Origin of the sequence: Actinomadura scrupuli, from assembly GCF_050971785.1 — a bacterium.
Lineage (GTDB): Bacteria > Actinomycetota > Actinomycetes > Streptosporangiales > Streptosporangiaceae > Actinomadura_E > Actinomadura_E scrupuli.
Genome location: NZ_JBPCCU010000014.1, coordinates 112,948 through 167,433, shown reverse-complemented (window position 1 = coordinate 167,433; position 54,486 = coordinate 112,948). Strand labels below are relative to the sequence as shown.

The following is a 54,486-nucleotide window of genomic DNA, read 5'->3' as shown; positions in this document are numbered from 1 at the left end:
ACCGATGCGACCGCGCCGATCGTGGTGCCGCTGCAGGAGCTGCTCGCCGGAGGCAACCACGTGGTCTCCGTCATGCCGGTCGGCGTGGTCCAGCGGACCGGGAGGACGCCCGCCGAGCCCCGCGCGCTGGCGGACAGGCTGTACCGCGCCGGCGGGGTCGCGCTGAAGGTGGCGGCCGTGCGGCCCGTCCCGCCACCCTGGCGTGACCGGCTGCACCAACTGGTCGCCGCGCAGATCCCCACCACGGCGAGCTGGTCGAGCCGGCAACCGCCCCGGCAGGAGCTGTCCGCCCAGCAGATCGAGCGGGTGACCGCGCTCACCGACGAGCTCGCCGATGTGATCGAGGCGCGTCTCGGCCCGATCTCGAGCGCCTTCGAGATGTCGTCCCACAGCGGCGACTACCGTGCCGCCGCTCGTGACATCGCCTACTCCTACGACCTGAGCTGGGACGACCTCCTGCTGGTCAGCGACGGCTGGGGCGCACTGCTGCACATCGGGCTCACCGACTGACGACCGCCCGGGCGGGTCGGTGGCCGCCAGGGCGGCGGGCTCGCAGGAAGGCCCCGTCTCACCGGCGCTGTTCCGGGCGCGCGGGCGCGATGATCGTGGCTGCCGGGCGGTCGCCGCCGGTGGGCGCTGGACCGAGTACCTGGCACCGCGCGGATCCGTGCCGGGCCCAGAGGGCCGCCGTCCATGCGCACATGAGGGCGTCGATGAGGTCTTCGCGATGCTTGTAGGCACGGTCGTCCTGCGGGGACGGCTCCTCGGTCAGCCGTCGAGTGATGGGGTGCGAGTCGAGCCGGAGGGGCGGATCGGCGGCCGCCAGCCCGTCGAGCCGTCGGATCAGCTCGTCGCAGGCCACGGCGCGTCGTGGTCTCCAGGCGGAGACGGGCATGCCCTTGGGTTTGCGCTTGTAGCGCGGGCGCTCGCGGTCGTAGCCGAGCTCCGAGGCGCCGACCAGGGTGGTGTACGGATAGCACTCCGACACGACGCGGCCTGCCGCCGGTGGACCGTCGTGGCCGTCGGCGTAGGTCCACCCGCAGGCCTCGAGCCGTCCGCGCAGGGTGACCCCGGCGAGCCGCGGCGAGTTGAGGTTGGTGGTGTTGGCGCTGACCTTCCACCGGCCGTACCGCTGTCCGACCTGTGTCTCGCAGAGGCGTTGACCGGCGGGGTTCGTCACCACCAGCGGCGCGTCGACGAACAGCAGGGCCGGATCGTCGTCGGTGGCCTCCCTGATCCAGTTGAGGGTGCCCGCCGACCCGCGGGTCCACCCGGCGTCGAGGACCCGGCCGCCGTCGTCGAGAACGGCGACCCCGCTCTCGTTCGCCGCCTGCCGGTCATCGTCTTCTCGCCACGCGAGGTCCACGCCCAGGTACCTGCCGATCGCCATACCGGGTTTGTACACGGGGCCCTCCGGGCGGCTGCGTTCATTCGGCAGGTCGTTCACCGGATCTCCTGGTGCCGGGGCTCCGGCGTGGTCGCCGGGCCCGGGGTGGCGATCTTCTGGAAGACGGGTGCAGGAGCGGGGAGCCGCCCGTCCAGGGGTTCGCACTGCCGGGTGATGCGGGCCGCGGCGTCGGGCAGGAAGGGTGCCAGGTGCTCGGCGATCGTCCGGCATGCCCGGATGAGCTCGGCCAGGACCGCGTCCAGTCGGTGCCCGGCGTGCTCGTCGCCGTCGCGTTCCCTCCCGGCCAGTTCCCAGGGGCGGACGTGCTCGACGTACCGGTTGGCCTCGTCGACGATGGCCCAGACCGCGGACGTGGCCCTGCGGAAGTCGAACTCGGCCAGTGCCGTGCCGACGAGGCGGGGTGCTCGCCGGCATGCCTCTCGGAGGCCCTCCCCGCCGGGAGCCGGCGCTGCACCGACGGGGACCTGCCCCTCGCGGTAGCGGTGGGTCATGGCGACGACCCGGTTGACGAGGTTGCCGAGTCCGTTGGCGAGTTCGTCATTCGCGCGGGCGACGAGCCGGTCGAGGGTGAAGTCGGCGTCCCCGACCCGGGGTACTTCGCGCAGCAGCCACCAGCGGACGGCGTCCGTGCCGTACTCTCCGGCGAGCGCGGCCGGGTCGACGGTGACGCCGCCGGACTTGCTGATCTTACGGCCGTCGACGGTGAGGTAGTCGTGCACCAGGATGTCGGTCGGTAGCGGCTGGCCGGCGGACAGCAGCATGGCCGGCCAGTAGACGGCGTGGAAGCGGAGCACGCCCTTGCCGACCAGGTGGACGCGGTGCTGGGCTCCGGTCCACCAGTGCCGGTGGTCGTCGCCCCCGGTGCCGTACCCGAGGGCGGTGAGGTAGTTGCCCAGGGCGTCCCACCACACGTAGATGACCTGGCTCGGATCGCCGGGGACCGGGATGCCCCAGCCCCGGGCGCGGGCGGTCGACCGGGAGACGGAGAAGTCCTGCAGGCCACCGGCGAGGAAGGCGAGGACCTCGTTGCGGCGTCCGGCGGGCTCGATGCGCAGAGCACCGGTGGCGATGAGGTCGTGCAGCCGGTCGGTGTAGCGGGAGAGGCGGAAGAACCAGTTCTCCTCGGCGACCCGCTGCGGCCTGGTGCCATGCTCGGGGCAGTGACCGTCGTTCAGCTCGGCCGGTGTGTAGAACTGCTCGCAGCCGACGCAGTACAGGCCCTCGTAGTGCTTCCGGTAGAGGTCACCCGCGTCCGCGCAGGCCCGCCAGAACCGCTCGACCCCGGGCCGGTGCCGGGGGTCGCGGCTGGTGCGGATGACATCGTCGGCCGACAGCGACAGCGGTCCGGCCAGCGCGACGAACGCGGCGGCGTTGCCGTCGACGAACTCCTGGACACCGATGCCCGCGGCCTCGGCGGCCAGCACGTTCTTCAGCGAGTTGTCGTCCGTGCCGGTCTGGAACCTGACGTGATGGCCTTGCCCGCGACGATGGCGGGCGAGCACGTCGGCCTGCACGAGCTCCAACGCGAATCCCAGGTGGGGACGGGCGTTGACGTACGGGATCGTGGTGGTGAGATAGGTGTGCGGTGCGGTCATCGGAACCTCCGGGATCCGGGGCACCGACCGCGGACATCGATCGAGGCCCCGTGAGCAGGGCCTCGGAACGATCGTCCGTGCAGCGTCAGCGGCCCCGTGAGCGGGGCATCATCACCTGACCTGCGGACGTGTTCATGACGTCATGGTAGCAACGCAGGCGTGGCCGCTGCTCGCCCCGAGGTGCGCCACGGACCGGCCGCCCCGGCTTCCACGATGACCCTGTCCTGGAGGTTCGGTTGCACTCACCTTCACGGTGCATTCCGTCGATAGCTGCTTACGATGTGTGGCTTTCTTGCACAATGTGGCGGTGAGCGGGGAAAGAGCCTACGTGCGGGTGGAAGGCGACGTACGAGGTCAGCTCGTGGTCGGTGACCACAACGTGGTCGTGACCGCCGAGCATTCGGTGGTCACCGTGCTCCAGCCGGGCGAGCGGCCGCGGCCCGTACGACGGGAACGGGTCGCGCTGCTGCCGCGGCGGACCGTGATGCTGCGGGGGCGGGATCGCGAACTGGCCGACATCGACCAGGCCGTCGCCGCGGCCGAGCCCCTTCAGGTGCACGGCGTGGAGGGTATGGGCAAGAGCACGCTGATCAGGCATGCTGCCCGCCAGATGGACGGCGCGGACGCCGGAGTCGTCTTCCTGAACACCGCCGGCCGGGACGTGGGCGACATCGCCCAGGATGTGTTCGAGGCCTGCTACGACAGCGAGGGCTATCGGCCCTCCGCCGTCGAGCTGCGGCGGCTGATGACGGGTGTCGACGTACGGGTCGTGCTCGACGACGTGGAGTGTCCCGGCCCGGAACTGACCCTGCTGCTCGACCTGCTCCCGGACGCGGCCATGGTGATCGCCTCCTCCACACGGTCGTTGTGGGGACGGGGGCGGATGCTGCCGCTCGGGGGGTTGGACCGGCAGGACGGCCAGGCACTGCTGGCGGACCTGCTCGAGCGCCCGCTGATGCCCGCCGAGGCCACGGCTGCCGACGCGTTGTGGGAGGTGACCAGGGGAAACCCGCTCCAGCTCGTACGTGCCGCGGCGGCCGCTCGCCCAGGTCCGGACGGCCAGGTGGTGCTGCCACGTCCCGGCGAGGTCGCCTCCCTGGTGCCGGTGCTGCTGAGCCGGTTGTCGCCGGTGGAGCGGGAGACGGTCTCCCTGCTGTCGGCCGCCGGTACACCGGTGTCGGTGGAGTTGCTGGCCTTCCTGCTGGGGGCCGAGGACTTCGCCGGTACGCCCGGGCATCTCGGTGCGCTCGGCCTGACCAGCCTCTCCGAACACGGTTGCCGGCTCACCGACGGCGTGACCGCCGCGCTGCCCGCGGAGCTGACGCCGGGCCCGGAGAGGCTGGCGGGACTGGCCGGCCGGCTCCGCGAATGGGTGGCCGCCGCGGGACGTTCACCGATGGACGTGGCCGACCACGGCAGGCTCGTGACGGCCGTCATCGAGGCGGCGACCCTGGCCGGGCAGAGCGACGCCGCCGCACGGCTGGCCGCCGCCGCGTCCCCGGGCGTGGCCCGCTCGCTACGGTGGGCCTCCTGGGAGAACATCCTCGCCCGTGGGAAGGCCGCCGCCGAGGCTGCCGGCGACCGGCGCCTGGTGGCCTACTTCACCCATGAGGACGGCATCCGTTCGCTGCTCACCGGCAAGCGGGTGGCGGCAGCGGCGGCGCTGGGCGCGGCGGCGGCGATCTGGGCCGACCTCGGCGCGAAGGGGCCCGCGACCGTCGCCCAGCAGGCTCAGGGGCTCTGCGCGCCGGGTGCGGCACCACCACCCGTCGTGCCGGACCCGGGCTCCGCGGCGACGGCGGCGAGCACCCCGGCGACATCGGGTGCGGCCAGTGCCGTCACGGCCAAGGTCGTCGCTGCCGCCGGGCTCGCCGTCACGGCCGCGGCGGCCGCCGGAGGCGTCACCGCGTACAACCACTACGTCAGGACACCGCACCGCGCGTCGGCCCCGGCGGTGCAGCTCTCCCACCTGAACTCGCTGGGCTGCGCCCGCGCCGGATCGACCAAGGCGACCTGGTCACAGAGCACTCCGAGAGCGGAGTTCCAGGTCGTCAACAACGGCTCCCGGCCGGTAACGGTCTATTGGCTGAACTACACGGGCGGCCGCGAACGCTGGGCCGATGTCGCGCCTGGATCTCGCCGGAGCTTCCCCACGTTCCTGACCCATCCATGGCTGATGACCAGCAGCTCAGGCCGGTGCCTCGCGGTCTTCCTGCCCACCAGCACCCTGGGACGGGTGACCGTCAGTGGATGAGGCCGGTCAGGGCACCCAGATGCTGAACAGGCCCGAGGTCAGCGCACCGGCCGCCGCCCCCTCCACGATCACGCGGAGGCTCTGACCGAGGGTGCGCAGACGGCGGTGGTCGGCTGCCGGCTCGCCGGCACCCGCCACGATCTCCCGGACGAGCTCCTCGGCGGCGCGCCGCTGCTCCTCGCTGACGCCGAGCACGGGGAGGGCCTGTCCGACCGCCCGGGCGAACTCCGTCAGCCGGGAAAGGTCTACGGCATTTTCAGCCGGTCCCATTGTGGCGGCATTGCCTGTCCCGACAAGGATCTGCCCCGACACGTCGCCGCCCACGTGGAGGTAGTGACCGTCCCGGTCATTTTCGGCCATTGGTGCCCCCTTTTGCCCCCCGTGAGTTTAACATTTCCTCGGTTTCGCGCAGATGATCGGCAGCAGGTCATCGGCCGTCCGCGGGACACAGCGCGGGCGTCCTCGGTGGGCCGCCGGTGCGCGGGGCGCCGGCCTGACTACCCTCGGAACGAGCGTTCGTCCGCCAGGGCAGGAGCCACCGCCACATGAGCCGCAGCGAGCCGACACCGGTACGACTCACCACCGGCCCCCGGACCGCGGCAGCCATTCGCGAGGCCGCCGCCGACCTGTTCTACCAGCACAGCTACGAGGCCACCACTCTCCGCCAGGTCGCGGCCCGGGTGGGCATCACGGTGGGCAGTCTCTACAACCACATCAGCGGCAAGCAGGCCTTGCTGGCCTCGCTCATGCTGAGCATCATGGAGGACCTGCTCGCCGCGCAGGAACACGCGATCACGGGACGGTCCACCAGCCTGGACCGGCTGGGCGCGGGGCTCGACTGCCACATCCGCTTCCACGCCGAGCGCGCTCGCGACGTCTTCATCGGCAACAGCGAGCTACGGGCGCTCGAACCCGAGGACCGGGACAAGATCGTTAGTAGCCGGGACGTTTACGAGCAGACGCTCCGACGCCTCATCGCCGAGGCCTGCCAGGACGCCGGCGTCAAGGTACTGGACCTGCGGCTGCAGACCTACGCGGTGCTGGCCGCCGGCATCCACGTCTCGAGCTGGTACCGGGCGGAGGGTCCCCTGGAGTTGGACGAGATCGTGCAGATCTACACCGTCATCCTGCTCCGTCAGCTCGGCATCACGCCGCCGGCCGGCACGGACGCGGCGAGGTAGTCAGGTCCTTCGCGCCGATATTTATGATCTTGGGTGATTTCAGCCGGGATCATTGATCTCACATCGGCTGGTAGCGGTGTCTACTCCCCGTCGGAGCCGGAGCGGTATTGGAACCGCGTCACCCAATGCGGGAGATCGCGCTCGACGTCGCTCCGCTGCTGTAGTCCGGCCTCGAACAGATGCCTTGCGACGTGCTGCTGAGCCGGGCGATTCACGGCGGCCCAGAAGGCGTCCATCTGGTCTTTGTACTCGGCCTCCGGCCGCTGTGTGGCGCGGTTGACGAAGTGCTTGACGTCCCTGATCGTCTGCAGGTCGAAGGAGGCGACGCGGGACGCGAACTCGTCGACGAAGCCGTCGAGCTCCGCGTCGGGCAAGGCGCGATTCACGTATCCGTACTGTTCGGCGAGTGCTCCGTCATAGTCGAGGCCACCGTAGAGGATCTCGAAGGTCCGGCCCCGTCCGACCAGGGCGGGCAGACGTGAAGCGGGTCCTCCACCCGGGAGGGCGCTCATGCCGATCTCGAACTGACCGACGATGGCCTTCTCCCGGCTGGCGAAGCGCATGTCGGTAGCGAGGAGGAATTCGCTGCCCGCACCGCGCGCCCTGCCCCTGATGGAGGAGATGGTGGCCAGAGGGAGAGAGCTGAGACGGGCGAGCAGCGCCGTCCACGGGTGGACCTCCTCCGGGTTGGCCAGGACATGCCGCAGCTCGGTTTCGTCGGAGAGGTCGTAGTGGGCCAGGTAGAAGTCGGGGTCGGCGCTGTCGAAGACGATGACCGCGAGGCTGTCGCTCGCCTCGGCGCGCGTGAACAGGGAATTCAGCTCTCTCGTCATCGTCGCGTCGACGAGATTGACGGGAGGGTTGTCGAACGTCACTCGCCACAGGGCGGCCGAGTGCTCGGTCAGGATGAACCGTGTCGGTGAGTCCATGCGTCTGACGCTAAGGCGTGCAGGCCAGGTGGCGATTCAGCCTCGCCGCCGACACCCATGACCGCCGGCGTGCGGGTCAGCCGGCGTTGAGCCAGGCGAGGACGGCGAGGACGCGGCGGTTGTCGTCGGGGGCGGGTGGGAGGTCGAGTTTGGTGAAGATCTTGTTGGTGTGCTTGCCGACGGCCTTCTCGGTGACCACGAGGCGGTCGGCGATCGCGGCGTTGGAGCGGCCCTCGGCCATCAGGGTGAGCACGTCGCGCTCGCGCTGCGTGAGCCGGTCGAGCGGGCGGACGCGGCGGCTGACGAGCCCGGCGACGACTTCGGGATCGAGGACGGTGCCGCCGCCGGCGACCTGGCGGACGGCTGCGACGAATGCGTCGATGTCGGCGACGCGGTCCTTGAGCAGGTAGCCGACGGCGCCCTCCCCTGAGGCGAGCAGGTCGCGGGCGTAGAGCGGTTCGACCCATTGGCTGAGCACGAGGACGGGGAGGCCGGGGCGGGCCGCGCGGGCCGCGATCGCCGCCTCGAGGCCTTCGGCGGCGTGCGTGGGAGGGAGGCGTACGTCGACGATCGCCACGTCGACGTCGTCACGGGTGAGCGCGGTCGCCAGGGCGGCCGCATCCTGGACGGCTTCGACGACGACGATGCCGCCGGCCTCGAGGATGCGGGTCAGGCCGACCCGCAGGAGTGCCTGGTCCTCCGCCACGATCGCCCGGAGCGTGATCCCGGACTCGGTTATGTCGGGCATGGGATCTCTAGAGTCACGACGGTGGGGCCGCCGGGTGGGCTGTCGACGGTGAGCGTGCCGTCGAAGGCGGCCAGTCGCCGGGCGATGCCGGTCAGTCCGGAGCCGGCCGGGTCGGCGCCGCCGCGGCCGTCGTCGCCGACGGCGAGCCGCAGGCGGGTGCCGTCGTAGCAGCCGCGCACGTAGGCGCGGGTGGCTCCGGAGTGCTTGACGGTGTTGGCGAGGCATTCGGCGACGGTGAAGTAGGCGGCCGACTCGACGGGGTCGGGGAGCCGCTCGGTGACGGTCACCGACACGGTGACCGGGAGCGGGATCGGCAGGGCGAGCGCCTCGATCGCGCCGGCGAGGCCGCGGTCGGCGAGCACCGGTGGGTGGATGCCGCGCACGACCGAGCGCAGGTCGTCGAGCGCGTCGAGCGTGGTCTGGCGGGCTTCGTCGAGCAGGGCCTCGGCGGCGTCGGGGTCGCTCCTGACGAGCTTGCCGGCGAGGCCGACGGTCATCCCGACCGCCGCCATGCGCATTTGCGCGCCGTCGTGGAGGTCGCGTTCGACGCGGCGGATCTCGGCGGCCGACAGGTCGAGCGTCTCGCTGCGCGACTCGGTCACCTGCTCGACCCGGCGCTCGAGCTCGGCCAGGCGCGACCCGCCGAGGATCGCCCGCTCGGTGATCGCTCGGGCGCGCACCAGCGGCGGGGTGACGATCCACCACACGAGTAGCCCGAGCCCGCTGGCGCCGAGCAGCAGCACCAACAGCCGGCCGGGGGCGACGATCAACCCGACGGCATACGTGACCGGGGCGGCCAGCAGCACCGGCGGCATGAGCGACATGGCGAACCCGCCGGTACTGGAGAACCACACGAAGGCGACGTCGCGCCAGCGGGCGCCGTCGCGCAGCCAGCGCAGGGGCCGGCCGAGCAGGCCGCGGCCGGACGTGTCGGCGTAGGAGGCCGGGATCTCGGTGCCGAGCAGGGCACCGCTGACCCGCCGGTGCACACCGGCGAGTGCGGCGGCTGCCGGCACGGCGGCCAGGGCGAGGGGGAAGCCGACGCTGATCAGCCCGAGCGGCACGGACAGGACGAGCACGATCGCCAGGGCCAGTGCCGGGGCGGCGGCCAGCGCGTACCCGGCCGACACGAGCGTCAGCCGGAGCCGGTCGACCACCGCGTGCGTGTCGACCGGCCCTGCCCGGACGCCGTCGATCGGCGCGAGCAGGCGCACCGGGCGGCCGGTCGCCGGCGTCACGCGGACCGCGCCGGCTCGGTCCGGGCGACCCGGTGCACCGCGCCGCGGGCCGCTCCGAGCGTCAGGCCGACGACGCCGGCCACCAGCAGAGGCGGCAGCCAGAGCTGACCTTCGGGCACGACCCCTTCGCCGCGGGCGATCCCGAACGGGACGATCGTGGCGAGCGAGGCGATCAGCCCGAGCGCCGCACCGACCGCGGCGACGACGGCCGCCTCCGCCACGATGGCTCGTTCGACCTGGGTGGGCGTGGCCCCGAGCAGCCACAGGCGGCGCAGCTCGGCCCGCCGGTGGGCGATCGCCGCGGCGAAGGCGTTGATCACCATGATCGCGGCGAACAGGCTGAGCATGCCGACGACGACGTTGTTGAGCAGCGTGATCGTGTCACCGTCGTCCGACGCGCCGGCGGGCAGCGTGCGCCCGTCCGTGCCGACCGCCATCAGGGTGCCGACCGCCGACGACGTGAGCACGATCACCGGGCCGAGCACGCCGGCCAGCAGGTGCGCCCGGCGGAACGTGTTGTAGCGCGCGAGGTGCGCCTCGGCGCTGCGCCGCCCGAGCACCGGCCGGAGGGCGAACGATCCCCAGCGCAGCAGCACCGGCGCCAGCAGGGCGAGGCCGACGCCGACCAGGATCGAGTTGGAACCCGACGTCGCCATCGCCTCGTACGGGTCGTCGGAGTTCTTCGTCACGGTGACGGTGACGATCGCCATCGACACGCCGTAGGCGATCAAGGCGACCGCGCCGGCCACCCGCCACCAGCGCATCCGGCCGGCGTCGGCGCGGTCCTCGCCGGGCGTGACCGAGGCCGGGCCGCGGGTGGCGCGCCGGCCGGCGATCCCGGCTGCGGCGAGGCACACGAGCAGCACGCCGCCCACGGTGATCCCCAGCGACACCACGCCGCCACCGTAGTCGGCGTGGTCGATCAGACCGCTCGACTCGACCGCCGCGAGCAGGGCGCGTCCGGTGACGGAGGCGACCAGCGCGCCGGCGACCGAGGCGGCCAGGCACACCGCGAGCGTCTCGGCGCGCACGAGCCGGCGGGCCTGCCGGGCGGTGGCGCCGATCGTGCGCAGCAGCCCGATCTCGGCGTCACGCTGGGTCACGGTGATGCCGACGGTCGACGCCACCGAGAACAGCACGATCAGGGCACCCCATCCGCCGACCACAGCACCCATGATCGTCAGCGTCTCGGCGTCGGCGGACGAGACCGGGCCGGTGGCCGTCTCGACCAGCGTGGCGAACGAGCCGATCACCGCGGTGCCGAGGAGCACGGCCACGAAGGTGGCCGTGAACGCGGTCAGGCGGTGCCGCAGCGAGCGCAGCGCCAGCTTCGTCGTGTAGCCGCCCATCAGACCGTCACCGCCTCATGCGGCACCAGCTCGTCGAGGCGTGCCATCTGGCCGGCCACGGCCTTGGCGGTGGGGCGGTTCATCCGGCCGGCCAGGCGCCCGTCGACCAGGAACACCACGGTGTCGGCGAACGCCGCCGCGACCGGGTCGTGGGTGACCATCACGATCGTCTGGCCGAGCGCGTCCACACACGCCCGCAGTAGAGCGAGCACCGAACCGGCCGTGCGTGAGTCGAGCGCCCCGGTCGGCTCGTCGGCCAGGATCACGGCCGGATCGGTGACCAGCGCCCGGACGATCGCCACCCGCTGCTGCTGGCCGCCCGACAGCGCGGCCGGCAAGTTGCCGGCCCGATCGGCGAGGCCGACATGCTCCAGCAGGTCTGCGACCCGGGCCCGGTTGGGACGCCGCCCGGCGAGCCGCACCGGCAACTCGACGTTCTCGGCCGCCGTCAGATACGGCATCAGGTGGAACGCCTGGAAGACGAACCCGACCCGCTCCCGGCGCAGCCGGGTGCGGGCCTCCTCGTCCCAATCGGTGACGTCCTCACCCTCGATCAGCACCCGGCCCGACGTGGGTGTCTCCAGCCCGGCGGCGAGTGTCAGGAACGTCGACTTGCCCGACCCCGACGGGCCCATCACGGCGGTGAACGTGCCGCGCGGGAAGGCCAAGTCGACGCCCGCCAGCGCGGCCACCGCGCCGGCGCCCTCGCCGTAGGTACGGGTCAGCGCGCGCACCTCGAGCGCGTTAGTGGTCGGCGCCGCCGGCGGCGACAGTGGTGGTAGACGCGTCATCAGGTGCCTCCTGAACTGGGACGACAACGTTCACCACCGACGGTATGGAACCCTCCTCACGCGGTCGATGGGTCCAGGCTGCGTCTGCGAGGTAGGCCTAACCCCACCATGTTCGGGCCGGACCGGGCGTCGATGAGCGGATGATCTGGTTCGAGCTGCCGAATCTCTCGCTGTTACTGATCGACCGGCAGGAGTACGCCGCCTACGCCCGCCAGGGCGGCGTCAACGACTCGGGCGAGCCCGTTCCGGGCGAGAACGAGCACAGGCGGCGGTACAAGCAGGGCACGATGACCGCCTACAACATCGAAGCCCTCGACAAGTAACGTCAGGGGAAGCCGATCGACGAGCTCGCCACCGCCAAAAACGAGATCGAACGCCTCCGCGCCACAGTCGCCCACCTCGCCACCAGCATCCACCTGGGCGAAGACCCGACCCTCTCCAATTGACCCCGACACTCGCTCATGCCGATGAGCAAGCGGTGATGGGAGCGTTCTGACGTCATCTCTGGCAGACTGCGCCGTGTGGCGATAACACAGCAGATCGCCCGAGTTTCAGAGAAACAATTTGCCGCATGTCGGCAGTCGGCGGATGAGCTGAACAGGCTTTGTTCCTTCGAGCTGAGACCGCAGTCGGACTACGCCGATCTGGACTGGGCGGGTTCAGCCATGATCCGCGTCTGTGAACTGGCGGACCTCGACGCCCGGATCGTTGCCGCGTTGCGGCGGGCATTGGACGGAGACGCAGAGCTCAATGCGGCCTATCGCGATCATCCCGACACCGTCTGGGAACACCCGGTGACCGCTCTTGACCCGACAGCCGTCGCGCAGGTCTCAGGAGTCCTAGGAAAACTCGAACCACAGGCCGTTCTGGCGGCCCTCCCATCGGATCCCCACGAGGCAACGGCCGCCATTGGGGAAAACTGGGAGAACTTCGAAGGTGATCTACGAGGTTACCTGGCACGGCACTTCACAGCCCTGCTGAGCTTTTACGAGGAGACAGCGCAGCGAAATTTGGCTGTCGTGCTGTGGTGGGACTGACGCGCCGTCATGGCTTGGTCCGATTTCCTATCGAGCATCCGCTCCCACCGCGACTAGTACCAGGGCGAGGGCGTTGCGACACCTGGCGTTGAGCAGCGACGCTGGCCGAGCGCAGGAAAACGTGTCAGCAACCCGGGCGAAGCTTGACCCGGGCGGGTCGTGATCGGTCGATCACCAAAACTTCCGCCTTTTCAAGAAGCACGGCGACCCAGCCAGCGGTTGCCCGGTAGAGGAACCGTTTGAGGTGCTCGTCCAGGCTGCCCGACGTGCTGTCCGCCGAATAAACGCCGCCTATCTGGACCCAGTTCCTCTCCCGCAGGAAATCCGGCACCTCCTCCAGCGCACGCCAGGGCAGGGGTGTCCATGCTTCTTTCTCGCCGAGAAGCAGGACCAGCCCGTCAGAGGTGTACTGCGCCACAGTGAAGCGACCCCGTCTGGACGGGGTCGCCAGGACATCACCTGGAGAGACGACTGTACGACCGCATCCTCAACTCGTCCCCTCATACCCCGGATCATGGCTCGATTCCAACGGGATGTCGATGCATCCACTTATGCCGCCGATCAGGTGGGTTCAGAGTGTCAGGTGCGTTGATGGGAGTTGAATCTCGCGCTGATGATCGTGGCAGTCCTGATGCACTCGGTCGTCCGATGGCAGGCGACGTCAGACGTAGTCGACCGTGGCGACCTGCGGCAGCGAACGCAGCACGGGCGGGCAACGGGCGCTTTTCGATTAGCCCGGGATGCGGGGGGCGGGGTTCGGTGGACTTCCGTACGGGATCGTCGCGATGGGGTGCCAGTCCCAGAGCCGTTCTGGGCCATCCTGCACGACGAGGCTGACCGAGCCGATGGTGGTCTCGCAGCACGGTAGCTCGCGTCCGAGGGCAGCGATGATCGGGGCTGCCTGCTGGACCTGGGTGCTGTATGCCAAGGTCGCGTGCGGTGTCCAAGGCTGATGGTCTACGACGCCGTCTGAACTCGTCGCGTGCCGGGTCGCGGCCCGTACGGCGCGGAAGACCGGGTCGAGGGCATCGCCGGGCTCTACACCGAGCATGATCGCTTCCGGGTGGTAGAGGATCCGCCCGAAGCGGACGTCGATCGGTGGTATCCCGGCCAGCAGGCGGCCCGCCACCGCGACCATGGTGTCGGCCTGCTCCGCAGTGATCGCATCGGTCGGACCGACGACGAGCGTCGTGATGTGCAGCCACTTGCTCGGTACCAGGTGCAGGCCGGGGAAGGTGGCGAGCCGGTCCTGGGCTCGTCTGGCCAGCGCCTGCACCTGCGGGTGATCGTGGAGCAGCATGTGCCAGTACAAGAGGCCTTCGCCGGGCGCGGGCTCGCGCCGGTCGGCCCAGCGGTCGGCCATGTCGACCGGCATCGGGCTCATACGTTCTCCTCAGCAGGCTGGGCAGGTAGTGCGGCGGCGTTGAACTCCTGGATCTGTTCGCGAAGCCGCCAGGCCAGCGTGCTGTTGCGGAATCGGCGCTGGCGCAACCGTACGTCCATGGTCTCCAGGTATCCGGTGACGGTGGCCATGCGCAACTCCGGTGCCAAGGTCAGCATGGGAGCGATCTGCTCTGCGGCTCCGTCGAGGGAACCCTTCATGATGTACGCGATCCCGGCCCCGACGCGTACCTGCGCCCACGTACCGGCGACCCACGGATCGCCGGCGGCCCATCCCGCGTCCGCCAACTCGGCAGCCTCCAGCGCAGCGTCCGGATCGCCGGCCTGGGTAGCGACCGATAGCGCGTAGAGCGCCCGGCGCGGTGTGGGGCACGACCACGCCGATGATCCGGAGTCCGGGGCAAGTGGACTGGTCGCGACCTCCTCGGCGCGGTGCAGTGCTCGACGTGCTCTGCTGATATCACCCATGAGCCCGGCGGCGTTGGCCTCCTGACAAGCGAGAACGGATGCGGATCGGTGTCGCCGGGCTGCACCCGTATCCGCGTGCCGCCAGCTCTGCTGATTCCGCGTACCGGCGCCGCCACCGCGCGGTCTTGGCCTGCGCGCTCAAGGCGACGGCCTGGCTGGTGCCGATCTCCTGGGCGCACAGGGCTGCTGTCGCGCCGAAAGCCTCGGCCGCCCGGTCGTGACGAAGGTCGCCCGTACGTCTCGCACCTGATCCACGGTTCGATCGGCGAGGATCTCCCCCTGAACGAGGAAGCGCCGGGCCGTGTCCGGTTGAGCCTGCGAGCACATGTAACTACCACCGTGTTCCTCGGCCAGGCCGGAGACGACCCGTTCCTCGGCAGCCATCCACCAGTACTCGTCGTCGCTCGGATAGGGGCCTTGATCGAGGCCGACGACCCTCCACCAGGATCCACCCAAGCGATCGAACGACCCGCTTCCCGGCGATCGAGGAGCCGTATGGACCACAGCGTGACCACGCTCGACCAAGACCCGGGCGACCTCGCGAGCAGCCTCCTCGTCTGGCACGTCAATGGTGTACACGGTGGCATGTCGCGGTTGGTGGCTCATCAGGTCCTCCATGATCAAGAAGACTGGTTCCGCCGCACCATCTGGGACCCCGCTCGCACAGCGGCCAGCCTCGGTTTCATGCCCCGCATCCACGACCTCCACCACCTCCACCACGCCCACGCCTCCTGGCTCCTCGCCGGCGGCGCGGATCTGCAGGTCGTCAGGAACGTCTCGGCCACAGCACCATCGCCACCACTGAGAAGTACCTCCACACCCTCGCCGACGCCGACAAAACAGCCCTCGAAGCCCTCTCCAAGATCCGCCGAGGACGACACTGCAGCCGGTGGCCTGACCGAGGTCAACACATCCGCTCATGCCGACGAGCGGATGTTTCCCGAGGACCCCTCTGCAAGGCTCGCCAAAGCGCGGATCGCCGGGCTTGCTGAGCACTGGTGGTCTGGGTTTCAGTCGTCCGTCGCCTGCCAGATGTTGGTGGATCGCAGGAGTCGAGGTTCGTCGATTCAATAGGTTCGCGCATGTCTCCTCCTTCGTCGGGAAGAGGGACCCGCCTCGCCAGCGGAACTCATCGGAGCCCGACGACCACGTTGCCGATCTTCTGGCCCGTCTCGACGTACCGGTGGGCGTCGACGATCTCGTCGAACGGGTACCGCCGGTCGATTACGGGCCTGTACCTCCCGGAGGCGATCAGCTCCCGGATCTCCCGCATCACCTCCGCGCCCTCGCGTGGAAAGGGGAATTTCACTCGTCGGCTGAGCAATGCCAGCAGCAGGTTCTGGCCGCCGCGCCCGAGCTCGGATGACAGATAGACCCCGCCTGGTTTGAGCAGTCCCTTGCAGTGGCCGAATGTGCTCTTGCCCACCGCATCGAAGACCGCGTCGTGGATCGGCCCCTCGGAGGTGAAGTCGTCCTTCAGATAGTCGATGACCCGATCGGCTCCCAGCCCCCGCACGAGCTCCACGTGCTCCGTCCCGCACACCGCCGTCACCCGCACATCTCTCGCTTTGAGCAGCTGCACGGCCGCCGAACCGATGCTCCCTGTGGCCCCGTAGACGAGGACGTGTTGCCCACCGGCCGCCTTGGCCGCGTGCAGGAACGCCAGCGCGTAGTGCGAACCCTCGGTCCCCGCAGCGACCTCCTCGAACGAGAGCCCCTCCGGCACGGTCGCGATCATCCCCTTCTCCGCCACCGCCACGTACTCAGCGTGCGTCCCGAAGGGCCCCTCGTTGTAACCGAAGACCCGATCCCCCACCTCGAACAGCTCGACACGCTCTCCGACCGCCTCCACGATCCCCGCGAACTCGGTCCCCAGCACCGCCCGGCGCGGCCGCCGAAGCCCCGTCGCCACCCTGATGAAGAACGGCCGGGCGGCCCTATAAGCACAATCCGTACGGTTGACCGTAGTCGCATACACCCTGACCAGGACATCACCGTCTCCTACCACTGGTTCGTCGACCTCAGCGATCCGAACCACATCCGGCGCTCCATACCTGGCATACACCGCGGCCTTCATGCCCCGACCCTATGCTCGCCGGTGCACGTTCCTCGCCCCCCTTCCGTGGCTGAGGCGCCCCGAAGATTCCGGACAGAAAACAGCGAGACGTCCGCTCATGCCGCCGATCGAGTGACTGGTTGGACGTTACCGTCGCGAACGACCAGCTCCGCAAGCAACTGACCTGACGCCGATCCTCCAATGTCACCTCGCTGCCGTCCCGGCGGTGACCAGCAGGTCCAGCGGGATGCGAAAGCCCATACGATCGCTGGACCAATGATCACCTGGGAGGTGCGATGTCAGGGGCCGGCCCAGGGCAAGACGGCACGATCGTCATCTCCAGCCCTACCGACAGGGCGGTTGGACCATCGCTGCTGACGCTGTCGCCGCAGGGCGAGATGCTGCTGGCGGCGAGGCTGGGTGATGGCACGATCGGCTGCTGGGACGCAGGCTCTGGCGAGCAGAGGTGGCGTGTTCCCGACGACTCTGGGGCCTTCAGCCTTACCGTGATCCGCCCTCCGGGTGGGCGGATGCTGCTGGCCTCTGGTGGGGAGGAGGGAGTCTACCGCTGGGATCTGCTCACCGGCGAACCGCTACCGGGCAACCTCTCCGACGGTGACACGATCTGGTCGGTGGCCGCTGCAGCACTGCCCGATGGCCGGTCGATCCTCGCGGGCGCTGGGAACGACCATCTGGTCTACAGGTGGGACGCCGTCACCGGGCAGCCCATCGGGGAACCGCTGGCAGGCCACCGCATCTGCGTCAAGTCCATCGACGTCCTCACCCTTCCCGGCGGGGTGATACTGATCGCCTCTGGTGGTGAGGACGAGGCGATCCGCTTCTGGGACGCCGTCAGCGGAGAACCGATCGGCACAGCACTGAAAGGTCACAGTTTCCAGGTCTCCAGCCTTACCTCGACGACCTTGCCCAGCGGGCAGATCCTGCTCGCCAGCTCCGACCACGAAGGCGACATCAGACGCTGGGACGCGGTGACCAGAGAACCGATCGGCCGACCCATCCACACCGCCCGCTGGGGCGGACCGGTGATTGCGGGCCCCGCACCCGGAGGCGCCCGCCTGTTCGCCCTCTGCGAAGACAAGATCATACGGCAGTTCAACCCGCTGACCGGAGCACTGATCGACGACTCGCTCCACGGCAACGACATCGCAGTCGGCCAATACCCCGACGGCACCACGATCATCGCGACCAGCGCCTACCAAGAAGACATCACCCTGCAGCCGCTCCTCTGAACAGCTACCGATCCAGCAGCCCCCACCGCTCACCCCTGGCACAGACCAACACGTGGCTGTCACCCATGGCCATCAGCGGCGGTGTGTGCGGGCGACCCGGACGAGCGCTACGACGCGACGTGCTCCTGAAGTGAACCAACAGTAAGGAGCGACGCTGACCTGTATGAGTTCTTCGCCTCCAGGTGATGGAGGGGAAGAACTCAGACGGGGCTCAGCCTGCCACCCCATCGTGAAGGTAGCGGGGAGAGCCGGCTCGGGCTGCGGCGAGCGCCTGCACAAGCCTTCGATGGGCTCGCGGGCGGAGACGCTGCTCGATCTCCTGCTCCGCACAGAACTCGAATGAGTCCAGCTCACCGTCGAGGGGCCGGAGCCCACCTATCTGCCCGGCCGTCAGGACACCTCCGTCGAAGATGAACATCAACGAGTCGTCCCACGGGCCGTGCGGTGGAACCCAGTCGACGCACAGCAACGCGCCGACCGGCGTGTCCAAGCCCAGTTCCTCCTTGAGTTCGCGGCGCGCGGTTTCGACCGGAGCCTCGTTCGCTTCGGACATGCCGCCCGGCAGGTCCCAACCCGGCTTGTACGACGGGTTGACCAGCAGCACCCGTCCCTGAGCGTCACGCAACAGAAGGTCGGCGCCTACCCGTTTGCGTGGCTGGGTCGCGTTCCCCTCGGCGAGGTGTGCCCTCCAGGCATCGGGATCGCGCTCGTACAGCGGTGCTTCTGCATCAGCCATGACTCGACCTCCTCCCCTACACAGCCAACCGCGAGTAGCGGCTCAACCGTTCGCCGACCGCCTCGCTCAGGCACTCCAGAAACCGTGCGACCGCACCGACCGTGCGGTAGGGCATCAGCTGCTCTCGCAGTTGCTGCAACTGCTGTACGACCTGGAAGGAAGCGAGCGACTCGGTCGCGTTGAGAGCTTCCTGGATCACGATGCAAGCCTCGTCGGGGCGGCCTTGGGCGATCATTACCGACGCGAGCAGCAGGTGGCCGAAGGGCCGGCTTCGCGCCTGTTCACGTGACCGCAGAGCGATGATCTGTTCGGCTTGGCGGCGAGCGGCGTCCAGCTCTCCCAAGGCGCGCAGGCACCGGGCCGACTCGTTCGCAAGCGAACCCGTATCGAACTGACTGACCCAGGGCGAGACCTCCTCCACCGGATGACCGCCGAGCGCGCATTCAGCTTGGAGTAATGCTTTTCGCATAGGCCGGGTTCTCCGGTTGCCGCCAGGCCACGTGCCTGCATGGCCATCAAGCGGGCCGTAACCCCGTGACTAGGCGAAGCGTCGTTGAGAGCCGACTGACCCCGCTCCGCCAGTTCGATCGCTTCTGCTGGTCGGCCCAGATGCAGCGCCAGATGGCTCATGCTCGCAAGGATGTGCGCGCAGAGCTGGCGGTCGCCGCCCATCATAGCGAGATCGTACGAACGCCTGAAGTGTTGCCATCTGATCATGGCCTGCGTCATGGGCCATCCAGCCGGCCATCTCACTCAGCGCCCCGGCAGCGGTGAACACGGCCGCACCGTCGCCACCGCGTGTCCCGAAGATCTGCGGCGCGATCGACACCTGCAGATAGGTCGTCACGGTCGTGTACATGTGACCACCGCCGAGCCGCCGATCGGCCGCCCGGAAGGCATGCATCGCCGCCAGATCCGACGTGGGCCAAGGAGCAGCAGAGGCCCCGAACTCGTCGGACGGCCCCACGACCACCGGCGGCGGAGCGGCCGTCAGCCCATCCACCAGCAGGTCGTCGAGTTCGAGGAGCGTCACGCGTAGCTCGCGGGCGAGCCGAGGCCGTACGTATGCCGAAGGGTCTGTCTCGCCGCGCTCCCAACGACCGACCGTGGAACGCTCGACGCCCAGCCGTTCCGCCAGCTGCTCTTGGGTCTGTCCGACCGCGCGCCGTCGTTGCGCGAGGCGGTACCGCTTGAGCGCCATGATCCGGCCTCCTCCGTCGTGGCCGTTCCAGTGATAACGGTCTCCCGCCCATCCCCGCTGGTCAAGCCATCTCATGCGCCATCTCTGCCGCATGGTTGCCGCTTGCGTGCTCTGGTCCATGGCTGGGCAGCCCAGTTGTCTGGTTACCAGAACAACCACCTACGGACACGGACCGTGAGCATCATCGGCTTATCAGGTCCGGTCGCAGTAAGGGCGGAGATGGAGGCGATCGGTATGCCGGGCGAACAGCCCCCGCAGTGGCCGCTGGAGAACTGGATAGAGCTCGCGTGCCTGCCCAGCACCGCGTACTGGGCGCGCAAGCACACCGCCGACTTACTCACGCGATGGGGCCTGAGGGCCTGCACCGACGTCGCCGAACTGCTCGTCTCCGAGCTGGTGACGAACGGGCTGAAGGCATCGGTGGATCTCGACCAACCTGCAAGATCGAGTGCGCTGCCCTGCATCCGGTTGCGGCTGCAGTCCGATCGACAGCGCCTTGTCGTCGCGGTCTGGGACTCCAACCCCGAGGCTCCCGTGATGAAGGACGCCGGGCCCGACGACGAGAGCGGCCGCGGGCTGTTCCTCGTCGGGTGCCTGGCTAAGCAATGGAGCTACTACTTCCCTCCTGGCGGCGGAAAGGTCGTCTGGTGCGAACTCCCAGTTGAGGGAGGTGGCTGATGGGATGAGGCGGGTTCACAGAAGCCATAGGGAGAGCGGGAGACATGGCGCGACCGACCTTCACCATGACCGAACAGGCCGCCTGGCACACCGCGCCGGACGGAATCGTACGGGCCTTCGAGATGCCCAACGGCGGCCAACGGCTGGTAACCGTCCGCCAGCACGGGCCCGAGTTGCAGCCGCTCAGCCCGGCCGAGGACGGACTGAAGCTCGACGTCGTCCTGCCGTTCGATGTCCCCGCCCTCGGCGGCGCCCTGGCCGGGCTCGGCCCGGTCGCCCGCTTCCGCAACCCGAATCTCTGGGACGCGATCGGCACCGCGATCATCCGCCAGGTGATCCGGGCCGCGCAGGCCACGAAGCTGTACCGCGCGTTCTGCGCCGCGTACGGTCGGCTTCCCGACCGAGACCCGGCATGAGCTGGCCGCGACCGTTCGCCATGTCCGGCGGTTATGGGACGTCACCGACCGGCTGCCCGGCCGGTTCCGTGCCAGTGTCTTCGAATTCCGCCCGTACCCGGGTACGCCGAATGGCACCGGCTCATGGCCACCGGAGGCTACGACGCGGCCGAGTTGCTCGACTACTCTGCCGTGGACCTCACGGACGGTCGCCTGGACGAGGCGATGCGGGGACGGGACGAGTTCAACTTCTCCGTCAACCTCCAGTTCGGGGAGGCGACCGTCGAGGAAGTACGGCGAGCGTTGATCGATCTGTCCCGTGAACAGCACGCCCGATCACGCGCGACATGAGTGGTCTGTTCGTCACGCTCGACGGGCCGAGCGGAGTCGGGAAGAGTGCCATGAGATGCCGCCAGATGAACAGTGATCACGTTAGATCCCACAGTCACATGACGGTCGGATGATCAGGGCACTGATCATCCTCGTGGTGATCAGTGCTCTGGCTCAAGACCAGGTGTCCAGGCCTGCGAACCAGCGCAGCTTGTCGACCCGACCGTCCAGGAGCGGATCCGCGAAGGCGACGACCAGATCGAGGACGGCGCCGAACCTCTTGGGGTATCCGCCGGCAGCTCGCCCTTGACGTCGGAGCCAGGCCCTGTAGGACGCCTGGCGGCGTTCGGCCAGGCCACCGATAAGCGGGCTGAGCCGTTGCAGAGGGATCCCCCGATGGGCCGTTGTCGCGGCGAGTGCGGCCGTCACCTCACGGCCGTCCAGATCGTTGAGCGTCAGCAGCCGGTAGAGATCTGCGTAGTCCCGGTCGCGGGTGTTCAGTCCGCCCAGGGCGACGGCTGTGGAGAGCTTTTCTGCGATCACTGTGGCGATCGGATATCCGAGCAGCTGGAAGCTCTCCTCCACGAGTTGCTGCTGGTAGTCGATCAGGACCGGGTCGGGCGTGACCGGATCACCGAAGCTCACATCCAACTGGAGCTTCAGCCTGGCCCTGGCGATAGTGGCCACCATGGAAAGCCGCAGCCCGTGGTACTCCTCGTCCTCACGAATCGGCACGGTCCTGAGCGTCCCCGCATCGAAGATCACACCGTCGTCGACCTCAGTGGCGGCGATTCCGGCGATCCTGCTGATGATCTCGGGCTCCTCACCAGAGAGCGAGCGGCCGAGGATGTCGATGTCGCGGGTCATCCGGCGAGCGCCGAACTGCGCCAGCAGCAATCCGCCCTTCAGCACGAAATGGCGGCCTCCCGAGGGCGAGATCGACATTCGGTACAGGAAACGTTCGAGGACGTAATCGACCATGACCTCATCGGTCAACCGGCCGGTTCGACGCGCCAGGTTCCGTAAGTCGTTGTAGACGCGGCCGGCGGTCGTGTCCCGGGAGGGATTGGGCATCAGGCGAGCACCGCTTCCACGGCAGGACGGATGATGGACAGACCCCCGAGCACCTCGGCGATCTGCTGAAGTTCAGCCACACGACCACGCCCGCCCCCGCGGACGTAGCGCCCGAGAGCGGAGAGCGCGAGGGATTCGCCGATCCGTTTCCGATGACGCATCGCATCGACCACGCTGCGAGCCGCGCCGTACACCGGGACCACCTCGCCTGGCGCCGCCTCGAACTCCTCCACTCCAAACCGGAAGGTCTCAGCTGCGTACTGAGCGACCACAACAGGCGGATAGGAGATCGACGGCCGATGAGCACCCCGAGGCACCGCGATATGTACGACGGACGGGATGTCATCGATCAGCTCGTGCAAGGCCAGTGCGGATTCTCCGCACACCACCGCTTGCGGAGCCCGTTTGGCCACCGCGATGAGGTCCAGGTACGCACTCTCAGGAGCAGACGCCGACCGGTAGACACCCCGTGAGAGCTCATGGACCTCACCCGCCGCGAGCAGACGAGTGAGGTCACGCGACGAAACACCCGCCCTCAGCGCCTCCGCCGAGGTGAAGGTCGGACGGAGCAGGCCCAGGCGAGACACCGGCTCAGGAGACTCGGACGCTCGCATGTATTAAATCCTACCCCTCCACGTCGTCAGGGGGTAGGAATCCATACATGGCTCAGACCTCCAGAGCATCACAAAGACATCATGGAGAGCCAGCGCCCGACTGCCTGCGAAGGCTTGCACGAGCCTCCCGCTAGGTGCACCGCCGGACGTGCCGCGTGGCCACCGCCGACCTTCTATGTCAGCTCGGCGTCACGAGTGACAGCCCGGACGACCCCAAACCAGTGCCATGCGATGCCACCGGATGAACAGTGATCACGTCAGATCCCACGGGCACATGACGGTCAGATGATCAGAGCCCTGATCACCTTCGTGGTGATCAGGGCTCTGACCTGAGGCTTAACGTCGGGGTGGCGGGATTCGAACCCACGGCCTCGTGCACCCAAAGCACGCGCGCTACCAAGCTGCGCCACACCCCGCATACCGCTTCGCAAAGGACCCCCGGAAACCGGTACGCTACGCGAGTGGCACTGGGCAAGTGTAGGGGAAACCCGCACCGGCTCGGGGCATGCGGGCGTAGCTCAATGGTAGAGCCCCAGTCTTCCAAACTGGCTACGCGGGTTCGATTCCCGTCGCCCGCTCCAGCGTTTTACCAGGCCAGAGACATCATCGCGTTCGAGCAAGATCACTCCAGTGATCGTTCGTCACCCGTTCGCCACTGGGATCACGGTGCTTCACGTACCACTAACGATCACGTCAGTGGCCTGCACAGCGGATTGGACATCTCCTCGGCCAAGGCCGCGCCCGTACACCCACGGCCTGCCGAACAGATCCGCAACAGCATCACCGGCTAGGCCCGCGCGCCGGGGACGGCCCGTGCCCCGGACGCCGATCGGCCGCGCAGAGGGTGCCGGATTCCTGGTAGCCGCCCGTAGGCCGCTGGCAGCGGTACGGCCCGCGGCGGCCTGTGCGTGGCGTTGCCCGGCTCTGCCGGATTTCGGCGACCGCTTCGATCAGGAGTCCCAGGGTGATGATCAGCGACATGATCTCGACCGTGGGTCAGGCCGGCCCTTCCGCCCGATACAGGTGAAGGCCACGGATCGCACGACGGCCCTTAACGCGTCCCCGTACCCGGTGCGGGCCGGTTGCCGCCTGTAGGGTTCGCGGGCGGCCCGGCCGAAAGGGGCGCACCACCGAGAATCTCGACGAACCGGATGTCGTCGTCGACCACGTCCAGCACGATCATCGCCTTCTCCTGCAGGAGAGACACACAGCGATGACCGGGGCCGTAGGCGCCTTCCGGGCGCGGAGCCGTGTAGAAGCTCTGGCAGGAGTCCTCATCACACGAGCACCACTCCCGAAATCGCAGAAACGGCACCCACGAGGCGAGCTCGTCCTCACCCTCCGCCCGAAGCAGGCCGACGAGTTCGCCGACCAACGTGGGAAACAGCTCTCCTAGTCTCTGCGGCTCTTGATCCATCGGAGCACCGTAGACCGGAACGACCAGCTCAGGCGATGCCCTATTCAGCCTTTGCCATCAAGGAGGCAGAAGCACTGGTCACGGCGACAGCGAAGTCGGTTCTTGTTCAAGAGCGGCGATCGTGTCCCGCAGAATCTCGACGAACTCCCCGGTGTCGATCGCGACCACGAAAACGGTTCCGACGTGCTCGGGGTGCAGGCGCAGGTGTCTCTCCCGCCAGAACTGCAGCGTGATGGTCAGATGGTCCCCGTCGCGGAAGAGATGTGCGGCCACGTTGTCGGTCGTGGGGCCCCAGTGCAGGAACCACCACTGTTCGCCTAGTCCCTCATCGTCGGCGCGCAGCCGCTGGTGGGTGGCCGCGAAGGACAGTCCGGGGAAAGGCGCCGGTGAGCCTCCACCTGCGGCCAGCCACGCACAATCGGTCTGCACAGTGCGTCGGAACTGGTTGACGTAGGCCCAGTTGTCGTCGCAGGTCAACCATTGGCTGGCCGCCCACAGGTCCACCCGGCACAGACCGCCGCGCCAGTTGCCGATCTCCACGGCGAACCGGTTCTTATCGCCCAGGCGCACCGTCACCCGGAGAGTCTGCCAGACCCGTTGGCGCTGATCGTCAGCGAGTACGGCACGAACGCGCTCTGGCACAGCGGCAGCGGCGCTTGAAGTTCGACCGGCGCGAACTGGCCGCACTGTTCGGCACCATCAAGGCCGACGAACGTACCTGATCGTGAAGATGCCGTACCGGTCTGCTGGCGCTGAACCGTAATGGGCTCGATAGGTAGATCGAGCTTATAGAGCGGTGACAGAGCACCCGGACCGCGATCTTCTGCCGAGTCGCCGTCACGGCCTGCTACTCCTCCAGCCCGATCTCGGCGGCATGGCCTGGTGAGAGCACAACAGGGCCGGTCCATTCACGAACGACGGCTACGACCTGGGAACGGTCGGGCCGGGCGGGAAGGATGCTGATGCGCCGGGCCCATTTGGCCAGCAACCCCTCGGTCGTGGTGAGGCAGGTGGTGACGAGAGTATGGGGTTGGTGCTCGTCACAGAAGCGACACTCGAGGGGGTGAGCGAGACTTGAAGCGTCAATTATCGTCAGCGGGCAAGCTCTCCAGCAGATCACTGATGACCTCGTTGACATTCATGACACTTCGTCGCGGCACCACACGCCACCGGTCCGGTCCAGTTCAGGCATGCAACGAAGCTCATGAGCAGTCCCGCAGGCATAATATGGCGAGGCTTCGGATCGGGCCCGGTTTCCCCGTCAGGCGTTGGCGGAAGGAAAGCGGCGGGTACGGAGGAGCGTGATGCGGAGGACACCGCAGGAGAAGAAGCGACTGAGCTACGCCAGGGATCGGCGCAACGATTACGGCGAGAACGACAAGAGCTCGCGCAAGAACATCCCGCGTAGCCGGGCGCTGATGCATCGTGCCAATCGGCACCGCACGCGCCAGGTGCTCGGTGATGCCAAGGGTGCGCCTGACGCGGCCGTCGAGGATGGCGTTGAACAGCGGCTGTTGAACAGGCGGCCGAAGAAGTGGCGGAAGTGGCGTGACTCACCGCTGAGCGAGATCGTTGAGTACAAGCTGCGGCGGCGGATCCGATTGGGCATAGACGCCCCTGAAAAGGCGGAGAAGCGGATCTGGCGGGTTCGTCAGCAACGCAGGTAGGTGGGCAGGTCGTCGGAGGTCCGCCACGGCTCGGTGCCGTCGGACAGCAGTCCACCGGCGTGCGGTACTTCACCGCGATTCGGGTCACCTCCAGCGTGCAGCGTTGCAGTATGAGCCCCACGAGGCTATGGCTCTGGGAAACGGATAGCCCACCTCGGCAGGTTCCCTGCGACCAGGGCGATTGCTAGCTCTGAAAAGCGGACAGTCACCGGCTGAGGCGCAGGGCGATCGCCGTGGGTGGCCGAGCTCTGCCCGGGTTGGGGGCTCTCGCTTCCGTTCCTCGGGCCGTGGCCGGCCCTGCGGTACGGGTCGGGGTTGCCCTCGAATTACGGGGTACTGCTGCAGGTTAGAGCCACTGCACTACAGCACTGAAGTACAGCAACACCACCGCACAACGCCTGCCCTCACCGCACCCCAACGCACACCCCGACCAGCCCCGGGAGCGCCCGACCTTGTGGCTGCCTATAGTTCGGGACGAAGAGGTATGGGGAGATGGCGTGGGGGCGTCCTCCTTTATGGAAGAAATCGCGGATCGACGGCCGAATGCTGAGGTGTCACCCGCGTGGGGTCGGTGACCGCCTCTCCGCGAGCTGGGTGAGGATGGCGAGAGTTGTAGCGATGGCGGGCTGCGACTCTGTGCCCGCGCGGACCATGGCTTCTATGATGCGTCCCTGGTCGGGCAGGGGCAGGATGGCCGTGCCGATGGGCGGGTCGTCGCAGAGCAGGCCGGGCAGGATGGTTGCGGCCTGGCCGGTCGCGACGAGTGACAGGGCCGAGCGAAGATCGCCGCAGCTGTGGTCGATGCGCGCGGTGAACCCTGCATTGCAGCAGGCGTGCAGGAGTATTTCGCGGCAGCTGCTCGGTTCCGGGGCGGAGATCCAGGCAGGATCGCGCAGGACTCCCAGCCCTTCGCGGCCGACCGCCTCCCGCCACCGTTCTGGAACGGCGAGCATGAGCGGGTCGTGAAAGAGTCCGATGACGGTGGTTCCGCTCGGCGGCGGGGTACCGAGCAGGTGATAGCGGTAGGACACCGTCAGGTCCAGGCTGTGCTGCTTCAGCATGAGGACGGCGTCCTCCGGTTCGGCTTGCATGATCCGGGGCCGCAGGAGGGGATGGAGCGCGGCCAGCTCCGCGACGAGGGGGGCGGCCGAGGCGTTCAGGGCGCTGGGTCTTCTGACCAGGCCCATTCCTCCAGCGGCACTGTCGCTCATCCTGTCAGTCGTCGGTGCACTCATGTTCGCCGTACCGACCGCCATTGAGTTCGACCGGGACATGATCACCCATATCTCCTGGCAGGCGTGGGCGCTGATGATCTATACCGGGGTGGCCGTCAACGGCGTGGCCGTCGTCCTTATGTACGACAGCCTGGGCACCGTCGATACCGCGGTCGCGGCTGCCTTCACAGCCCTCACACCAGTAAGCGGCGCGATCCTCTCCGTCGTGTTCCTCGGCGAGAGACTCCATCCCTATCACTTGACGGGGATGGGGCTCGTGGTCATTGGTGTCTTCGTCGTCGCCAGGGAGTCGGACGGCTCGGATGACAGCGAAAAGCGCGTCCCGGGCCGCCGAAGGGATGGCCGGCAGGCGCTACCGGGCACAGATGACCACGCAGGCCGTCCAGACGCGGGGACGCCGGTCAGGCACGTACGTCTTGGGTACGCCCGCGCCTCGACCGCACGGGAGTCACTGGACGTGCAGACCGCTCTCGATGTCGGTCTCGACGAGCAGTTGGGCCTCGGCATCAGGCAGTGCTTCGTAGATGAGGCCGAACTGCTCGGCGGTCAGGCTCTTACGCGCTTCCCAAAACGGGTCGGTCTCCACTCCCCTGCTGGGACGGATGACGATCACGGGCGGTGGTGTCGGATCGGGGCGGAGGCGTTCGTAGTACGGGTGAGTGGTCGCCCGCGAGGGGCGTCCCCGAATCAGGAGATGATGCGAGATGCAGTATCTGGTTTCCGTGATCGCCGGCTCGACCGACCTCGCCACCCCGGACGAGCAGGCTGCGATCGAGGTGTTCAACGACCGGCTCCAGGCCGAGGGTCACTGGGTCTTCGCCGGCGGCCTCGGCGCGCCCAGCACGGCCACGGTGATCGACAACCGCGGCGCGGAGGCGTTGTTCACCGACGGGCCCTTCGTGGAGTCGAAGGAGTTCCTCATCGGCTTCTGGATCCTCGAGGCTCCCGACCTCGACGTGGCTCTCAAGCTGGCGGCCGACGGGTCGAAGGCCTGCAACCGGAAGGTCGAGGTGCGGCCGTTCCTATGAGCGTGATCGACGTCCGGGAGGCGATCACCCGGGCCCACCGCGAGGAGTGGGCCCGGGTGGTCGCCGCCCTGACCAGACGGTTCGGTGACCTCGACATCGCCGAGGACGCGGCCGCCGAGGCGTACGCGACCGAATCCGACGCGAGAACAAGCGAGGCCAAGCACCCGCGCCGACCTACTACGCCGGCTCGGCCACAGCCAGCAGTCACGCGCCGCCTACGACATAGCCATCGAACTGGCCGGCAACACCGCCGAGACCGCCTGCCTGACCCGCCGCCGCGACCGGCTGGGGTAGCGCCCTTCTGGCGTGAACTGCATCGGGCACTCGGCCGGCCGGACCACGCGTACGACGTCCAGGAGCCGGGGTCAGCGGCGGCGCAGGCGCTTGTCCTCGATGGCCCGTGGTACGGCGACGTAATTGTCGGCCGGGTTGAGCTCCGTACCCGGAGGGACGATCTCGTCGATGCGGTCGAGGAGGTCCTCGCTGAGCCGCACATCCGCGCCGGCCAGGAGATCCTCCAGCTGTTCGGGCTTCCGGGGGCCGATGAGAACGGACGTCACGGCCGGGTGTGACCGGACGAACGCGGTCGCCAGGTGGGTCAGCGGCATGCCCGCCTCGTCGGCGAGGGCGGTGAGCCGCCCGAGCGCCTCCAGTTTCGCCTGGTTGCTCGGGACCGTGAGGTCGAAGCCCCGCGCCGCGGTCGCCACGCGGTGCCCCTTCGTCGGGTCCGCCCGGCCGGACAACCAGCCGCTGCTCAGCGGCCCGTAGGTCAGGACGCCCATGCCGTAGCGCTGCGCGAGGGGCAGCACCGCGGCCTCGATCGTCCTCGTGAAGATGGAGTACCGCGGCTGCTCCGTGCGGAAGCGGTGGTGGCCGCGACGCTCCGCGGTCCACTGCGCCTCCACGATCAGCTCGGGCGGGAAGGTGGACGAGCCGATGGCGCGTACCTTGCCCGCCCGGACGAGGTCGGACAGCGCCGACAAGGTCTCGTCGAGGTCGGTGTCCGGATCCGGGCGATGCATCTGGTAGAGGTCGATGTGGTCGGTGCCCAGCCGCCGCAGGCTGTCCTCGACCGCCCTGGCGATCCAGCGCGGCGAGCCTCCCCACTGGTTCGCGTCCGGCCCCATCGGGAGGGCGAACTTCGTCGCCAGTACGACATCGTCGCGACGCCCCTTGAGCGCCTTGCCGACGATCTCCTCGGACTCGCCCGCGGAGTAGACGTCGGCCGTGTCGATGAAGTTGACGCCGGCGTCCAGCGCCGTGTGGATCATACGGATCGACTCGTCATGGTCGGTGTTGCCCATGGCCCCGAACATCATCGCCCCGAGCGCGAGCTCACTGACCGACATGCCCGTCCCACCGAGAATTCTGCGGTTCATCTCTCCCCCTTCGGCCGTGCTGAAGCCCCTCCACGCACGGCGAACGCTATAGTGGAGGAGGCCTCCACATTAGCGGAGGGCCCCTCCGCTTGCAAACGGCGGTACCGGGAATGGAGCGTTGACGTGGGAGTGGCGGACCTCCTGGCCGAACGGCGGCCGCACCGTGCCGACGCACGGCGCAACTTCGACGCGCTGCTCGCCGCGGCCCGGAGCGCGTTCACCGAGCTGGGAACGGACGCCTCACTCGAAGAGATCGCCCGGCGAGCAGGCGTCGGCATCGGGACCCTCTACCGGAACTTCCCGACTCGTGAGGACCTGATCGAGAGCGTTTACGTGGCGGAGGTCGACGCGCTGTGCCGGTTCGGCGACGAGCAGGCCGACGCCGATCCGTGGGAGGCGCTGGTCGCCTGGCTACGCCAATTCATGATCTACATGGGCACGAAACAGGCCCTGCTGGATGGCCTCAACCGCGACTCCAGCGCCTTCCGCGCCTGCCGTGACGCGCTCTACGAGTCCGGCGAACCGCTGCTCGCCCGCGCCCAGGAGGCCGGCGCGGCGCGAGGCGACACCGACATCGACGCCGTCATGCGGTTCATCATCGGCGTCACCGCCGTCGAGTTCACCGGCGAGGACCAGCGGGAGCTCATCTTCACCATGGCCCTGGCCGGGATCCACACCTGACCCGCGGCGCGGTGCTCAGCGCAGGCCGGACGACTCGTGCTCCCGGCGGGCCTCGAGGAGTGCGGGGAGATGCTCCCTGCTCCAGGCGCGCGCGGCCTCGATCAGGGTCAGCAGGCTGCGGCCCAGCGCCGTCAGCTCGTACTCGACCCGGGGCGGGTTCTCGTCGTAGGCCGTACGGGTCACCAGGCCGTCGCGTTCCATCGCCCGCAGCGTCTGTGTGAGCACCTTCGGGGTGATGCCGCGCAGCGGGCCCCTGAGCTCGGTGAACCGCCGGCGGCCGCCGTCGAGACAGAGCACGACCATCCCGGTCCACTTGTCACCGATTTGGAACGGCAGGGCGCTGGACGGGCACATGGGATCGAACATCTCGGGGTCCAGGGACTCGGCCATGCTTGCCAGGCTAGCCCAGTATCTTTGAGGTAATCGGTATCTCGTGGATACCGTCTCGTCCGGCGGCGCACGCGGCAGCGAACACACAGCCGGATGGGAGCGAGATGAAGAGCATCGTCATCTTCGGAGCGGGTGGCCGGGCGGGACGGGCGGTGACGGCCGAGGCGCGCGACCGCGGACACCACGTCACCGCCGTGCTCCGCGATCCGGGCAGGCACCGTGACATCGAGGCGGCAGGCGTCTCGGTCGTACGAGGCGACGTCACGGACGCGCGGGCGATCGGGGCGGTCGTGCGGGGCCACGATGCCGCGGTCCACGCGGTGACCCCGTTCAACGGCCCGGAGCAGGGCTTCGCCGGGCTCGACCCGCAGTTCTTCGTCAAGGCCGCCGACGCTCTGCTGCACGGCCTGACCGCGGCCGGTGTGCCCCGGCTGCTGCTGATCGGCCTGTTCGCGAACCTCACGGACGCCCACGGCCGCCCGCTGATGGACGATCCCTCGGTCTTCCCGCCCGAGATCAGGCCGTTCGCCGCCGCGCACACCGCCGGCCTGGAGCGGCTCCGGGAGCGGGACACGGTGATCGACTGGCTCATGCTCACCCCGCCCGCGCTGCTGGACCAGGCCGGGCCGCGGACGGGCCGGTACCGGATCGGCGGAGAGACCGCGCCGCCGGCCTCGGCGCACCTGTCCTACGCCGACCTGGCGGTCGCGGTCGTCGACGAGATCGAGACGCCCCGGCACCACGGCACCCGCGTCTCCGTCTTCAACCGAGCCGTCACCGATTCCTGAGCAGCAGTCCGCGTACCGCCTTCTCCACCGTGCCCTGGGTGGCGAGCTCTCCGACGTGCGTGTCGGCGCCGAGCTCGCCGAGCACCCGGCCGATGGTGACGTCCTTCTCGTAGAGCTCGATGATCCGCGGGTCGATGTAGGAGGCACGGGCGACCGCCGGGGTGTTGCCCAGGTAGTCGGCGACCTCGGAGACCACCCGCGCGACCGCCCGGCGGCGGGCCGCCTCCGAGCCGGGGTTTCCGGCCTGGACGGAGACGGCGAGTCCCACGGCGGCCAGCACGGTCGCGTGCCAGGTACGGAAGTCCTTGGCGGTGAAGTCTCCGCCGGAGATCTCCCGGAGGTAGTCGTTGATGTCGGCGGTCCGTACGTCGTGCCAGCCCGTGCCGTTCCGGTAGGCGAGCAGCTCGGGGCTCTGGTCCTTGCGCCGCTTGAGCCCGCTGACGACCTTGCGGACCGGCTCCTCGGCGATCGCCTGGACCCGCTGCTTGGCGCTCTTGGCGACGTAGTCGAAACGCACCTCGCCCGCCGAGCACCGTACGTGCTCGCGGAGCACGGTGGCGAGCCCGTACGTGCCGTTCTCGGCCGCGTACTCCTCCCCGCCGGCCCGGAAGAGCCCGAGGTCGAGCAGCCGTACGGCGGCGGCGAGCACACGCTCCCGCGGGAACCCCCGGACCTCGAGGTGATCGGCGACCGTGTCCCGGATCCGCGGCAGGGCTGCGGCGAAGTCGAGTATCCGGTCGAACTTCTCCTGGTCCCGCTGCTCGCGCCAGTCGTCGTGGTAGCGGTACTGCCGGCGCCCGGCGGCGTCGACCCCGACGGCCTGGAGGTGACCGTCCGGGGACTCGCAGATCCACACGTCCGTCCATGCCGGCGGGATCTTCAGCTCCTTGATGCGGGCGACCTCACCGGCATCGCGCAGTGGCCGGCCGTCCGGCCGCAGGTAGCGGAACCCCCGGCCCCAGCGCGTCCTGCGGATACCGGGCTCTTCCGGATCACTGCGTCGCAGCTCACGCTCCATGTTCGTCCCTCGCGAATCCCCGGCGAGAAACCTCGCCACGGATCTTCATGCTCAGCGGCTCCCCGGACCTACCGGCCGCGGTGAAGGCCGACTACCCGGCCCGGGCCCCTCCAACCACGGCCTCGCGACGGCGGCGCCCGCCCGTGGCGGGGAACACCGATCCTCGGGAGCGGCCAGGGGGATGAGTCCGGCTTACGGGGGAAGGGACCAGGAACTTCCACATCCCGTATCAGACCAGGAGAGGCAGCCATGGAGTCGATCGCGAACGCTCTGGAAGACGAGAAGAGGGCGTACGCGCACGGTGCGAACCGGCCGCTGGGTCCCTATCTGGGCACGCTCGGAGCCTATGCCGGAGCGGTCGGCGGCCTGATGCTGGCGGCCAAGTTGCTGGGACGGCGCCCTCCCACGGTCAAACTGGGCGATCTCGCGCTGATGACCGTCGCGACGCACAAGATCTCACGGACGATCACCAAGGATCCGGTGATGAGCCCCCTGCGGGCGCCGTTCACCCGCTACAAGGGGACCTCCGGTCCGGCCGAGCTGGCCGAGGAGCCGCGGACCGAGGAGGGCAAGACCAAGCACGCCCTCGGGGAACTGGTGGTGTGCCCGTTCTGCACCGCCCAGTGGGTGGCCACGGCCTACGTGGCCGGGCTGACGTTCGCGCCGCAGCTGACCCGGCTGGCCGGGGCGACGATGACCGCGGTGGCGGGCTCGGACTGGCTGCAGCTCGCCTACGCGCGGCTCCAGCAGGCGGCGGAGGGCTAGGACGGCCGCCAGGTCCGCCGGGCGGCGGCCCGTCCGGATGCCGTGGCCGAGCCGGCCGGGCCGTGACGGGGAGGTCGAACGCAGGCCACCGGAAGGGGTATCCGCCGACAAAGACCCCGCATCGAACGATTCAAGTTCGTCCGCATAAGGGTGTCTTCGCAGGCACACAAGGGCAGCCCCGGAGAGGAAAAGGATTTCCGAGGAGAGGGATCACCATGGCCGGAGTCACCTCGCGGAAAAAGCCCGTTACGTCCGGTTGGCTGGCATTCGCCGGAATTCTCGGTATCACCGTGGGCGCGTTCAATGTGATCGACGGATTGGCCGCCCTGCTCAACAAGCGCTACTACCTCGTCGCCGACGACCGGCTCCTGATCTTCAACTTCACCGCCTGGGGCTGGCTCCTGCTCATCCTCGGCATTCTCCAGATCGCCGCGGGTATCGGCATTCTCGTCGGGCAGCACTGGGCCCGGGAGCTCGGAATCGTGCTGGCGTTCCTGGCGGCGCTGTTCCAGCTGTTCTTCCTCGCGGCATTCCCGCTGTGGTCGGTCCTGGTCATCGCGCTGTGCGTGGTCGTCATCTACGCGCTGACCGCCCCGCCCTCGGACGCGGTCGGAATCTGACCGGCCACCCGGGGCACCCGGCATTCGGGGAGGCGATATCCGGCCGGTTGGAGCGTCGCCTTTCGAAAAGACATTCGGATCATGTACCGTCGGGATCGCCCCCGACGCTCCGAGTGCGTACCCCGAGGCCCACGGTGTCGACTCTGCTCAGCCCCGACGACGTACGGTCGCGTGTCCTGCGCCGCTGGGACCTGACCGCGCCCGAGGAGCACGGCACCCCTTCCGCCGGGCTCACCCGGCTGGAGACCGCCGACGGCCCGCTGGCGCTGCGCGAGCTTCCGGACCTCGGCCGCGCGCAGCTGCTCTTCCAGCACCGGGTGGCGCGGACGCTCGCCGCGGCCGGTCTGCCGGTGCCGGAGCCCATCCCGGCCGCCAACGGCCGCACCCTGGTCACCGCGAACGGCCGGCGGTACGCGCTCTACCGCTGGGTCGACGGGCGCCACCGCGACGGCCTGGACCTCTCGCTGCCCACCTGCCGGGAGCTCGGTGCCCTGCTCGGACGGGTGCATCGCGAGCTCGACCGGATGACGCCGCCGGTGCAGCAGGCCATGCTGATCCCCACTCCCCGCGCCCGGGACGCCATCGCCACCGTCGACCGGCTGCTGGCCGGGCTGCCCGAGCCGCGCGACGACTTCGACGCGCTGGCCGAACGCCACCTGCACGAACGGCGGGAGCTGCTGGGTGACCTGGCCGACCACCAGCCTCCCGAGATGGAGGCGGTCACGGTGGGCTATGTGCACGGTGACTTCCACACCGGCAATCTGCTGTTCGGCAGGCTCGGGGTCGTCGCGATCCTCGGCTGGGACCAGGTAAAAATCGCGCCGTTCGCCGCCGAGCTGGTGCGGGCCGCGACGTCGCTGTTCGGGTACGGAGACGAACGCGGCCTCGACCTCGAACGGGTGACGGCCTTCGTGCGCGGCCACGCGGCGGTCTTCGCGCTGGACGCCGCCGCGATCCAGTCCGCGGCACATCGCCTCTGGTGGGAACGGCTCTGCGACGTCTCGGTGTTCGAGCGGCGCCACCTCGACCGCGGCCCGGCCGCGGCAGCGTTCGTGCAGTGGTGGACCACCGAGCTGGAGAACACCCTGGAGGCGTTCGCCGCCGCCTACGCCCCGGCCCGCACGGCGGAGCCGGGCGACGAGATCCTCGAGGTGTCGTGACGCCCCGGCCGGTGGGCGGAGATCAGGAAGGGTGCGGGTGGAAGCGGCCGAAGACCCCGCGGTGGTAGATCAGCGGGGCCGCGCTCTCCCCCAGCCGCACGCCGGTCACCCGGCCGACGATCAGCCAGTGGTCACCGACGGCGTGCGTGGCGTACCACTCGCAGACCAGGTGCGCCACGGCCCCTTCCAGCAGCGGCTCCCCCGCCGGACCGGCACTCCAGGCCGTCGGCTCGGCGAAGCGGTCCACGTCGCGGGCGGCGAACCGGGCCGCGAGCTCGGCCTGCTCGTGGCCGAGCACGTTGACCGCGAAGGTCGGCGCCTCCCGCAGCCGCGGCAGCGTCAGGGACGACTGCGCCACGTAGAACGAGACGAGCGGGGGGTCGAGGCTGACGGAGGTGAACGAGGTCGCGGTCAGGCCCGCCGGCCCCGCCTCGGGCCGGGCCGTCACCACGACCACGCCGGCCGCGTGCCGGGCGAGCGCGCTCCGGAACTCCTCCGGGGTGATCTGTGCCAGGTCTTCACCGGTGACCGGGGCGGGCCGTGCCAACGACGCCCCGGTCACCGGGCCACCTCTGCCGTGACCGCGCCCTGCACGGCAGAGACGATGGTGCCGGCCCATTCCGCCAGGACGGAGTCGAGCCGGTCGAACTGTGACTCCAGCAGCGCCAGGCCCGGGGTGGGCACGGTCGCGCCCAGCTCCACCAGCAGCGGCCGCAGGTGGACCTCCACGGCCAGCGCGTGCTGCGGCGCGCCCATCACCAGCAGCGGGAGCGCCACCACGCCCGCGAGCGCGCGCGAGGGCAGCTTGTCCAGGAACACCTTGAGCAGGCCGGTGTAGGTCGCCTTGTAGGTGGGGCTCGCGACCACGAGGAGATCGGCCGAGGTGACCGCGGCCAGCGCGTCGCCGATCTCCGCGGACTGCTCCGCGAGCAGCAGCCCGGGGGCCAGCGCGGAGAGGTCGATCACCACGGGCTCGGCGTCGATCCCGGCGGCCCCCGCGACGGCGCGGGCCGCGGCGACGGCGGCCGAGTGCGTGCGGGACTCCGGACGCGGATTGCCGACGAGGACCACGAGACTCACGGTGACTCCGTTCGAGGGGTACGTCACCATCTTCGCCGAGCTATTCATACTAAGTCAATAGGTTATATAGGGAAAAGCGGCCGCCTGCGTCCGCGCAGCGATGCCTCCCACCCCTGGGGTACCGCCGCGCGGACGCCGGTCCGCCGTGCGTGCCTGGCCGATCCGCGCCCTCGTCTGTCGAGGAGGAGCCGACGATGACCGATCGACCTGCCACGTCACAGCCCCGCGGTCCGAGATGGACGGTGCTCCACTGGAACCCCGTCCCCGCCCGACCGCGGAGGTCTTGATGTCCTCCACATTAGAGACCGGGATGACGCCCAGTGCTACATGCCGGTGACAGTCTCGTTTCATACGGCCGAAGATCCGCCTCCGGTCGCCCCGATCCGGGAGCCGCTCCCGCGCAGGGGCCGATGCGTCCTTTCGCCGGCACTCCGGGCAGGATCTGGATGTGCACCCAGCAATCATCCCCGCCCCCGCGAGGTCGGCCCTCCTCCCGTCCTCCTTCACCCTCACCCCCGAGACCCGCATCGCGGCCGACCCCGGCGTCGCCGCCGCCCGGCTGGCCGAACTGCTCCGCGGCGCGACCGGTCTCCCCCTGCCCCTGGCGCCTCCCCTGGCGCCTCCCCTCGCGCCGGCGAGCGGCGGCGCCATCACGCTCACCCTGGACGGCCCGGCCGAGCTGGGCCCCGAGGGTCACCTCCTCGACGTGGACGAGTCGGGGGTACGGCTGCGTGCCCACACCGACGAGGGTCTGTTCCGGGGGGTACAGACCCTGCGCCAGTTGTTGCCCGCCGGCCTCGAGCGGCCCGGACCCGGGTCCGGGCCGTGGGTCGTTCCCGGCGTACGGATCGAGGATCGCCCGCGTTTCGCCTGGCGCGGCGTCATGCTGGACGTCGCCCGGCACTTCTTCGGCGTACGGGACGTCAAGCGCTTCATCGACCTGGTCGTCCCGTACAAGATCAATGTGCTGCACCTGCACCTCACCGACGACCAGGGCTGGCGGCTGGCCATCGACGGCTGGCCCCGGCTCGCCGACTACGGCGGGGCGAGCGAGGTCGGCGGCGGCAGCGGCAGCGGCGGTTTCTACACCAAGGCGGAGTACAGCGAGATCGTCCGCTACGCCGCCGAGCGGTACCTCACGGTCGTGCCCGAGATCGACCTCCCCGGCCACACCAACGCGGCCCTGGCCTCGTACCCGGAGCTGAACACCGGCGGCGTCGCGCCCGAGCGGTACACCGGCACCGAGGTCGGCTTCAGCTCGCTGAGCATCGGCAAGGAGGTCACCTACCGCTTCGTCGACGAGGTCCTCGGCGAGCTGGCCGCGCTCACCCCCGGCCGCTACCTGCACATCGGCGGCGACGAGGCACTGGCCACCGACCCCGCGGACTACGTGGCGTTCGTCCAGCGCGCCGAGCAGATCGTGCGGGCGCACGGCAAGACGATGGTGGGCTGGCAGGAGATAGCCTCCGCCCCGCTTACCCCCGGCCAGGTCGTGCAGCACTGGCGCCCGGCGGGGTCGGTGCCGGCCGCCAGGACCCGCCGGCTCGTCGAGGCCGTGCGCGCGGGCGCCCGGCTGATCATGTCCCCCGCCCAGCACACCTACCTCGACCTCAAGTACGACCCGGGCACCCGGCTCGGCCAGGACTGGGCCGGCACGCTGGAGACCCGTCAGGCGTACGAATGGGATCCCGTCACGCTGCTCGACGGCGTACGCGAGAGCGACGTGCTGGGCGTGGAGGCGGCGCTGTGGACCGAGACGATCACGTCCTGGGACGACATCGTCCACATGACGCTGCCCCGGCTGCCGGGCATCGCCGAACGCGGCTGGTCCCCGGGCGAGGGCCGCTCCTGGGAGGAGTACGCCGCCCGGCTGGCCGCGCACGCGCCGCGCTGGGCCGCCGCGGGCCTCGGCTTCCACCGGTCCCCCGGCGTGCCCTGGCCCGCGACGGAGTAGACCGGGCGCCGAGTGCCCCTGGTGGTCCTGGTGGTCCTGGGGTCTCTGGCCGGGCGCTCGGTCAGGTGCGCCGGAGTCAGGTGCGCCAGATGAGGACGAGGGCGCAGTCGTCGTCGCGGGAGGCCGCCATGGTCTCGACGAGCTCCTTGGCGCCTTTGCGGAATCCCTGCGGGACGAGCCGCTCGGCCTCGCCCAGCAGCCGGTCGATCCCGGCGTCGATGTCCAGCCCCGGCGCCTCGACCAGCCCGTCGGTGTAGAGCAGCAGCGCGTCGCCGGGCCGGAGCAGGCCGCTCTCCGGCTCGCAGCGCAGCTCGGGCACGACGCCCAGCACGATGCCCTTCGCCGGGCTGACCTGCCAGGTGCCGCTGCCCGCGTCGAACTGCACGGCGGGCGGGTGCCCGGCGGACTCGACGGTGTACTCGCCCGTGGTCAGGTCGATGACCAGGTGCACCGCGGTGACGAAGCCCTCGTCCCAGCGCTGGCGCTGCAGATAATTGTTACAGGACGGGAGGAAACGCTCAGGCTGGACCGATCCAAGCAGGCCACCGAACGCCCCCGACAGCATGAGCGCACGGGTACCCGCGTCGACCCCCTTGCCGGAGACGTCGACCAGCGCGATCTCGAGCGTCTTGCCGTCGGAGGAGGAGACGACGAAGTCGCCGCCGAAGGAGGAGCCCCCGGCCTGCAGCAGCACCACCTGGGAGTCCCAGCCCGCCGGAAGCGGCGGCATCTCACCGTGGCGGCGCAGCCGGTCGCGCAGTTCGAGCAGCATGTACTCACCGCGCAGGCCCTTCACGCCGATCTGCTGCCGGGTCCGGGCAAGGGCCAGCGCGAGCACGGCCGTCACCGCGACGGTCGCGATCACTCCGGGCCCGACCTTGTGGAACCCCAGCCGGATCGAGTCGCTCGCCAGCACGACCGTGACCACGCCCAGCAGCGCGGTGAGGGCACGGACCCGCAGCAGCAGGCCGCCGGCGAGGACGGTCAGCACGATGCCGCTGGCCGGAAACCAGGTCTCCGACACGGTCGCCGCGACGCCGATCGCGATGGTGGCCAGGGCCAGCATGAGGAAGACGTTGCGTTCGCGCCTGAGCCGGCCCCGCCGCAACCATCCGTACAGGCGCACGAGAACGGGGATGCGGCGCAGGAACGCACGCACCCTTCGCGGGAGAAGATGGACCAGGCGCTGAAGCATGACTCAGAGACTGTATCGAGCATAGGACCGCGTCGGCAGGAATCCGCACCACCCTTGACCGTCTGTAGTCGAAGTCTCCGTCTTCGCCACTGGGCCGCCCCCTGTCCGGTGGCCGCCGGATGCGGGATGCTGTGCCCAGGAGGTGCCGACATGAGCCAGCCGGGAATGCGGATCACCGTGGACGCCGCGATGCGCGCCAGGGACGTGTCCCGGATGCCGCCGGACGGCAAGGCCGCCGGATCATCGGCCGCGCCGGCCGCCCCCGCGGAGCCCGCCAAGCCGCGCAAGGGCGAGCGCCGCCGGCTGGGGAAGCGGGCGGCGAACACCCAGAAGACGGAGTCGCGCGCTCAGGGCCGGGAAAGCGACCCGCCCTCCGGCGGTTGAGTGCGAACGCTCAGCCGGTGCCGGTTTCGCCGTCGGGCAGCGGCGGGAGCTCACCGGTCTCCTCGTAGCGGCTCAGCATCGCGATCCGCCGGCTGTGCCGCTCCTCCTTGGAGTACTCGGTCTCCAGGAAGAGCCGCACGAACCGGGTCGCGGTGTCGAGATCGTGCATCCGCGCGCCGATGCTGATCACGTTGGCGTCGTTGTGCAGGCGGGCCAGCGTGGCGGTGTCGTCGTTCCAGGCGAGCGCCGCGCGGATGCCCTTGACCTTGTTGGCCGCGATGGCCTCGCCGTTGCCGGAGCCGCCGATGACGACGCCGAACGCACCCGGCTCGGCGGCCGTGCGCTCCGCCGCCCGCAGCACGAACGGCGGGTAGTCGTCGGCCGGGTCGTCGGCGAAGGCACCGCAGTCGACGGGCTCATGGCCTTCGTCGGCCAGCCGGCCGATGAGATGCCGCTTGAGTTCGAAGCCGGCGTGGTCGGATCCGAGATAGACGCGCATGGCGAGAATTCTGACAGGCCTCTCCCCCTGTCACCTACGAGGGGGGGTCATCCTTGACCGGCTTTTCGGCCACCGGCTCGCCCTCGTCCGGCCGTCCGGCGCCGGGTCGGTCGTCCGAAGGCCGCTCCCAGCCGGGGTCGTCCTCGAGCTCGCCGGGCTCGGGAGCCCGCTCCCCGGAGCCCCACGCCTCCGGCTCCGCCGCCTCGGGGTCCGGCTCCTCCGGGTCCGCCGCCTCCGGGTCCCGCTCCTCGCGGTCCCGTACTTCCGGCTCCGCCGCCTCGGGGTCCCCCAGCTCGGGGTCCCGCAGCTCGGGCTCCGCCGCCTCGGAGCCCTGCTGCTCCGAGTCCGTTTCCTCGAAGGTCCATTCCCCGGCGTCCGGGCGGTCTTCCGGGTCATGATGATCTTCGATGTCCGCGCGCTCCCCGGAGTCCGCGGGTGCGCGGGAGCCGGCCGGCTCCGCGGGGGCGGGGTGGCCCTCCGCCCCGGCCCAGCCGGGGTGCTGCGGGGCGCCGGCTCCGGGCCGGCCCGGAGATCCAGGGGGTACGGCCCCCGGAGGCGCCTGCGGCGGAGGGGCCGGCGGGAATCCCGGTGGCGGCGCGTACCCGGCGGGGGGTGGTGCCTGGTAGCCGGCCGGCGGAGGCGGGTAGCCGCCGGGCGGGGGCTGCGGCGCCCAGGCGGGTCCGGGCGGGAATCCCGGCACGGGTTGCGGGCCCGTCGGCCCCGACGTGGGCGGTGGCGGCACCGGCGCCCAGCCGGCCTGCCGCGGATAGGGTGCCCCGCCGGCAGGCCGGGGCATCGGGCCCATCCCGGCCAGGTTCGGCACCGGCGCTCCGCCGGCTCCCGCGGCCTGCGGCGCGAGGCCCTCCGGGCGGGTGACCAGATACGCGATCATCGTGGCGAGACCGGGCAGCCAGCCGAGAGCCAGCCCGAAACCGGCTCCGGTGAGCATGGTGCCGAAGACGAGGTCCGCGACCAGGCGGTCGGGGTAGTCGTTGAGGACGACCAGGAGGATGCCCCGGACCAGCCCGGCCAGCCCGGCCGCCACGACCGTCGCCCACCAGCCGACCACGAGGGCGCCGACCACTCCCCGCCGTGGCTCCAGCGAGCGGGCCGCGGCCAGCACGAACGCGCCCAGCAGCCCCAGCAGCACGATCAGCGAGAGATCCGGGGGGATGAGGTACTCGGCCTCGAGCGGCGAGACCCGCCACTGCGGGAACTGCAGCCAGGAGGCCGGGCGCCCGGTGACCGAACGATAGCGGTAGACGTCGTTGTCGTAGAACCAGGTGTACAGCCACTGGTTGCCGAACACGAGGGCGATCAGCCCGACTGCTCCCAGTGCACTGACGGTCATCGTGATAACCCGGCGGGTGGTCATGGGCGGGAGGGTAGCCCGCCCCCATGACCTACCGAAAGCCCTACCCTGTGGCCATTTGCGACTCTCGCCGCGCCGACGGCACACCGGGGCCCAGCACGAAGCCGGGGTCGATCTGCGCGACCAGATCCTCCCCGACGGCCCGGTTGGCCCAGCTGCGGGCGTTGCGCAAGTGGAACTCGGCCGCCTGCCGGGTGAACTCCGCCCAGTCGCGCTCCTGGTAGCGGGCGTCGAGGGCCGATCGCATGCGGGCGAGCGCGGCCTCGTTTCCGGCCTCCAGTGCGACGTCACCGCGGCCCTGCTCCAGCGCGCGGACGGCCGGCGACTGCTCGCACCAGGTCAGCAGATCGTCGCCGACGTGCTCGCGCAGGTAGTCGAGGTCCTCCTCGCTCTGCACCTTGTTGCCGACGACCGCGATGGCCACGCCGTAGTCCGCGGCGTACTCGGTGTACTGCCGGTAGACGCCGACCCCCTTGCGGGTGGGCTCGGCGACCAGGAACAGCAGGTCGAAGCGGGTGAACAACCCGGAGGCGAACGTGTCGGCACCGGCCGTCATGTCGACCACGACGTACTCGTCCGGCCCGTCGACCAGATGGTTGAGGTAGAGCTCCACCGCGCCGGTCTTGGAGTGGTAGCAGGCCACTCCCAGGTCGTCGTCGGTGAACGGCCCGGTCGCCATGACGGTGATGCCGTCGAGATCGTGGGAGAGGGCGTGCACGGGGTCGTCGCCGCCGATCGTGAGCAGCCGGGAGCCCCGCCCGGGTGGAGTGGTCTTGACCATCGCCCTGGTGGAGGTGATCCGCGGGTTGTCGCCGCGCAGGTGGTCCTTGATCACCTCGAGGTGGTCCCCGAGCGCGGGGATCTTGGCGGCGACCGCCTCGTCCATGCCGAGGGCCACACCCAGGTGCTGGTTGATGTCCGCGTCGATCGCCACGACCTTCGGCGACCGCCGGCCGGCGGAGCCCGGGCCACCGGCCAGATGCCTGACGAACAGTGACGACAGCGTCGTCTTGCCGCTGCCGCCCTTGCCGACGAACGCAACTTTCACGAAAACCCCCGAAGCGGATATGAAAACCATTGCCAGAATCATTGTGGCGAGAGATCCGGATCGAATCAAGCGGAACGCGCCAGTCCGGGGCCGCACCGGGGGGCGCCCCGGGAGTGCTTGTTGCAAACTCCTTGCAATTGCGACATTGTCGGAGAAGTTGCTGGAGCGGGAGACGCGCGGGGGGCGATGTGGCCACGGTCGGCGAGACGGGATCGCGGAGTCGGCTGAGTTCGGCGGAGTGGGGCCGGGTGGCGGGCATGGGCGCCTTCATCGCCTTCCTGCATCTGGTCGGCTGGGGCACGCTGCTGCTCCTGGTCGCACCACAGCACTACGAGATGGGCAACGGAAAGCTCTTCGGTATCGGCATCGGGGTGACCGCCTATGTCCTGGGCATGCGGCACGCCTTCGACGCCGACCACCTCGCCGCGATCGACAACACCACCCGCAAGCTCATGACCGACGGCCAGCGCCCCGTGTCGGTGGGCTTCTGGTTCTCCCTCGGCCATTCGTCGGTGGTCTTCGGGGCCTGCCTGCTCCTCGGGCTGGGGATCAAGGCGCTGTCCAACGGGATCTCCGACGAGAACTCGGGGCTGCACACCATCACCGGGACGGTCGGCCCGACCATCTCGGGGACGTTCCTGTTCATCATCGCGGTCATCAACCTGGTCATCCTGGTCGGGATCATCAGGATCTTCCGCGAGATGAAGCGCGGCAGCTACGACGAGGCGGCCCTGGAGGAGCAGCTCAACAGCCGCGGTTTCATGAACCGCATCCTGGGGCGGTTCACCCGGGCGATCACCAAGCCGTGGCAGATGTACCCGCTGGGGTTCCTGTTCGGGCTGGGCTTCGACACCGCCACCGAGGTCGGGTTGCTGGCCCTGGCCGGCAGCGCCGCCGCCACGGCCTCCCTACCTTGGTACGCCGTGCTGTGCCTGCCGGTCATCTTCGCCGCGGGCATGTCGCTGTGGGACACCGTCGACGGCACCTTCATGAACTTCGCCTACGGCTGGGCCTTCTCCAACCCCGTGCGCAAGGTGTTCTACAACATCGCGCTCACCGGGGCGTCGGTGGCCTTCGCCTTCGTCATCGGCGGCACCGAACTCCTCCAGGTCGCCCAGGACCGGCTCGGGCTGACCGGAGGCTTCTGGGACTGGGTCTCCGGGCTCGATCTCAACATCGCCGGGTTCATCATCACCGGAGTGCTGGTGACCATGTGGCTGGGCGCGGTCGCGATCTGGAAGTTCGGCCGGATCGAGCAGCGTTGGACGGCCGCCCTCCGTGACGCCGACGCCTGACCCGCCGCCCCCCGCCGGGCCAGCTCCCAGCCGCCGCTCCCAGCCGAGCCTCCCAGCCGTGATCATGCAATCAATCGTCGATTGATCGCATGATCACGGCAGGGGGCCGCGTGCTGGTGGTCAGGGCAATGCTTTTCGCGACAGGTACCCGCACCCGGGACCGGAACCGCGACACGGGCCCCGTCAGTCGAAGATCGGCGAGCGGGTCCGGCTGCGCTTGAGCTCGAAGAAGCCGTCCGTGCCCGCGACGAGCCGTACGCCGTCCCACAGCTTGCCGGCCTCCTCGCCGCGCGGGATCGGCGACACCACCGGGCCGAAGAAGGCGACGCCCTCGACGTCGATCACCGGGGTGCCGACGTCATAGCCGACCCGGTCCATGCCGTCGTGGTGCGAGACCCGGAGCCGCTCGTCGTACTCCGGGGAGTCGGCCGCGGCGGCGAGCGCGGGGTCCAGGCCGGCCGCCTCCAGGGCGGCCTCGAAGGTCTCCCGGGTGCGGGGGGCCTTCTCATGGTGGAGCCGGTTGCCGAACTCGGTGTAGAGCCGGCCGAGCACCTGCGGGCCGTACTTCTCCTCGGCGGCGATGCAGATCCGTACCGGCCCCCAGCCCTCGGTCATGAGCTGGCGGTAGTTGTCCGGCAGGTCCCGGCCCTCGTTGAGCACGGCGAGGCTCATCACGTGCCAGCGCGCTTCGACCGGCCGGACCTTCTCGACCTCGTGGATCCAGCGGGAGGCTATCCAGGCCCACGGACAGATCGGATCGAACCAGAAGTCCACCGGCGTACGGCTTTCCTGCGTCAATGTAAGCCTCCTTGAGCCTGAACAGTCCTTACGCCGGTCAACCACGGGCTTTCCGCGGCCATTCCCGGCGACGCGCGGGAAAGACCTTCGGGCCCGCCGGGTCGGCACGAGGGCCCGGTCGTTGATAGACATGGCGGAAAAGGTCTTGGCGAAAGCCATCAAGGAGGGCATGTGGCAGGCAACCTCACGCGCGACGAGGCGCGGGACCGTGCTCGGCTGCTCAGCGTCGAATCGTACGAGGTGGATCTCGACCTGACCACGGGGGACGAGCGCTTCGGCTCCACCACGGTGATCCGGTTCGGCTGCGCCGAGCCCGGCGCCGCGAGCTTCGTGGATCTGCACGGCGCGAAGGTACGGGAGGTCACGCTCAACGGCGCGGCCCTCGACCCGGCGTCCTACGACGAGGCCAAAGGACGCGTCCCGCTGCCCGGGCTGGCCGCCGACAACGTGCTGACGGTCGTCGCGGACTGCGCCTACTCACGCTCCGGCGAGGGGCTGCACCGGTTCGTCGACCCCGTCGACCAGAGCGTCTATCTCTACACGCAGTTCGAGACCGCGGACGCACACCGGATGTTCACCTGTTTCGACCAGCCGGATCTGAAGTCGACGTTCGCGCTGACGGTGACCGCGCCCGGCGACTGGCAGGTCGTCTCCAACACCACGCCGTCCCAGGACGGCGGGGTGTGGACGTTCCCGGCCACCGAGAAGATGTCGACCTACATCACCGCGCTGATCGCCGGGCCGTACCACGTCGAGCGGGACGAGTACGCCGGGCCGAACGGCACCATCCCGATGGGGGTCTACTGCCGGGCCTCGCTGGCCGAGCACCTCGACGCCGACGCCATCTTCGAGGTCTCCCGGCAGGGCTTCGAGTACTTCGAGCGGGTCTTCGGCCGGCCGTACCCGTTCGGCAAGTACGACCAGCTGTTCGTGCCCGAGTTCAACGCGGGCGCCATGGAGAACGCCGGCGCCGTCACCTTCCTGGAGGACTACGTCTTCCGGTCGCGGGTGACCGACGCGGCCTACGAGCGCCGGGCCGAGACGATCCTGCACGAGATGGCGCACATGTGGTTCGGTGACCTGGTCACCATGCGCTGGTGGGACGACCTGTGGCTGAACGAGTCGTTCGCGACGTACATGAGCGTGCTGTGCCAGTCCGAGGCCACCAAGTGGACCGGCTCGTGGACGACGTTCGCCAACCTCATGAAGGCGTGGGCCTACCGGCAGGACCAGCTGCCCTCGACCCACCCGATCTCCGCCGACATCCCCGACATCCGGGCGGTCGAGGTGAACTTCGACGGGATCACCTACGCCAAGGGCGCCAGCGTGCTCAAGCAGCTGGTGGCCTACGTGGGCCGGGACAACTTCCTCGAAGGGGTGCGGCACTACTTCCAGCGGCACGCCTGGGGCAACACGGTGCTGGCCGACCTGCTGGACGCGCTGGAGGAGACCTCGGGCCGCGACCTCACCTCCTGGTCGAAGGAGTGGCTGGAGACGGCCGGCGTCAACACGCTGCGCCCGGCGTACGAGGTGGACGAGGCGGGGAACTTCACGGCGTTCTCGATCCTGCAGGAGGCACCGGCGGAGCACCCGACGCTGCGCTCGCACCGGGTCGCCGTGGGCCTCTACGACCGCACCGGTGAGGGCATCGTCCGCAGGCGGAGCCTGGAGCTGGACATCTCCGGTGCCCGCACCGAGGTGCCCGAGCTGGTCGGCGAGCGGCGTCCCGACCTGGTGCTGGTCAACGACGAGGACCTCGCCTACGCCAAGATCCGGCTGGACGAGCACTCGCTGCGCACCCTCGTCGACGGCATCGGTGAGATCCGGGAGGGCCTGCCGCGGGCGCTGTGCTGGTCGGCGGCCTGGGACATGTGCCGGGACGCCGAGATGGCGACCCGCGACTACGTCCGGCTGCTGCTGTCGGGGATCCGCGGCGTCACCGACGTCTCGGTCGCCCAGACCCTGCTGCGGCAGGCCCGGCTGGCCGTCACGCAGTACGCCGCGCCGGAATGGCGGTCCGAGGGCCTGCGGCTGATGGCCGACGACCTGTACACCCTGCTGACCGAGGCCGAGCCGGGCTCCGACTGGCAGCTGACCTACACCCAGGCGTTCCTGGGCTCGGCCACCTCGGAGGAGCATCTGGCGTTCGTCCAGGCGCTGCTGGACGGTTCGCGGGTCCTCGAGGGGCTGACGGTCGACGACGAACTGCGCTGGTCCATGCTGGGCCGGCTGGTGGCCCGCGGTGCGGCGGGCCCGGACCAGATCGACGCCGAGCTGGAGCGGGACCCGACCGCGGCGGGCGAGCGGCACGCCGCGTCCTGCCGGGCCGCCATCCCCACGCCGGACGCCAAGGCGGCCGCGTGGGCGGCCATCGTCGCCGGCGAACTGCCGAACGCGGTGTTCCGGGCGACCCTGGGCGGTTTCGTGCATCCGGAGCAGGTCGAGCTGCTCGAGCCCTACGCGGAGCGCTACTTCGCCGAGGTCGGCCGCATCTGGGCCGACTGGAGCAGCGACATGGCGCAGACCTTCGCGCAGGGCGCGTACCCGTCGCTGGTGATCTCGCCGGACACGGTGACGCGGACGGATGCCTACCTGGCGGAAGAGCACCCGGAGCCGGCCCTCGCCCGGCTGCTGGCCGAGGGCCGCGACGGCGTCTCCAGGGCGCTGCGGGCCCAGGCCAAGGACGCCGCCTCGACCTGACCCGGCACCACGGGGACGCCCTGACCGCATCACCGCACCGTCAGGGCGTCCCCGCGGCCCGGCGACCGGCCCGGATGACCGGCCTGGATCGGCCTCCGGGCGTGCGGCCGGTTTCCCGTTTCCGCCCCCTCGTCCTCGTGCGAGAGTGACGGAGTGGAAACGCCTCGTGAGGTTCTGATCGCCCTGGCGCGCCGGTACGCCTTCGGTGACGTGGCCGCGCTGGCCTCCCAGGGGCTGGTGCCCGACCACGCAGCCCCGGCCATCGCGGCGCTGTGCTCCTTCGGCCAGCGGGTCCTCGACCTGGACGCCGAGGACTTCGGGATGCCCGAGACCATCGGGGACTCCAGCGCGATCCCCCGCCGGCTGATGAACCGGGCCCGGGCCAGCCGCATGCCGCAGACGCCGCGCGAGCAGCCCCGCGGCGCGCTGCTGACGCTGCGGCCCGCCTACGCGCTCCTGCTGGAGGTCATCGAGGTCCGCTGGCTGCGGCACGACCTGGCGGCGCTGGTCGCCGCGGTGCACATCGCCGGGGAGTACCTGCCGATGCTCGCCTGGGAGTCCGTCCTCGGCCACGCCGCCGACCCCGTGGCGCTGGGCGCCTCGGTGGGCCGGCCCGGCAGCCGGTTCGGGGTCGCGCCGGACCTCGGCGGACCGCGGGCCTGCCACCACACCCGCACCGAGCGGTCGGCCGCCGAACGCGCGCTGCGGGTGGCGGCGGAGTCGGCCCAGAGCTGGCGTCACTACCTGGACCGCCACCACAGCGCCGTCTCGGCCGCGCTGGGCGCGTGCGCCGCCGAATGCCGGACACCGTGCCCGGTCGTGACCGGGCTGGCCGACAGGGTCCGCGCCGACCTGGCCGGTCGCTGCCGGCTGGCCCTCGACTTCGCCCAGGGCGGGCTGGTACGGCTCCGGCACGCGGCCCCGGTCGGGCACGGGTTCGGGGTGCCGTCGCGCGAGGAGGTGCTGGACGCCTGGACCCGCACGCGGGCTTCGCTCGGCCACCGGGAGCCCGGCCTGACCGCGCTGGCGGGCGCGGACGACGACGGCTATCCGCTGCCCGGCCTGCCCGCCGTGTTCTCCGCGGTCGCCGGTGCCCCGATCATCCCCGACACCCTGCTGTACGACGTCGCCGCGCACGTCGCCGGGCTGCTCGACCAGATCCCCGCCTGAGCACACCGGATGCCGGGGGCCGGAGGGTCACTCTGCCTTCGCGGCCCGCGCTCCCCGGAGCGGTGCGACGGCGGCACGCACGCCCGGATCGGCGACCAGGTCCTCGATCAGCACGGGACGGCCCTCGGCGTCGGCCAGCGGGACCCGCCAGTTGGGGTACTCGTCGGTGGTGCCGGGCTGGTTCTGGGTGCGCCGCTCCCCCACCGCGTCGGCCAGCGACACCCCCAGCAGCAGCGCGGGGGTCCGTGCCAGGAAGCCGTGCAGCGCCGCCACCACGTCGCGTTCCACCTCCCGCAGGCGCGCCCGGTCCACCGCCGCTCCCCTCGCGGCCCCTTCGTGATCACGCGATGAATCGTCCAGCGATTGCATGATCACGGAAGCGGGGTCGGGGAGGAGGCCGAGCTCGTGCAGCAGGTCCAGCCATTCCGACAGCTGGCGGTGGTGGTCGGCGAGCTCGGTGGCGGGCGGGCGGGTGAGCAGGGCGAGCCGCTCGCGCAGCTCGACGTGGTCACCGTGCAGGTGCCCGGTGAGCGGCGGCATGTCGTGGGTGCCGACGGTGGCCAGCGAGAGCGGCCGCCACTGCTCGGGCCGCCGGGGTGCGCCCTTGTCGTCGCGCTCGAACCACAGCAGCGAGGTGCCGAGGATGTTGCGCTCGGCGAGGTCGATCCGCACCTCGGGCTCCACGGTGCCGAGGTCCTCGCCCACGAGGAGCGCCCCGGCCCGGTGGGCCTCGTAGGTCAGCACGCTCAGGATCGTGGACCGGTCGTAGCCGACGTAGGTGCCCTCGTCGGGGGACCTGCCCTCGGGCACCCACCACAGCCGGGAGACCTGCATGGCGTGGTCGAGCCGGAGCCCGCCCGCGTGCCGGAGCGCGTACTCCAGCTGGCCGCGCAGCGGCGCGTAGGCCTCGGCGGCGAGCCGGCCGGGATGCCAGGGCGGCTGGCCCCAGCCCTGGCCGCGCTGGTTGAACTCGTCCGGCGGGGCGCCGACCGTCATCCCCGGGGCGAACAGCCGCTGGTGCGTCCACGCGTCCGCGCCGCCCGGATGCACCCCCACCGCGAGGTCGTGCACCACGCCGATCGGCATGCCCGCCGCGAGCGCGCCGCGCTGGGCGGCGCCGAGCTGCTCGTCGAGCAGCCACTGCAGCCAGCCGTGGAAGTCCACCCGGCGCGCCAGCCGCCCGCGTTGCGCGGCGACCGCCGGCCCCTCGGCGTCGTGCAGCTCGGCCGGCCAGCGGCGCCAGTCGGCACCGAACTCCTCGGCCAGCGCGCACCAGGTGGCGAAGGAGGTGAGCGCCGCCCCCTCGCGGGCCCGGTAGGCCTCGTATGCCTCCGGCCGGCGGGTCGTCCTGTCGTAGAGCAGTTCCAGCGCCGGGCGCTTCCCCGCCCACACGGCGTCCCGGTCGAGTTCGTCGAGCGTGAGGTCGCGGGCCCGGAGCGGAGCGGCCAGCGTGGAGATCAGCTCGCGGTCGGCCGGGTCGAGCTCGCCGTAGCCGGGTATGTCCTCGATCCGCAGGTAGAGCGGGCTGGTGAACCGCCGGCTCATGGGCAGGTAGGGAGAGGGCGAGATCGGCGCCACCGGCTCGCCCGCGTGCAGCGGGTTGACCAGCACGAAGCCGGCGCCCAGCGCCCGTCCGCTCCATTCGGCGAGGTCGCGCAGGTCGGCCAGGTCGCCCAGGCCCCACGAGGCCCGTGACCGCACGGAGTACAGCTGCGCCATGAAGCCCCACGCCCGGTGGTCCGGGGGCGTCAGCGCCGAGGGGGTGACCAGCAGGGCCGCGCTCTCCCGCCGGCCGCTCTGCTCGGCGTGGATCCGGTGCCAGCCGAGCGGGGTCCCGGCGGGCAGTGTGAAGACCCGGATGAGGCGGCTCTCGGCGGGTTCGCGGCCGCAGGCGAGCATCGGCGTGCCGCCGCGCAACGGGACGCTCCCGCCCAGGCGCGGGTCGAGCTCGACCCACGCCTCGACGGGGGCGTCGGTGTGCGTCGGGATCCAGATCTCGTCGGGCTCACGGGTCGTCCGCAGCGAGTCCGGGTCACCGCCGGTGAAGGTCTCCACCTGGACGCCGTCGGCCCGGTAGACCACGACCGGGGGCAGCAGGCGGGTCCGGTTCTCGGCGTCGAGCCGTTCGAGCTCGTGCCGTACCGCGGCGGGCGACGAGCCGTCCACGCCCAGCGCGGCCAGTACGGCGACGAGCGTTTCCGGGGAGACCGCCCGGTGCTCTCCCCGCCAGTCGGTGAAACCGGTCGCGACATCGTGGGCCCGGGCCAGCCGGGCGAGGTTCTGGTCGGTCACACCCCCACGATGCCCCAGTCGCACGACCGATAACTGCAAGATCACGAGGATCGAAGGGGCCCTAGATGGGCATGCCTCAGGAGATGGGGTAGAACAAGCCTTACCCGCCGTCGATGCCGACGAATCGCCGTGCCATGGCGACAAAAGTATCGACCTGGAACTACTAGGCGGAGCCAGGCGGAATAGTTACTCTGAGCAAGAAGATCATGCGTCCAGCGGCGAAACGCAGTACGGAGCGTGACTAATGGCGATCACTGGTCGTGGCTCGACACACCACAGCATGCAGGAGTCGGCACGAGGGCAGCCCGAACCCGCCGACCAGCAGAGCCCCCCGCGGCAGACCCCGTTCACCGGTTCCGAGCCGCCCAGGACCCCGGCTCAGACCTACGGCGAGCTGATGGGCAATCCGGTCGTCCGCCGGTGGGCCCTGCGGATCGGCGCCGCGGTGCTCATCGGAGTGCTGTTCGCGTTCGTCTTCGACATCCGGGTCGGCTTCACGGTCGCGGTGCTGGCCGCCATCGCCGACACCATCCGGCGCGCCCGGACCAACTCCACCGTCGAGGCCTGGCAGAAGGCGTCGGCGGCCGAGCGCAAGACCGAGCGGCAGTTGCGCGCGCTGGCCAAGAACGGCTACCAGGTGCTGCACGCCCGCGCGGTGCCGCGCGACGACGACGGCGTCAGCGACGGGCGGATCGACCATCTGGTGATCGGGCCGAGCGGCGTGTACGCCATCGACTCCGAGAAGTGGGACAAGCGCCTGCCGGTCCGGACCCTGTCGCATCGCAAGCTCTTCCACGGCCCGATCAACAAGAAGGACCGGCTGGACGAGGCGCGGTGGGAGGCCGACCAGGCCAGCAAGATCATCAGTGCCCAGGTCGGCTTCGAGGTGCCCGTGCAGCCCTCGGTGGCGATCTACGGCCCCGCGATCCCGTGGAAGGTCATGCGGGTACGGGACGTCGACGTCTACTCGGGCGGCCGGGCCAAGTCCTACCTGCGGCGGCGCTCGACGATCCTGACCGCCACCGACGTGGAGCGGATCACCCAGGCGGCTGAGGAGTCGCTGCCACCCGCCTACCGATAGGGGCGACCGGCCGGCGCTCGACGACGAGCCCCCGGCCGGTCCAGGCCGCTCACACAAGATCATCTTGGGCGGGCCGGGGGCGTCGCGGTCCAGAGCGCCGGTACGGGGTCGTACCATCGGGAGCACAGCATTCTCAGGTCGAAAGAGTGGTCCCCATGCCTCCGCTCAGGTCTCGTACGGTCACCCACGGCAGGAACATGGCCGGAGCACGTGCTCTCCTCCGGGCCACCGGTGTGGAGCGCGAGGACTTCGGCAAGCCGATCATCGCGGTGGCCAACAGCTTCACCGAGTTCGTGCCCGGTCACGTGCATCTGCGCGAGGTGGCCCAGGTCGTGGCCGCCGCGGTCAAGGAGGCCGGCGGCATCCCCCGCGAGTTCAACACCATCGCGGTGGACGACGGCATCGCCATGGGCCACGGCGGCATGCTCTACTCGCTGCCCAGCCGGGAGTTGATCGCCGACGCCTGCGAGTACATGGTGAACGCGCACTGCGCGGACGCGATGATCTGCATCTCCAACTGCGACAAGATCACGCCTGGCATGCTCATCGCCGCGATGCGCCTCAACATCCCGACGGTGTTCGTCTCCGGCGGGCCGATGGAGGCGGGCAAGGTCACCGTGGTCGACGGCGAGGCCGTCACCACCCGCAAGCTGGACCTCATCGACCCGATGATCGCCGCCGCGGACGAGTCGGTCTCCACCGAGGCGCTCGCCGAGATGGAGGAGAACGCCTGCCCCACCTGCGGGTCCTGCTCGGGCATGTTCACCGCCAACTCGATGAACTGCCTCACCGAGGCACTGGGGCTCGCGCTGCCGGGCAACGGCACGACGCTGGCCACGCACGCGGCGCGCAAGAACCTCTTCGAGGACGCCGGCCGCCTGATCGTCGACCTCACCCGCAGCTACTACGAGCAGGACGACGAGTCGGTCCTGCCGCTCAGCATCGCCACCCGCGACGCCTTCGAGAACGCGATGACGCTGGACGTGGCGATGGGCGGGTCGACCAACACGATCCTGCACCTGCTGGCCGCCGCCCGCGAGGCGCGGGTCGACTTCGGGCTCAAGGAGATCGACGAGCTGTCCCGCCGGGTCCCGTGCATCTGCAAGCTCGCGCCGGCCACCGCGAAGTACCACGTCGAGGACGCCCACCGGGCCGGGGGCATCCCCGCCCTGCTCGCCGAGCTGGACCGTGGCGGGCTGCTGCACCGCGACGTGCACACCATCCACAGCGCGACCCTCGGCGAGTTCCTGGACGCCCACGACGTGCTGTCGCCGACCGTCAAGCCGGAGGTGGTGGAGCTCTACCACGCCGCGCCCGGCGGCGTCCGCACCGTCAAGCCGTACGCCCAGCACACCCGCTGGGAGACGCTCGACCTCGACCGCGCCGAGGGCTGCATCCGCGACATCGAGCACGCCTACACCAAGGACGGCGGGCTGGCGGTCCTGTACGGCAACATCGCCCCGGAGGGCGCGGTCGTGAAGACGGCCGGCGTCGAGGAGGAGCTGTGGACCTTCTCCGGCCCCGCGGTGGTCTTCGAGAGCCAGGACGACGCCGTCGACGGCATTCTCGGCAACAAGGTCAAGCCGGGTGACGTGGTGGTCATCCGCTACGAGGGCCCCAAGGGCGGGCCCGGCATGCAGGAGATGCTCTACCCGACCAGCTTCCTCAAGGGCCGCGGGCTGGGCAAGGCCTGCGCCCTGGTCACCGACGGCCGGTTCTCGGGCGGCACCAGCGGGCTGTCCATCGGCCACGCCTCCCCCGAGGCGGCGGCCGGCGGCATCATCGCCCTCGTCGAGGACGGCGACCGGGTGGTCATCGACATTCCGCGCCGCGTCCTGGAGCTGGACGTGCCCCAGGAGGAGCTGACCGCGCGCCGCGAGAAGCTCCTCGCCGACCTGGGCGGCTACCGCCCGCGCGACCGGCAGCGGCCGGTGAGCGTGGCACTGCAGGCCTACGCCGCGATGGCCACGTCGGCCTCCACCGGCGCCGCCCGCGACATCACCCAGCTCAACCCCTGACCCGCCCGCCCGGCGGCCCCGCCCGCCGGTCTCCCCCGAAGCTCCCTCGACCCCCCGTGATCATGCAATCCATCGACGATCGATTGCGTGATCACGGAGGGGGTCTGGGGCAGCGCGGGCCTCAGGTGCCCGTCACGGGGCGGAGACGGTGCAGGGGGCCGGGGCGGAGACCGGGTTGCAGCGGGCCGTGACGTAGCCCGGGAGCGCCGCGAAGTAGCCGGTGCCGAACCTCGCGGCCATGCCGGGCACGGGATAGTCGGTGCTCACCCACTGGGCCCCGCCGGCGAGGGCGGCGTCGCGGGCCTTGGTGTCGCCGGAGCGGGCCTCCACCGTGTCGGCGTCCGCCCGTGTACGCACGAGGTATCCCCTGGCCACCAGGGCGCGGATCTCGGCCGCCGAGCCGACCGCGTCGTTGCGCTCCACGAACGCGGCGTCGGGCCGGCCGGGTTCGGAGTTGGTGAACAGGATCCTGCCCTCCAGGCTCGGATTGTCCTGCGCGTAGCGGTCGCGGTAGACCCCGCCGTTGTCCATCAGGAACATGATCTTCCCTCGGGCCGCGTCGAGGGTGGGCCAGCCGCCGGTCAGGATCGACTGTTCCAGCGTCCGGCCGGGACTCCGTACGTCGTCCGGGGTCAGCAGCTCGTCCGGGCCGAGGACCGAGCGGATCTCCTGCTCCAGCCCGAGCATCCGGTCCCGGGTCCAGGAGATCAGCGTCACCG

57 protein-coding genes, 2 tRNA genes and 1 pseudogene (2 of these 60 cut by a window edge) are annotated in these 54,486 nt (G+C 70.1%); 26 read left to right on the top strand and 34 right to left on the bottom strand.

The window, feature by feature from the left end; genetic code table 11:
- Positions 1-510, top strand: partial view of a hypothetical protein gene (locus ACRYCC_RS41205; protein WP_433819545.1) — the 3' portion only. 96 nt of this gene lie to the left of the window's left edge; the window shows 510 of its 606 coding nt (coding positions 97-606); the start codon falls outside the window, past its left edge; its stop codon occupies positions 508-510.
- Between the two features lie 58 nt (positions 511-568).
- Here ACRYCC_RS41205 and ACRYCC_RS41200 read toward each other — a convergent pair whose 3' ends face one another.
- Complete coding sequence (locus ACRYCC_RS41200; RefSeq protein WP_433819544.1) at positions 569-1,390, bottom strand: DUF429 domain-containing protein; 822 nt, start codon at positions 1,388-1,390, stop codon at positions 569-571.
- Positions 1,391-1,443: 53 nt separating this feature from the next.
- Positions 1,444-3,003 carry a methionine--tRNA ligase gene (gene metG / locus ACRYCC_RS41195; protein ID WP_433819543.1) on the bottom strand — a complete coding sequence of 520 codons (1,560 nt, stop codon included), beginning with the start codon at positions 3,001-3,003 and terminating at the stop codon, positions 1,444-1,446.
- 307 nt (positions 3,004-3,310) lie between these two features.
- On the opposite strand from metG, the gene ACRYCC_RS41190 reads away from it, so the two are divergent.
- Positions 3,311-5,257, top strand: a complete 1,947-nt coding sequence (locus ACRYCC_RS41190) for a VHL beta domain-containing protein (RefSeq protein WP_433819542.1) — start codon at positions 3,311-3,313, stop codon at positions 5,255-5,257.
- Between the two features lie 6 nt (positions 5,258-5,263).
- Here ACRYCC_RS41190 and ACRYCC_RS41185 read toward each other — a convergent pair whose 3' ends face one another.
- The gene (locus tag ACRYCC_RS41185) at positions 5,264-5,617 is read right to left on the bottom strand and encodes a hypothetical protein (protein ID WP_433819541.1); all 354 of its coding nucleotides are present in this window, start codon (positions 5,615-5,617) and stop codon (positions 5,264-5,266) included.
- 185 nt (positions 5,618-5,802) lie between these two features.
- Here ACRYCC_RS41185 and ACRYCC_RS41180 point away from each other — a divergent pair, with 185 nt between their 5' ends.
- Positions 5,803-6,438 carry a TetR/AcrR family transcriptional regulator gene (locus tag ACRYCC_RS41180; RefSeq protein ID WP_433819540.1) on the top strand — a complete coding sequence of 212 codons (636 nt, stop codon included), beginning with the start codon at positions 5,803-5,805 and terminating at the stop codon, positions 6,436-6,438.
- A gap of 80 nt (positions 6,439-6,518) precedes the next feature.
- Here ACRYCC_RS41180 and ACRYCC_RS41175 read toward each other — a convergent pair whose 3' ends face one another.
- The 5 genes from ACRYCC_RS41175 to ACRYCC_RS41155 form a co-directional block, all read right to left on the bottom strand.
- The gene (locus tag ACRYCC_RS41175; protein ID WP_433819538.1) at positions 6,519-7,367 is read right to left on the bottom strand and encodes an enoyl-CoA hydratase/isomerase family protein; all 849 of its coding nucleotides are present in this window, start codon (positions 7,365-7,367) and stop codon (positions 6,519-6,521) included.
- A gap of 76 nt (positions 7,368-7,443) precedes the next feature.
- Complete coding sequence (locus ACRYCC_RS41170) at positions 7,444-8,115, bottom strand: response regulator (protein ID WP_433819537.1); 672 nt, start codon at positions 8,113-8,115, stop codon at positions 7,444-7,446.
- Positions 8,103-9,353: a sensor histidine kinase gene (locus ACRYCC_RS41165; RefSeq protein WP_433819536.1), complete on the bottom strand. Its 1,251-nt coding sequence runs from the start codon at positions 9,351-9,353 to the stop codon at positions 8,103-8,105. Before ACRYCC_RS41165 ends, ACRYCC_RS41170 begins: the two co-directional genes overlap by 13 nt.
- The gene (locus ACRYCC_RS41160) at positions 9,350-10,702 is read right to left on the bottom strand and encodes an FtsX-like permease family protein (RefSeq protein WP_433819535.1); all 1,353 of its coding nucleotides are present in this window, start codon (positions 10,700-10,702) and stop codon (positions 9,350-9,352) included. The genes ACRYCC_RS41165 and ACRYCC_RS41160 overlap by 4 nt, the downstream gene beginning before the upstream one ends.
- Entirely contained in the window at positions 10,702-11,493 is a 792-nt protein-coding gene (locus tag ACRYCC_RS41155; RefSeq protein ID WP_433819534.1) for an ABC transporter ATP-binding protein, read from the bottom strand. The genes ACRYCC_RS41160 and ACRYCC_RS41155 overlap by 1 nt, the downstream gene beginning before the upstream one ends.
- Positions 11,494-11,633: 140 nt before the next feature.
- Here ACRYCC_RS41155 and ACRYCC_RS41150 point away from each other — a divergent pair, with 140 nt between their 5' ends.
- Together ACRYCC_RS41150 and ACRYCC_RS41145 are read left to right on the top strand one after the other, a co-directional pair.
- Entirely contained in the window at positions 11,634-11,816 is a 183-nt protein-coding gene (locus tag ACRYCC_RS41150; RefSeq protein WP_433819533.1) for a hypothetical protein, read from the top strand.
- A gap of 198 nt (positions 11,817-12,014) precedes the next feature.
- Positions 12,015-12,530 (top strand): DUF1877 family protein, encoded by a 516-nt coding sequence (locus tag ACRYCC_RS41145; RefSeq protein ID WP_433819532.1) that lies wholly within the window; start codon positions 12,015-12,017, stop codon positions 12,528-12,530.
- Positions 12,531-12,654: 124 nt separating this feature from the next.
- Here the strand turns inward: ACRYCC_RS41145 and ACRYCC_RS41140 are convergent, their stop codons facing one another.
- The 3 genes from ACRYCC_RS41140 to ACRYCC_RS41130 all read right to left on the bottom strand — a co-directional run bounded on the left by ACRYCC_RS41140 (position 12,655) and on the right by ACRYCC_RS41130 (position 14,219).
- Positions 12,655-12,948, bottom strand: a complete 294-nt coding sequence (locus ACRYCC_RS41140) for a hypothetical protein (protein ID WP_433819530.1) — start codon at positions 12,946-12,948, stop codon at positions 12,655-12,657.
- Positions 12,949-13,260: 312 nt separating this feature from the next.
- Positions 13,261-13,914 (bottom strand): 2'-5' RNA ligase family protein, encoded by a 654-nt coding sequence (locus tag ACRYCC_RS41135; RefSeq protein ID WP_433819529.1) that lies wholly within the window; start codon positions 13,912-13,914, stop codon positions 13,261-13,263.
- Positions 13,911-14,219 (bottom strand): hypothetical protein, encoded by a 309-nt coding sequence (locus ACRYCC_RS41130; protein ID WP_433819528.1) that lies wholly within the window; start codon positions 14,217-14,219, stop codon positions 13,911-13,913. Before ACRYCC_RS41130 ends, ACRYCC_RS41135 begins: the two co-directional genes overlap by 4 nt.
- A 687-nt stretch (positions 14,220-14,906) precedes the next feature.
- Between ACRYCC_RS41130 and ACRYCC_RS41125 the strand changes: the two genes are divergently transcribed.
- Positions 14,907-15,473, top strand: coding sequence for a hypothetical protein (locus tag ACRYCC_RS41125; RefSeq protein ID WP_433819527.1), 567 nt, complete (start codon positions 14,907-14,909; stop codon positions 15,471-15,473).
- A 55-nt stretch (positions 15,474-15,528) separates the two neighbouring features.
- Here ACRYCC_RS41125 and ACRYCC_RS41120 read toward each other — a convergent pair whose 3' ends face one another.
- Positions 15,529-16,476 (bottom strand): NAD(P)-dependent alcohol dehydrogenase, encoded by a 948-nt coding sequence (locus tag ACRYCC_RS41120; RefSeq protein WP_433819526.1) that lies wholly within the window; start codon positions 16,474-16,476, stop codon positions 15,529-15,531.
- 275 nt (positions 16,477-16,751) lie between these two features.
- On the opposite strand from ACRYCC_RS41120, the gene ACRYCC_RS41115 reads away from it, so the two are divergent.
- Positions 16,752-17,705: a WD40 repeat domain-containing protein gene (locus tag ACRYCC_RS41115; protein ID WP_433819525.1), complete on the top strand. Its 954-nt coding sequence runs from the start codon at positions 16,752-16,754 to the stop codon at positions 17,703-17,705.
- 211 nt (positions 17,706-17,916) lie between these two features.
- Here the strand turns inward: ACRYCC_RS41115 and ACRYCC_RS41110 are convergent, their stop codons facing one another.
- The 3 genes from ACRYCC_RS41110 to ACRYCC_RS41100 all read right to left on the bottom strand — a co-directional run bounded on the left by ACRYCC_RS41110 (position 17,917) and on the right by ACRYCC_RS41100 (position 19,642).
- A complete protein-coding gene (locus tag ACRYCC_RS41110; protein ID WP_433819523.1) occupies positions 17,917-18,441 on the bottom strand; it encodes an NUDIX domain-containing protein in 525 nt (174 codons plus the stop codon).
- A gap of 16 nt (positions 18,442-18,457) precedes the next feature.
- A complete protein-coding gene (locus ACRYCC_RS41105; protein ID WP_433819522.1) occupies positions 18,458-18,910 on the bottom strand; it encodes an NsdA family TPR-like regulatory protein in 453 nt (150 codons plus the stop codon).
- 69 nt (positions 18,911-18,979) lie between these two features.
- On the bottom strand, positions 18,980-19,642 hold the full coding sequence (locus ACRYCC_RS41100; RefSeq protein WP_433819521.1) for a helix-turn-helix transcriptional regulator: 663 nt from the start codon (positions 19,640-19,642) through the stop codon (positions 18,980-18,982).
- A 174-nt stretch (positions 19,643-19,816) separates the two neighbouring features.
- On the opposite strand from ACRYCC_RS41100, the gene ACRYCC_RS41095 reads away from it, so the two are divergent.
- The 3 genes from ACRYCC_RS41095 (at position 19,817) to ACRYCC_RS41085 (ending at position 21,066) form a co-directional block, all read left to right on the top strand.
- Positions 19,817-20,320 (top strand): ATP-binding protein, encoded by a 504-nt coding sequence (locus tag ACRYCC_RS41095; RefSeq protein ID WP_433819520.1) that lies wholly within the window; start codon positions 19,817-19,819, stop codon positions 20,318-20,320.
- A 44-nt stretch (positions 20,321-20,364) separates the two neighbouring features.
- Complete coding sequence (locus ACRYCC_RS41090) at positions 20,365-20,736, top strand: hypothetical protein (RefSeq protein WP_433819519.1); 372 nt, start codon at positions 20,365-20,367, stop codon at positions 20,734-20,736.
- Positions 20,737-20,859: 123 nt separating this feature from the next.
- Entirely contained in the window at positions 20,860-21,066 is a 207-nt protein-coding gene (locus ACRYCC_RS41085; protein ID WP_433819518.1) for a hypothetical protein, read from the top strand.
- 153 nt (positions 21,067-21,219) lie between these two features.
- Here ACRYCC_RS41085 and ACRYCC_RS41080 read toward each other — a convergent pair whose 3' ends face one another.
- The 3 genes from ACRYCC_RS41080 to ACRYCC_RS41070 all read right to left on the bottom strand — a co-directional run bounded on the left by ACRYCC_RS41080 (position 21,220) and on the right by ACRYCC_RS41070 (position 23,149).
- The gene (locus ACRYCC_RS41080) at positions 21,220-22,119 is read right to left on the bottom strand and encodes a nucleotidyl transferase AbiEii/AbiGii toxin family protein (protein WP_433819517.1); all 900 of its coding nucleotides are present in this window, start codon (positions 22,117-22,119) and stop codon (positions 21,220-21,222) included.
- Complete coding sequence (locus ACRYCC_RS41075) at positions 22,119-22,733, bottom strand: type IV toxin-antitoxin system AbiEi family antitoxin domain-containing protein (RefSeq protein ID WP_433819516.1); 615 nt, start codon at positions 22,731-22,733, stop codon at positions 22,119-22,121. Before ACRYCC_RS41075 ends, ACRYCC_RS41080 begins: the two co-directional genes overlap by 1 nt.
- Positions 22,734-23,075: 342 nt before the next feature.
- Positions 23,076-23,149 (bottom strand) — tRNA-Pro (locus ACRYCC_RS41070).
- 91 nt (positions 23,150-23,240) lie between these two features.
- On the opposite strand from ACRYCC_RS41070, the gene ACRYCC_RS41065 reads away from it, so the two are divergent.
- A tRNA-Gly gene (locus ACRYCC_RS41065) sits at positions 23,241-23,314 on the top strand.
- A gap of 470 nt (positions 23,315-23,784) precedes the next feature.
- Here ACRYCC_RS41065 and ACRYCC_RS41060 read toward each other — a convergent pair.
- Complete coding sequence (locus ACRYCC_RS41060; RefSeq protein WP_433819515.1) at positions 23,785-24,150, bottom strand: hypothetical protein; 366 nt, start codon at positions 24,148-24,150, stop codon at positions 23,785-23,787.
- 78 nt (positions 24,151-24,228) lie between these two features.
- The gene (locus ACRYCC_RS41055; protein WP_433819514.1) at positions 24,229-24,726 is read right to left on the bottom strand and encodes a hypothetical protein; all 498 of its coding nucleotides are present in this window, start codon (positions 24,724-24,726) and stop codon (positions 24,229-24,231) included.
- 728 nt (positions 24,727-25,454) lie between these two features.
- Here ACRYCC_RS41055 and ACRYCC_RS41050 point away from each other — a divergent pair.
- Positions 25,455-25,817 carry a hypothetical protein gene (locus ACRYCC_RS41050; protein ID WP_433819513.1) on the top strand — a complete coding sequence of 121 codons (363 nt, stop codon included), beginning with the start codon at positions 25,455-25,457 and terminating at the stop codon, positions 25,815-25,817.
- Positions 25,818-26,371: 554 nt separating this feature from the next.
- Here ACRYCC_RS41050 and ACRYCC_RS41045 read toward each other — a convergent pair.
- Positions 26,372-27,028, bottom strand: coding sequence for a LysR substrate-binding domain-containing protein (locus ACRYCC_RS41045; protein ID WP_433819512.1), 657 nt, complete (start codon positions 27,026-27,028; stop codon positions 26,372-26,374).
- A 22-nt stretch (positions 27,029-27,050) separates the two neighbouring features.
- Here ACRYCC_RS41045 and ACRYCC_RS44015 point away from each other — a divergent pair.
- Positions 27,051-27,275: pseudogene (locus ACRYCC_RS44015) on the top strand (EamA family transporter); the annotation flags it as partial.
- Positions 27,276-27,500: 225 nt separating this feature from the next.
- Here ACRYCC_RS44015 and ACRYCC_RS41035 read toward each other — a convergent pair.
- Positions 27,501-27,665 carry a hypothetical protein gene (locus ACRYCC_RS41035; RefSeq protein WP_433819511.1) on the bottom strand — a complete coding sequence of 55 codons (165 nt, stop codon included), beginning with the start codon at positions 27,663-27,665 and terminating at the stop codon, positions 27,501-27,503.
- 91 nt (positions 27,666-27,756) lie between these two features.
- Between ACRYCC_RS41035 and ACRYCC_RS41030 the strand changes: the two genes are divergently transcribed.
- On the top strand, positions 27,757-28,080 hold the full coding sequence (locus tag ACRYCC_RS41030; RefSeq protein ID WP_433819510.1) for a YciI family protein: 324 nt from the start codon (positions 27,757-27,759) through the stop codon (positions 28,078-28,080).
- Between the two features lie 365 nt (positions 28,081-28,445).
- On the opposite strand, the gene ACRYCC_RS41025 is transcribed toward ACRYCC_RS41030, so the two are convergent.
- Positions 28,446-29,459 (bottom strand): aldo/keto reductase, encoded by a 1,014-nt coding sequence (locus ACRYCC_RS41025; RefSeq protein WP_433819508.1) that lies wholly within the window; start codon positions 29,457-29,459, stop codon positions 28,446-28,448.
- 123 nt (positions 29,460-29,582) lie between these two features.
- Between ACRYCC_RS41025 and ACRYCC_RS41020 the strand changes: the two genes are divergently transcribed.
- Positions 29,583-30,140 carry a TetR/AcrR family transcriptional regulator gene (locus tag ACRYCC_RS41020; RefSeq protein ID WP_433819507.1) on the top strand — a complete coding sequence of 186 codons (558 nt, stop codon included), beginning with the start codon at positions 29,583-29,585 and terminating at the stop codon, positions 30,138-30,140.
- A 15-nt stretch (positions 30,141-30,155) separates the two neighbouring features.
- Here the strand turns inward: ACRYCC_RS41020 and ACRYCC_RS41015 are convergent, their stop codons facing one another.
- Complete coding sequence (locus tag ACRYCC_RS41015; RefSeq protein WP_433819505.1) at positions 30,156-30,530, bottom strand: winged helix-turn-helix transcriptional regulator; 375 nt, start codon at positions 30,528-30,530, stop codon at positions 30,156-30,158.
- Between the two features lie 104 nt (positions 30,531-30,634).
- Here ACRYCC_RS41015 and ACRYCC_RS41010 point away from each other — a divergent pair, with 104 nt between their 5' ends.
- Positions 30,635-31,318 (top strand): NAD(P)-dependent oxidoreductase, encoded by a 684-nt coding sequence (locus ACRYCC_RS41010; RefSeq protein ID WP_433819504.1) that lies wholly within the window; start codon positions 30,635-30,637, stop codon positions 31,316-31,318.
- Here the strand turns inward: ACRYCC_RS41010 and ACRYCC_RS41005 are convergent.
- Complete coding sequence (locus ACRYCC_RS41005; protein ID WP_433819503.1) at positions 31,305-32,336, bottom strand: DNA topoisomerase IB; 1,032 nt, start codon at positions 32,334-32,336, stop codon at positions 31,305-31,307. The genes ACRYCC_RS41010 and ACRYCC_RS41005 overlap by 14 nt on opposite strands.
- A 249-nt stretch (positions 32,337-32,585) precedes the next feature.
- On the opposite strand from ACRYCC_RS41005, the gene ACRYCC_RS41000 reads away from it, so the two are divergent.
- The 3 genes from ACRYCC_RS41000 to ACRYCC_RS40990 all read left to right on the top strand — a co-directional run bounded on the left by ACRYCC_RS41000 (position 32,586) and on the right by ACRYCC_RS40990 (position 34,881).
- Entirely contained in the window at positions 32,586-33,101 is a 516-nt protein-coding gene (locus ACRYCC_RS41000; protein ID WP_433819502.1) for a DUF1360 domain-containing protein, read from the top strand.
- A gap of 215 nt (positions 33,102-33,316) precedes the next feature.
- Entirely contained in the window at positions 33,317-33,721 is a 405-nt protein-coding gene (locus tag ACRYCC_RS40995; RefSeq protein ID WP_433819501.1) for a DUF7144 family membrane protein, read from the top strand.
- A 134-nt stretch (positions 33,722-33,855) separates the two neighbouring features.
- The gene (locus ACRYCC_RS40990; RefSeq protein ID WP_433819500.1) at positions 33,856-34,881 is read left to right on the top strand and encodes a phosphotransferase enzyme family protein; all 1,026 of its coding nucleotides are present in this window, start codon (positions 33,856-33,858) and stop codon (positions 34,879-34,881) included.
- Between the two features lie 22 nt (positions 34,882-34,903).
- Here ACRYCC_RS40990 and ACRYCC_RS40985 read toward each other — a convergent pair whose 3' ends face one another.
- Positions 34,904-35,443: a flavin reductase family protein gene (locus tag ACRYCC_RS40985; protein WP_433819499.1), complete on the bottom strand. Its 540-nt coding sequence runs from the start codon at positions 35,441-35,443 to the stop codon at positions 34,904-34,906.
- Complete coding sequence (locus ACRYCC_RS40980; RefSeq protein ID WP_433819497.1) at positions 35,440-35,961, bottom strand: NADPH-dependent FMN reductase; 522 nt, start codon at positions 35,959-35,961, stop codon at positions 35,440-35,442. Before ACRYCC_RS40980 ends, ACRYCC_RS40985 begins: the two co-directional genes overlap by 4 nt.
- A 448-nt stretch (positions 35,962-36,409) precedes the next feature.
- Between ACRYCC_RS40980 and ACRYCC_RS40975 the strand changes: the two genes are divergently transcribed.
- Positions 36,410-37,915: a beta-N-acetylhexosaminidase gene (locus ACRYCC_RS40975; RefSeq protein ID WP_433819495.1), complete on the top strand. Its 1,506-nt coding sequence runs from the start codon at positions 36,410-36,412 to the stop codon at positions 37,913-37,915.
- Between the two features lie 76 nt (positions 37,916-37,991).
- Here the strand turns inward: ACRYCC_RS40975 and ACRYCC_RS40970 are convergent, their stop codons facing one another.
- Entirely contained in the window at positions 37,992-39,110 is a 1,119-nt protein-coding gene (locus tag ACRYCC_RS40970) for a PP2C family protein-serine/threonine phosphatase (RefSeq protein ID WP_433819494.1), read from the bottom strand.
- 150 nt (positions 39,111-39,260) lie between these two features.
- Here ACRYCC_RS40970 and ACRYCC_RS40965 point away from each other — a divergent pair, with 150 nt between their 5' ends.
- Complete coding sequence (locus tag ACRYCC_RS40965) at positions 39,261-39,494, top strand: hypothetical protein (RefSeq protein ID WP_433819492.1); 234 nt, start codon at positions 39,261-39,263, stop codon at positions 39,492-39,494.
- A 10-nt stretch (positions 39,495-39,504) separates the two neighbouring features.
- On the opposite strand, the gene ACRYCC_RS40960 is transcribed toward ACRYCC_RS40965, so the two are convergent.
- Genes ACRYCC_RS40960 through ACRYCC_RS40950 form a run of 3 tightly spaced genes read right to left on the bottom strand, consistent with a single transcriptional unit; the run spans position 39,505 to position 42,413 of the window.
- Positions 39,505-39,993 carry a ribose-5-phosphate isomerase gene (locus ACRYCC_RS40960; RefSeq protein WP_433819491.1) on the bottom strand — a complete coding sequence of 163 codons (489 nt, stop codon included), beginning with the start codon at positions 39,991-39,993 and terminating at the stop codon, positions 39,505-39,507.
- Positions 39,994-40,027: 34 nt separating this feature from the next.
- A complete protein-coding gene (locus ACRYCC_RS40955) occupies positions 40,028-41,368 on the bottom strand; it encodes an ICP22 family protein (protein ID WP_433819489.1) in 1,341 nt (446 codons plus the stop codon).
- Between the two features lie 40 nt (positions 41,369-41,408).
- Positions 41,409-42,413, bottom strand: a complete 1,005-nt coding sequence (locus ACRYCC_RS40950) for an ATP-binding protein (protein ID WP_433819488.1) — start codon at positions 42,411-42,413, stop codon at positions 41,409-41,411.
- Between the two features lie 113 nt (positions 42,414-42,526).
- Here ACRYCC_RS40950 and nicT point away from each other — a divergent pair, with 113 nt between their 5' ends.
- On the top strand, positions 42,527-43,708 hold the full coding sequence (gene nicT / locus ACRYCC_RS40945) for a Nickel transporter NicT (RefSeq protein WP_490885263.1): 1,182 nt from the start codon (positions 42,527-42,529) through the stop codon (positions 43,706-43,708).
- A 183-nt stretch (positions 43,709-43,891) separates the two neighbouring features.
- Here nicT and ACRYCC_RS40940 read toward each other — a convergent pair whose 3' ends face one another.
- Positions 43,892-44,506 (bottom strand): mycothiol-dependent nitroreductase Rv2466c family protein, encoded by a 615-nt coding sequence (locus ACRYCC_RS40940; RefSeq protein WP_433819486.1) that lies wholly within the window; start codon positions 44,504-44,506, stop codon positions 43,892-43,894.
- Positions 44,507-44,677: 171 nt separating this feature from the next.
- Here ACRYCC_RS40940 and pepN point away from each other — a divergent pair, with 171 nt between their 5' ends.
- Positions 44,678-47,206, top strand: a complete 2,529-nt coding sequence (gene pepN, locus ACRYCC_RS40935) for an aminopeptidase N (protein ID WP_433819485.1) — start codon at positions 44,678-44,680, stop codon at positions 47,204-47,206.
- 153 nt (positions 47,207-47,359) lie between these two features.
- On the top strand, positions 47,360-48,376 hold the full coding sequence (locus ACRYCC_RS40930; protein ID WP_433819484.1) for a hypothetical protein: 1,017 nt from the start codon (positions 47,360-47,362) through the stop codon (positions 48,374-48,376).
- 27 nt (positions 48,377-48,403) lie between these two features.
- On the opposite strand, the gene malQ is transcribed toward ACRYCC_RS40930, so the two are convergent.
- A complete protein-coding gene (gene malQ, locus ACRYCC_RS40925; RefSeq protein WP_433819483.1) occupies positions 48,404-50,668 on the bottom strand; it encodes a 4-alpha-glucanotransferase in 2,265 nt (754 codons plus the stop codon).
- A gap of 280 nt (positions 50,669-50,948) precedes the next feature.
- On the opposite strand from malQ, the gene ACRYCC_RS40920 reads away from it, so the two are divergent.
- Both ACRYCC_RS40920 and ilvD read left to right on the top strand, forming a co-directional pair.
- Positions 50,949-51,749 (top strand): nuclease-related domain-containing protein, encoded by an 801-nt coding sequence (locus ACRYCC_RS40920; RefSeq protein WP_433819482.1) that lies wholly within the window; start codon positions 50,949-50,951, stop codon positions 51,747-51,749.
- Positions 51,750-51,904: 155 nt separating this feature from the next.
- Entirely contained in the window at positions 51,905-53,767 is a 1,863-nt protein-coding gene (ilvD, locus tag ACRYCC_RS40915) for a dihydroxy-acid dehydratase (protein WP_433819481.1), read from the top strand.
- Between the two features lie 132 nt (positions 53,768-53,899).
- Here ilvD and ACRYCC_RS40910 read toward each other — a convergent pair whose 3' ends face one another.
- Positions 53,900-54,486 carry the 3' portion of a phosphatidylinositol-specific phospholipase C1-like protein gene (locus ACRYCC_RS40910; RefSeq protein WP_433819480.1) on the bottom strand. 562 nt of this gene lie beyond the right edge of the window, so only the last 587 of its 1,149 coding nucleotides appear in the window; its start codon lies beyond the right edge, outside the window; it ends in the stop codon at positions 53,900-53,902.

Coding starts and splice junctions, on each gene's coding strand:
- ACRYCC_RS40970 (WP_433819494.1), bottom strand. CDS start 39,110: ATGCTTCAGCGCCTGGTCCATCTTCTCCCGCGAAGGGTGCGTGCGTTC.
- ACRYCC_RS41160 (WP_433819535.1), bottom strand. CDS start 10,702: ATGGGCGGCTACACGACGAAGCTGGCGCTGCGCTCGCTGCGGCACCGC.
- ACRYCC_RS41200 (WP_433819544.1), bottom strand. CDS start 1,390: ATGGCGATCGGCAGGTACCTGGGCGTGGACCTCGCGTGGCGAGAAGAC.
- ACRYCC_RS41025 (WP_433819508.1), bottom strand. CDS start 29,459: ATGAACCGCAGAATTCTCGGTGGGACGGGCATGTCGGTCAGTGAGCTC.
- metG (WP_433819543.1), bottom strand. CDS start 3,003: ATGACCGCACCGCACACCTATCTCACCACCACGATCCCGTACGTCAAC.
- ACRYCC_RS41080 (WP_433819517.1), bottom strand. CDS start 22,119: ATGCCCAATCCCTCCCGGGACACGACCGCCGGCCGCGTCTACAACGAC.
- ACRYCC_RS41120 (WP_433819526.1), bottom strand. CDS start 16,476: ATGAAGGCCGCGGTGTATGCCAGGTATGGAGCGCCGGATGTGGTTCGG.
- ACRYCC_RS40920 (WP_433819482.1), top strand. CDS start 50,949: ATGCAGGAGTCGGCACGAGGGCAGCCCGAACCCGCCGACCAGCAGAGC.
- ACRYCC_RS41175 (WP_433819538.1), bottom strand. CDS start 7,367: ATGGACTCACCGACACGGTTCATCCTGACCGAGCACTCGGCCGCCCTG.
- ilvD (WP_433819481.1), top strand. CDS start 51,905: ATGCCTCCGCTCAGGTCTCGTACGGTCACCCACGGCAGGAACATGGCC.
- ACRYCC_RS41185 (WP_433819541.1), bottom strand. CDS start 5,617: ATGGCCGAAAATGACCGGGACGGTCACTACCTCCACGTGGGCGGCGAC.
- ACRYCC_RS40995 (WP_433819501.1), top strand. CDS start 33,317: ATGGCCGGAGTCACCTCGCGGAAAAAGCCCGTTACGTCCGGTTGGCTG.
- ACRYCC_RS41000 (WP_433819502.1), top strand. CDS start 32,586: ATGGAGTCGATCGCGAACGCTCTGGAAGACGAGAAGAGGGCGTACGCG.
- ACRYCC_RS41015 (WP_433819505.1), bottom strand. CDS start 30,530: ATGGCCGAGTCCCTGGACCCCGAGATGTTCGATCCCATGTGCCCGTCC.
- ACRYCC_RS41180 (WP_433819540.1), top strand. CDS start 5,803: ATGAGCCGCAGCGAGCCGACACCGGTACGACTCACCACCGGCCCCCGG.
- ACRYCC_RS41155 (WP_433819534.1), bottom strand. CDS start 11,493: ATGACGCGTCTACCACCACTGTCGCCGCCGGCGGCGCCGACCACTAAC.
- ACRYCC_RS41105 (WP_433819522.1), bottom strand. CDS start 18,910: ATGCGAAAAGCATTACTCCAAGCTGAATGCGCGCTCGGCGGTCATCCG.
- ACRYCC_RS41115 (WP_433819525.1), top strand. CDS start 16,752: ATGTCAGGGGCCGGCCCAGGGCAAGACGGCACGATCGTCATCTCCAGC.
- ACRYCC_RS41110 (WP_433819523.1), bottom strand. CDS start 18,441: ATGGCTGATGCAGAAGCACCGCTGTACGAGCGCGATCCCGATGCCTGG.
- ACRYCC_RS41045 (WP_433819512.1), bottom strand. CDS start 27,028: ATGAGCGACAGTGCCGCTGGAGGAATGGGCCTGGTCAGAAGACCCAGC.
- ACRYCC_RS41060 (WP_433819515.1), bottom strand. CDS start 24,150: ATGGATCAAGAGCCGCAGAGACTAGGAGAGCTGTTTCCCACGTTGGTC.
- ACRYCC_RS41150 (WP_433819533.1), top strand. CDS start 11,634: ATGATCTGGTTCGAGCTGCCGAATCTCTCGCTGTTACTGATCGACCGG.
- ACRYCC_RS41030 (WP_433819510.1), top strand. CDS start 27,757: ATGCAGTATCTGGTTTCCGTGATCGCCGGCTCGACCGACCTCGCCACC.
- ACRYCC_RS40955 (WP_433819489.1), bottom strand. CDS start 41,368: ATGACCACCCGCCGGGTTATCACGATGACCGTCAGTGCACTGGGAGCA.
- ACRYCC_RS41075 (WP_433819516.1), bottom strand. CDS start 22,733: ATGCGAGCGTCCGAGTCTCCTGAGCCGGTGTCTCGCCTGGGCCTGCTC.
- ACRYCC_RS40960 (WP_433819491.1), bottom strand. CDS start 39,993: ATGCGCGTCTATCTCGGATCCGACCACGCCGGCTTCGAACTCAAGCGG.
- ACRYCC_RS41085 (WP_433819518.1), top strand. CDS start 20,860: ATGGCCACCGGAGGCTACGACGCGGCCGAGTTGCTCGACTACTCTGCC.
- ACRYCC_RS40965 (WP_433819492.1), top strand. CDS start 39,261: ATGAGCCAGCCGGGAATGCGGATCACCGTGGACGCCGCGATGCGCGCC.
- ACRYCC_RS41135 (WP_433819529.1), bottom strand. CDS start 13,914: ATGAGCCCGATGCCGGTCGACATGGCCGACCGCTGGGCCGACCGGCGC.
- ACRYCC_RS41005 (WP_433819503.1), bottom strand. CDS start 32,336: ATGGAGCGTGAGCTGCGACGCAGTGATCCGGAAGAGCCCGGTATCCGC.
- ACRYCC_RS41010 (WP_433819504.1), top strand. CDS start 30,635: ATGAAGAGCATCGTCATCTTCGGAGCGGGTGGCCGGGCGGGACGGGCG.
- ACRYCC_RS41100 (WP_433819521.1), bottom strand. CDS start 19,642: ATGGCGCTCAAGCGGTACCGCCTCGCGCAACGACGGCGCGCGGTCGGA.
- ACRYCC_RS41170 (WP_433819537.1), bottom strand. CDS start 8,115: ATGCCCGACATAACCGAGTCCGGGATCACGCTCCGGGCGATCGTGGCG.
- ACRYCC_RS41090 (WP_433819519.1), top strand. CDS start 20,365: ATGGCGCGACCGACCTTCACCATGACCGAACAGGCCGCCTGGCACACC.
- ACRYCC_RS41050 (WP_433819513.1), top strand. CDS start 25,455: ATGCGGAGGACACCGCAGGAGAAGAAGCGACTGAGCTACGCCAGGGAT.